The 57,671-nt window shown below is 64.5% G+C and carries 44 protein-coding genes and 10 pseudogenes (2 of these 54 running past the window's edge); 14 read left to right on the forward strand and 40 right to left on the reverse strand.

Going from position 1 to position 57,671, the window contains the following annotated elements; translation table 11 throughout:
- The 12 genes from OMK73_RS10125 to OMK73_RS10180 form a co-directional block, all read right to left on the reverse strand.
- A protein-coding gene (locus OMK73_RS10125) for a hypothetical protein (RefSeq protein WP_267601900.1) crosses the window boundary here: on the reverse strand, positions 1–169 show its 5' portion. The gene continues 212 nt to the left of window position 1, outside the view; only the first 169 of its 381 coding nucleotides appear in the window; the start codon lies at positions 167–169; the stop codon falls past the left edge of the window.
- Positions 170–255: 86 nt separating this feature from the next.
- Positions 256–1,308, reverse strand: coding sequence for a sulfatase (locus OMK73_RS10130; protein WP_267601902.1), 1,053 nt, complete (start codon positions 1,306–1,308; stop codon positions 256–258).
- Positions 1,309–1,449: 141 nt separating this feature from the next.
- On the reverse strand, positions 1,450–2,328 hold the full coding sequence (locus tag OMK73_RS10135) for an SMP-30/gluconolactonase/LRE family protein (RefSeq protein WP_267601904.1): 879 nt from the start codon (positions 2,326–2,328) through the stop codon (positions 1,450–1,452).
- Positions 2,325–3,092, reverse strand: coding sequence for an SDR family NAD(P)-dependent oxidoreductase (locus OMK73_RS10140; RefSeq protein WP_267601906.1), 768 nt, complete (start codon positions 3,090–3,092; stop codon positions 2,325–2,327). Before OMK73_RS10140 ends, OMK73_RS10135 begins: the two co-directional genes overlap by 4 nt.
- Positions 3,093–3,218: 126 nt before the next feature.
- Entirely contained in the window at positions 3,219–4,715 is a 1,497-nt protein-coding gene (locus OMK73_RS10145) for a sulfatase-like hydrolase/transferase (RefSeq protein ID WP_267601907.1), read from the reverse strand.
- A 107-nt stretch (positions 4,716–4,822) separates the two neighbouring features.
- Entirely contained in the window at positions 4,823–6,265 is a 1,443-nt protein-coding gene (locus tag OMK73_RS10150; protein WP_267601909.1) for a sulfatase, read from the reverse strand.
- A complete protein-coding gene (locus tag OMK73_RS10155; protein WP_267601910.1) occupies positions 6,160–6,687 on the reverse strand; it encodes a sulfatase-like hydrolase/transferase in 528 nt (175 codons plus the stop codon). The genes OMK73_RS10150 and OMK73_RS10155 overlap by 106 nt, the downstream gene beginning before the upstream one ends.
- A 26-nt stretch (positions 6,688–6,713) precedes the next feature.
- On the reverse strand, positions 6,714–8,003 hold the full coding sequence (locus OMK73_RS10160; protein WP_267601912.1) for a formylglycine-generating enzyme family protein: 1,290 nt from the start codon (positions 8,001–8,003) through the stop codon (positions 6,714–6,716).
- Positions 8,004–8,055: 52 nt separating this feature from the next.
- Positions 8,056–9,252: a porin gene (locus OMK73_RS10165; RefSeq protein WP_267601914.1), complete on the reverse strand. Its 1,197-nt coding sequence runs from the start codon at positions 9,250–9,252 to the stop codon at positions 8,056–8,058.
- Between the two features lie 129 nt (positions 9,253–9,381).
- A complete protein-coding gene (locus OMK73_RS10170) occupies positions 9,382–10,146 on the reverse strand; it encodes a class II aldolase/adducin family protein (protein ID WP_267601916.1) in 765 nt (254 codons plus the stop codon).
- A gap of 195 nt (positions 10,147–10,341) precedes the next feature.
- Positions 10,342–12,513 carry a beta-glucosidase family protein gene (locus OMK73_RS10175; RefSeq protein ID WP_267601918.1) on the reverse strand — a complete coding sequence of 724 codons (2,172 nt, stop codon included), beginning with the start codon at positions 12,511–12,513 and terminating at the stop codon, positions 10,342–10,344.
- A gap of 79 nt (positions 12,514–12,592) precedes the next feature.
- Positions 12,593–14,014, reverse strand: a complete 1,422-nt coding sequence (locus OMK73_RS10180) for an MFS transporter (RefSeq protein WP_267601920.1) — start codon at positions 14,012–14,014, stop codon at positions 12,593–12,595.
- A 287-nt stretch (positions 14,015–14,301) separates the two neighbouring features.
- Here OMK73_RS10180 and OMK73_RS10185 point away from each other — a divergent pair, with 287 nt between their 5' ends.
- The 3 genes and pseudogenes from OMK73_RS10185 to OMK73_RS10195 form a co-directional block, all read left to right on the forward strand.
- Complete coding sequence (locus tag OMK73_RS10185) at positions 14,302–14,694, forward strand: TetR/AcrR family transcriptional regulator (protein WP_267601922.1); 393 nt, start codon at positions 14,302–14,304, stop codon at positions 14,692–14,694.
- Positions 14,694–14,978 (forward strand): hypothetical protein, encoded by a 285-nt coding sequence (locus tag OMK73_RS10190; RefSeq protein WP_324291700.1) that lies wholly within the window; start codon positions 14,694–14,696, stop codon positions 14,976–14,978. The genes OMK73_RS10185 and OMK73_RS10190 overlap by 1 nt, the downstream gene beginning before the upstream one ends.
- 157 nt (positions 14,979–15,135) lie before the next feature.
- Positions 15,136–15,921 (forward strand): annotated as a pseudogene (locus tag OMK73_RS10195) (phage integrase family protein); the annotation flags it as partial.
- 340 nt (positions 15,922–16,261) lie between these two features.
- Here the strand turns inward: OMK73_RS10195 and OMK73_RS10200 are convergent.
- Positions 16,262–16,585 (reverse strand): annotated as a pseudogene (locus OMK73_RS10200) (transposase); the annotation flags it as partial.
- 1 nt (position 16,586) lies between these two features.
- Between OMK73_RS10200 and OMK73_RS10205 the strand changes: the two are divergent.
- Positions 16,587–16,952: pseudogene (locus OMK73_RS10205) on the forward strand (transposase); the annotation flags it as partial.
- A 227-nt stretch (positions 16,953–17,179) separates the two neighbouring features.
- Positions 17,180–17,392 (forward strand): annotated as a pseudogene (locus tag OMK73_RS10210) (LysR substrate-binding domain-containing protein); the annotation flags it as partial.
- A gap of 328 nt (positions 17,393–17,720) precedes the next feature.
- On the opposite strand, the gene OMK73_RS10215 reads toward OMK73_RS10210, so the two are convergent.
- The 6 genes from OMK73_RS10215 to OMK73_RS10240 all read right to left on the reverse strand — a co-directional run bounded on the left by OMK73_RS10215 (position 17,721) and on the right by OMK73_RS10240 (position 24,132).
- Complete coding sequence (locus OMK73_RS10215) at positions 17,721–17,996, reverse strand: alpha/beta hydrolase fold domain-containing protein (protein WP_324291701.1); 276 nt, start codon at positions 17,994–17,996, stop codon at positions 17,721–17,723.
- Positions 17,942–18,589 carry an alpha/beta hydrolase gene (locus OMK73_RS10220; RefSeq protein WP_267601926.1) on the reverse strand — a complete coding sequence of 216 codons (648 nt, stop codon included), beginning with the start codon at positions 18,587–18,589 and terminating at the stop codon, positions 17,942–17,944. Before OMK73_RS10220 ends, OMK73_RS10215 begins: the two co-directional genes overlap by 55 nt.
- Positions 18,590–18,705: 116 nt before the next feature.
- Positions 18,706–20,043 carry an amidohydrolase family protein gene (locus OMK73_RS10225; protein ID WP_267601928.1) on the reverse strand — a complete coding sequence of 446 codons (1,338 nt, stop codon included), beginning with the start codon at positions 20,041–20,043 and terminating at the stop codon, positions 18,706–18,708.
- A 4-nt stretch (positions 20,044–20,047) separates the two neighbouring features.
- Positions 20,048–21,547 carry an FAD-dependent monooxygenase gene (locus OMK73_RS10230; protein WP_267601932.1) on the reverse strand — a complete coding sequence of 500 codons (1,500 nt, stop codon included), beginning with the start codon at positions 21,545–21,547 and terminating at the stop codon, positions 20,048–20,050.
- A gap of 64 nt (positions 21,548–21,611) precedes the next feature.
- A complete protein-coding gene (locus OMK73_RS10235) occupies positions 21,612–22,667 on the reverse strand; it encodes a porin (protein ID WP_267601934.1) in 1,056 nt (351 codons plus the stop codon).
- Between the two features lie 109 nt (positions 22,668–22,776).
- Complete coding sequence (locus tag OMK73_RS10240; protein WP_267601936.1) at positions 22,777–24,132, reverse strand: MFS transporter; 1,356 nt, start codon at positions 24,130–24,132, stop codon at positions 22,777–22,779.
- Between the two features lie 132 nt (positions 24,133–24,264).
- Between OMK73_RS10240 and OMK73_RS10245 the strand changes: the two genes are divergently transcribed.
- Positions 24,265–25,260, forward strand: a complete 996-nt coding sequence (locus tag OMK73_RS10245) for a LysR family transcriptional regulator (RefSeq protein WP_267601938.1) — start codon at positions 24,265–24,267, stop codon at positions 25,258–25,260.
- Between the two features lie 70 nt (positions 25,261–25,330).
- Here OMK73_RS10245 and OMK73_RS10250 read toward each other — a convergent pair.
- From OMK73_RS10250 to OMK73_RS10260, 3 genes and pseudogenes are all read right to left on the reverse strand, one after another.
- Positions 25,331–25,978: pseudogene (locus OMK73_RS10250) on the reverse strand (transposase); the annotation flags it as partial.
- An 80-nt stretch (positions 25,979–26,058) separates the two neighbouring features.
- On the reverse strand, positions 26,059–27,591 hold the full coding sequence (gene ltrA, locus OMK73_RS10255; RefSeq protein ID WP_324291702.1) for a group II intron reverse transcriptase/maturase: 1,533 nt from the start codon (positions 27,589–27,591) through the stop codon (positions 26,059–26,061).
- A 665-nt stretch (positions 27,592–28,256) separates the two neighbouring features.
- Positions 28,257–28,478 (reverse strand): annotated as a pseudogene (locus tag OMK73_RS10260) (IS3 family transposase); the annotation flags it as partial.
- Between the two features lie 105 nt (positions 28,479–28,583).
- On the opposite strand from OMK73_RS10260, the gene OMK73_RS10265 reads away from it, so the two are divergent.
- Entirely contained in the window at positions 28,584–28,847 is a 264-nt protein-coding gene (locus OMK73_RS10265) for a hypothetical protein (protein WP_267601942.1), read from the forward strand.
- A 19-nt stretch (positions 28,848–28,866) separates the two neighbouring features.
- On the opposite strand, the pseudogene OMK73_RS10270 reads toward OMK73_RS10265, so the two are convergent.
- From OMK73_RS10270 to OMK73_RS10290, 5 genes and pseudogenes are all read right to left on the reverse strand, one after another.
- Positions 28,867–32,281: pseudogene (locus OMK73_RS10270) on the reverse strand (adenylate/guanylate cyclase domain-containing protein).
- Between the two features lie 1,507 nt (positions 32,282–33,788).
- Positions 33,789–33,971: pseudogene (locus tag OMK73_RS10275) on the reverse strand (ISKra4 family transposase); the annotation flags it as partial.
- A 241-nt stretch (positions 33,972–34,212) separates the two neighbouring features.
- Positions 34,213–34,746, reverse strand: coding sequence for a hypothetical protein (locus tag OMK73_RS10280; RefSeq protein ID WP_267601943.1), 534 nt, complete (start codon positions 34,744–34,746; stop codon positions 34,213–34,215).
- 754 nt (positions 34,747–35,500) lie between these two features.
- Positions 35,501–36,592 (reverse strand): MFS transporter, encoded by a 1,092-nt coding sequence (locus OMK73_RS10285; RefSeq protein WP_267601944.1) that lies wholly within the window; start codon positions 36,590–36,592, stop codon positions 35,501–35,503.
- Entirely contained in the window at positions 36,586–36,861 is a 276-nt protein-coding gene (locus OMK73_RS10290) for a hypothetical protein (RefSeq protein ID WP_267601945.1), read from the reverse strand. Before OMK73_RS10290 ends, OMK73_RS10285 begins: the two co-directional genes overlap by 7 nt.
- Before the next feature lie 281 nt (positions 36,862–37,142).
- Here OMK73_RS10290 and OMK73_RS10295 point away from each other — a divergent pair, with 281 nt between their 5' ends.
- Positions 37,143–37,700 carry a nuclear transport factor 2 family protein gene (locus tag OMK73_RS10295; RefSeq protein ID WP_267602086.1) on the forward strand — a complete coding sequence of 186 codons (558 nt, stop codon included), beginning with the start codon at positions 37,143–37,145 and terminating at the stop codon, positions 37,698–37,700.
- Positions 37,701–37,740: 40 nt separating this feature from the next.
- Here OMK73_RS10295 and OMK73_RS10300 read toward each other — a convergent pair whose 3' ends face one another.
- From OMK73_RS10300 to OMK73_RS10335, 8 genes and pseudogenes are all read right to left on the reverse strand, one after another.
- Positions 37,741–38,832: a porin gene (locus OMK73_RS10300; RefSeq protein ID WP_267601946.1), complete on the reverse strand. Its 1,092-nt coding sequence runs from the start codon at positions 38,830–38,832 to the stop codon at positions 37,741–37,743.
- Positions 38,833–38,964: 132 nt separating this feature from the next.
- Positions 38,965–40,152, reverse strand: coding sequence for an SDR family NAD(P)-dependent oxidoreductase (locus OMK73_RS10305; RefSeq protein WP_267601947.1), 1,188 nt, complete (start codon positions 40,150–40,152; stop codon positions 38,965–38,967).
- A gap of 2 nt (positions 40,153–40,154) precedes the next feature.
- Complete coding sequence (locus OMK73_RS10310) at positions 40,155–40,913, reverse strand: SDR family NAD(P)-dependent oxidoreductase (protein ID WP_267601948.1); 759 nt, start codon at positions 40,911–40,913, stop codon at positions 40,155–40,157.
- A gap of 18 nt (positions 40,914–40,931) precedes the next feature.
- Positions 40,932–41,891 (reverse strand): acyl-CoA dehydrogenase family protein, encoded by a 960-nt coding sequence (locus OMK73_RS10315; RefSeq protein WP_267601949.1) that lies wholly within the window; start codon positions 41,889–41,891, stop codon positions 40,932–40,934.
- Positions 41,888–43,102, reverse strand: coding sequence for an acyl-CoA dehydrogenase family protein (locus OMK73_RS10320; protein ID WP_267601950.1), 1,215 nt, complete (start codon positions 43,100–43,102; stop codon positions 41,888–41,890). The genes OMK73_RS10315 and OMK73_RS10320 overlap by 4 nt, the downstream gene beginning before the upstream one ends.
- 8 nt (positions 43,103–43,110) lie before the next feature.
- Positions 43,111–43,974: an acetate--CoA ligase family protein gene (locus OMK73_RS10325; RefSeq protein WP_267601951.1), complete on the reverse strand. Its 864-nt coding sequence runs from the start codon at positions 43,972–43,974 to the stop codon at positions 43,111–43,113.
- A complete protein-coding gene (locus OMK73_RS10330; RefSeq protein WP_267601952.1) occupies positions 43,974–45,254 on the reverse strand; it encodes an acetate--CoA ligase family protein in 1,281 nt (426 codons plus the stop codon). The genes OMK73_RS10325 and OMK73_RS10330 overlap by 1 nt, the downstream gene beginning before the upstream one ends.
- 2 nt (positions 45,255–45,256) lie before the next feature.
- Positions 45,257–46,026 (reverse strand): annotated as a pseudogene (locus OMK73_RS10335) (enoyl-CoA hydratase/isomerase family protein).
- Positions 46,027–46,284: 258 nt separating this feature from the next.
- On the opposite strand from OMK73_RS10335, the gene OMK73_RS10340 reads away from it, so the two are divergent.
- Entirely contained in the window at positions 46,285–47,163 is an 879-nt protein-coding gene (locus OMK73_RS10340; RefSeq protein ID WP_267601953.1) for an SMP-30/gluconolactonase/LRE family protein, read from the forward strand.
- Here OMK73_RS10340 and OMK73_RS10345 read toward each other — a convergent pair.
- Positions 47,160–48,110 (reverse strand): LysR family transcriptional regulator, encoded by a 951-nt coding sequence (locus tag OMK73_RS10345; RefSeq protein WP_324291703.1) that lies wholly within the window; start codon positions 48,108–48,110, stop codon positions 47,160–47,162. The genes OMK73_RS10340 and OMK73_RS10345 overlap by 4 nt on opposite strands.
- A 106-nt stretch (positions 48,111–48,216) precedes the next feature.
- On the opposite strand from OMK73_RS10345, the gene OMK73_RS10350 reads away from it, so the two are divergent.
- From OMK73_RS10350 to OMK73_RS10365, 4 genes are all read left to right on the forward strand, one after another.
- Entirely contained in the window at positions 48,217–49,293 is a 1,077-nt protein-coding gene (locus OMK73_RS10350; protein WP_267601955.1) for an LLM class flavin-dependent oxidoreductase, read from the forward strand.
- Positions 49,294–49,303: 10 nt separating this feature from the next.
- Positions 49,304–50,101 carry a flavin reductase family protein gene (locus tag OMK73_RS10355; RefSeq protein WP_267601956.1) on the forward strand — a complete coding sequence of 266 codons (798 nt, stop codon included), beginning with the start codon at positions 49,304–49,306 and terminating at the stop codon, positions 50,099–50,101.
- A gap of 8 nt (positions 50,102–50,109) precedes the next feature.
- Positions 50,110–51,279 carry a CaiB/BaiF CoA transferase family protein gene (locus OMK73_RS10360; protein ID WP_267601957.1) on the forward strand — a complete coding sequence of 390 codons (1,170 nt, stop codon included), beginning with the start codon at positions 50,110–50,112 and terminating at the stop codon, positions 51,277–51,279.
- A gap of 233 nt (positions 51,280–51,512) precedes the next feature.
- Positions 51,513–52,505, forward strand: coding sequence for a Bug family tripartite tricarboxylate transporter substrate binding protein (locus OMK73_RS10365; RefSeq protein WP_267601958.1), 993 nt, complete (start codon positions 51,513–51,515; stop codon positions 52,503–52,505).
- A 24-nt stretch (positions 52,506–52,529) separates the two neighbouring features.
- Here the strand turns inward: OMK73_RS10365 and OMK73_RS10370 are convergent, their stop codons facing one another.
- Together OMK73_RS10370 and OMK73_RS10375 are read right to left on the reverse strand one after the other, a co-directional pair.
- Positions 52,530–53,330, reverse strand: coding sequence for an IclR family transcriptional regulator (locus OMK73_RS10370; protein WP_267601959.1), 801 nt, complete (start codon positions 53,328–53,330; stop codon positions 52,530–52,532).
- Positions 53,327–54,112 carry an IclR family transcriptional regulator gene (locus OMK73_RS10375; RefSeq protein WP_267601960.1) on the reverse strand — a complete coding sequence of 262 codons (786 nt, stop codon included), beginning with the start codon at positions 54,110–54,112 and terminating at the stop codon, positions 53,327–53,329. The genes OMK73_RS10370 and OMK73_RS10375 overlap by 4 nt, the downstream gene beginning before the upstream one ends.
- A 183-nt stretch (positions 54,113–54,295) precedes the next feature.
- Here OMK73_RS10375 and OMK73_RS10380 point away from each other — a divergent pair.
- Positions 54,296–55,389: pseudogene (locus OMK73_RS10380) on the forward strand (acyl-CoA dehydrogenase family protein).
- A 34-nt stretch (positions 55,390–55,423) separates the two neighbouring features.
- Here the strand turns inward: OMK73_RS10380 and OMK73_RS10385 are convergent.
- Positions 55,424–55,888 carry a hypothetical protein gene (locus tag OMK73_RS10385; RefSeq protein ID WP_267601961.1) on the reverse strand — a complete coding sequence of 155 codons (465 nt, stop codon included), beginning with the start codon at positions 55,886–55,888 and terminating at the stop codon, positions 55,424–55,426.
- Positions 55,889–56,215: 327 nt separating this feature from the next.
- Positions 56,216–57,671 carry the 3' portion of a CaiB/BaiF CoA transferase family protein gene (locus OMK73_RS10390; protein WP_267601962.1) on the reverse strand. Its footprint extends 11 nt past the window's final position, so only the last 1,456 of its 1,467 coding nucleotides appear in the window; its start codon lies beyond the right edge, outside the window — the gene reads right to left on this strand; the stop codon is at positions 56,216–56,218.

A 57,671-nucleotide genomic window follows, 5' to 3' on the forward strand; every position in this document is an offset into this window, starting at 1 on the left:
CCGCGGGCAGCATTTCCGCCTCCCAGGCTTTGAGCAGGCCCATCCCCGTTTCTACGATATCGGGCCGGTGGCTGGCGAGATTGTGCTGCTCCTGCGGATCCGTGCCCAGGTCGAACAGCAGGACGTCGTCGAACAAGTGGTATCCATCATGCAGGGTGTAGATCATCATCCAGTTCCCGAAGCGAACGCCACGCTGGCAGGTCCATGCACCTTGCGAAACGACGAGGTGGTCACGCCCTTCATCCACCCCGGCCGCTAGGCTCTGCGCGAACGAAATTCCGTCCCAGGATTCTGGAACCCCTGGCCAAGCAATTCAAGGATGGTCGCCGTGATATCGACCTGGTAGTGGAAAGCGTGATACTCGCGCCCGGCCTCGATGCCTGGCCATTTAAGAAGCAACGGTACGTTCGTGGTGAACTGATCCGCCGTCTGGTGATCACCGTAGATATTCAGCTCGCCAAGGGTCTCGCCATGATCAGATGACAGGAGAACCGCAGTCTCGTCGTCGACACCGAGTTCCGTGAGTTGCGCGAGCAGCCTTCCCACATACTCATCGGCTACCAGCACCCCTGTATCGTAGCCATCGAACATCGCACGAACCGCCGCCATGTCCGGGATGCTCTGAGGCTGGCGTGGATACCAGGCGCGGGCGGCCTCGTTTGGAGCGAAGCCCGTGCTCTCCTGTGCGCTGTGAGGGCCGCACCCCTGCCAGTGGCCCGCGCGTACCGCTTCCGTCAGCCATGCTGGCAAGGGATCGTTGGCGAAGGGCTCTCCATACTCCGGAGCCGCTCGGTATGGCGTATGCGGATCCCACATATGCACGTGCAGGAACCAGTTGTCCTCCTTCCCGTGCCGCGCCAGCCAGTCCGACGCGAGGGCAAAGACCTCATCCGCCGTCTCCCGCCCGAACTTGCCGACGTTGTAGGATTCGTCGAAACCGGCATACCAGTGAAACGCCGAGTGTCGGTGCGCGAATGAACTGACACTCACGGTCTTCAGTCCAGCCTGCTGCAGGCGGAACGGGAAACTGTCGAAATGGAGCTGCGACCAGAATTTCCGGTCGGGGCCGCCGATCACTGGATCGGCGTCTTCACCGCCATGATTGACGACACCGTTGTGGATGCCGAAGCGGCCGGTAAGCAACGCTGTTCGGCTCGGCAGGCAAGGCGTGTCCGAAGCATGGACATTGCGGAACAGCACGCTCTTGCCAGCGAGCTTGTCGATGTTAGGGCTTGTCTTGCGATGGTACCCATAGCACCCGAGGTGATCGGGCCGCAGCGTGTCAATGTCAATGTAGATCAGTCGCATCGAGAGTTGTCTCCACTTGTTGTTGCGGTGCAGGCGGGCATCTGCCACAAGTCCTTGCTGTCCCTGCCCGGTCGATCGAACCGGGCGCCCGCAATACCGGATCGAGGGCAAGCTCGCCTGCGTCCTTTGTCGCGCATCTTGTCAGATCCATGCTTTGCATGCCATCTGCGGCAGGCCGCTCACCGGCGCCCGGAACGAGAACAGCCCGCCGGCAAGCGGCTGCTGCTCGCGCTCCCTGAGGGAGAGTCCTTTGCGGGCAGTCGTGACGTAGACGGTCCTGAGGTCGTCGCCGCCGAAAGCCAGCTTGGTGATGTTGTCGCACTGGAAGCGAATGACATCGACCAGCGAGCCGCCTGGTGACCATCGCTCGATCCTCGCCCCGCCGAAGACGGCGATCCAGAGATGGCCATCGGCGTCGACCACCATCCCGTCCGGATAGCCCTTGCCGGAGAGCCGCGCAAATACGCGCCTGCGTGACAACGATCCGTCCTGCCCTACGTCGAAGGAGTAGACGAGGCGCTTGACCGTGTCGGCGTGATAAAGCGTTCGTGCGTCCGGGCTCATGGCGGGGCCGTTGGTGATGACATAGCCGCTGTCGCAGCGCCTTGGCTGGCCATCGTCGTCGACTCGGTAGAGCGAACCGGTCGGTGAGGCTTCACTGTCATCCATCGTGCCGAACCAGAGGCGGCCGGCTGGATCGACGAAGCCATCGTTAATCCGGTTGCCCGGCAGGCCGGGCTCCATCTCCTTCAGTCGGCGGCAGGCACCGTCCGCCGGATCGAAGAGATAGAGCGCGTCCTGCATACCGCAAAGGAAATGCTCGTCGGCAAGCGGAACGACAAAGCCGGGCTGGCCGTCGACCGGCCAGGAGTGCTTCTCTCCCGTCGCGGTGGAATAACGATGGATCTTCCTGCCCTTGATGTCGACGAAGTAGACTGAGTTCGAGCGTTGATGCCAAACCGGTCCCTCGCCAAGCTCGGCGCCGAGCTGCCACAGGCAGATGGGGTGGCCGTTTCTCATACGCCAAAGTACCCCGCATCGACAAAATACTCACGTCCGGAGCAGCGCGCCCCGTCGTCCGACGCCAGGAACAGCGCCATGCTTGCCACATGCCGCGGCTCGATCCGCGCGGGGAGGCATTGGCTCTGCAGCAGCCGCGCTTCGCTCTCTGATGTCTGCCAGAGCCGGGTCTGTCGCGGCGTGCGCACGGCGCCCGGGACGATGCAGTTCACGCGGATGCCGTCGCGGCCAAGGTCCCGCGCCAGCCCGCGTGTCAGCCCCTCGATGCCGGCTTTGGCCGTCATGTAGATGGAGAGATCGGGCACCGCAACGTGCCATGAGGCCGAGCCCATATTGAGGATGACGCCTTTCCTGGCCGTACGCATGTCGGCGGCAGCCAACTGCGCGCAGAAGAACTGATGGCGCAGATTGACCGCCAGGCAGTCCTCCCAATAGGCAGGCGTGACGGCATTGATCTGGTGACGGTCGTCCCTGCCCGCATTGTTGACCAGCACGCCGATCGGACCGCGGGCATCCGTGATCCGTTCGAACACAGCGGTCGTCGCACCCACATCCCGCAGGTCGCATAGGTGAAAGACAGTATGCAGCCCCTCGGCGGCCAGCGTGTCCTGCAGCTGCCTTGCGTCCTCCTCGCACACATCGATGAAATGGACGTGTGCCCCCTGCCGCGCGAAGGCGTCCACCATTTCCGCGCCGATGCCGCTGCCGCCGCCCGTGATGACGACGGATTCTTCTTTCAAGCTGGGATAAATCGCATAAGACATCTGAATCTCCGGTACTTCCATGAATCGGCGAAGAGGCTCATCGGCTCGAGCCGCCAAGGCCTCAGTCCGCGCCCGGTCGCGCCATGCCCCGCTCGATGGTGACCCGGTCGAACTCCGGCGCCGATTTCACGATCGAGCGCTCGAATGCCTCGGCATGCTGCTGCAGGCGCTGCAGGGTCGCGGGTTCGCTCGAGGCCTTGTCGAACTTCTCTCCGGGTCCCGGCCCAGGTTGTACAGCGTTGGCTTGGCCATCCTGGCTTGCAGGCCGCCCTCCGGATTGCGTCCGCTGACGTCGTAGAAGTTCACCTTCCACTCGCCCTCGCGCCAGGCCTGCAGGCGGCCGCGGTAAAAGTAGGGCAGCACCTGGCGCGAGCTCGGCGCCTGCCCGTGCAGCGTCTTGCTCAGGTCGCTGCCGTCCACGACCGTGTCGGGCAGCCTGGCCTTGGCCAGCGCCGCGAAGGTGGGCAGGAAATCGTAGGTCGCACCGATGCCGTCCACCACCGCGGGACGGATGGTGCCCGGCCACCAAAACAGCGCCGGAACACGCGCGCCGCCTTCGTAGGTCGATCCCTTGCCGTCGCGCAACATGCCGGCTGATCCCACGAGCTCTTCATAAAGGATCCAGGGACCGTTGTCGCTGACGAACACGACCAGCGTATTGCTGGCATCGAGGCTGCGCCGCACGGCATCCAGTACCCGCCCCACGCTGTAGTCGAGTTCCGCGATGGCGTCTCCCACCGGGCCGCCCTTGCTGCTGCCTACGAACTCGGGTGCCGGCATATGGGGCAGGTGGGGTTTCTCGTAGCCCACCCAGGCCAGGTAGGGTTGATCGCGCTTGCTGCCGATGAAGTCAACCACCTGGTCGGTCAGCCGCTTGTTGAAGCTGGGCTGGTCCACCGGACGCTCGACCACCTGATCACGGTAGTCCACCCGGCCGTTGGTCTCCACCCGTTCGCTAGCGATCAGCGGCGAGTTCCAGTACGCGTTCTTCGGATTGCGGAAGGCTGCGACCGCCTGCCGGTAGTACAAGGCGAACAGCTCCTTTGGCGACTCGCCCTTCGCGAAGCGCTGGCGTAGTTCCTTGATACTAACGCCGCCGGGAATCCCGGCGAAGTACGCATCGTTCGACATTGGCATGCCCCACCAGGAATCGAAGCCGTGCCGCGTCGGGTAGGCGCGCGGGGCATCGCCCAGGTGCCATTTGCCGAACAGGGCGGTGGCGTAGCCGGCATCGTGCAGCAGGCTGGCGACGGTCACCTCGCGATCGGGAAAGCCATAGGGATCGTCTTCGACCTGTACGCTGTTGAGGGCGCCATACAGGCCGGAACGGGTCTCTACCCGCCCCGTCAGCATGGCGCCGCGGCTGGGCGAACAGACCGGCGAACTGACGTAGAAGTTGGTCCAGCGCTGGCCTTCCGCCGCCATTCGGTCCAGGTTGGGCGTGCTGAACACCGGATGGCCGTAGCTGCCGAGATCTCCCCAACCAAGGTCGTCCGCGATCAGCAGGATGATGTTGGGGCGGCTGTGTGGGTTAGTGTGCCGGCCGGTATCGGGTGCCGCCTGCACTTGGGACAACGGCACGGCGAGTGCCAGGGCTGCCAGTAGCATCCTGCGCGGACGCATCGCGCCGCTCCCAGGCGCCGTCGCATGGGGGCCCGACAGTGCCATGCCTGCGCGCCCTGTCAACCTGTTCCGGATCGTGATGCAAGCCTCTTGCATTGTCTTTTCTCCTATCTCTTCGAGGTGAATCTTGCGTCGTTGCGGCTCGCGTCCTGCTTCCCTGCCGGCGATACGATCGCGCCGTCCGCATAGTCGATCGCTGCCGGCTTGAATCCGATGCGCATCGCATTGACATGCAGGATCTCTCCCGGCCTGAGCGGGATGGTCTCGCCGCCATAGACAGACCAGTTGGGTGGGACGGGGCGCATGTCGCCGATCTTGGCAAAGCCCTTGCCGAACAGCTCGCCGGCCAGGCGCTCGTAGTCCCAGCTCTGCACCACGTGGCTGGCGCCCGTGGATGGCCCAGCGGGCCGCTCGATCCAGTAGCCGATGGAGGCCCCCGGCGTGGCGCAGGCGATCTGCACGCCATCGGCCTCCCTGCGCACTTCAGGAATCGCGGTCGCGGGTGGTTCGCTGCCGCCCTGCCACATGTGCCTCAGCATCTCTCGCTCGGGAATGCCGCCCATGTCGCCGACCTTGGCCGTCCACGCCTTGAAGGCATGCCGGAGCTCTTCGATCTTGTCCCGGTACTTCGGGTCATCCGCCAGGTTGTGCTGCTCCCAGGGATCCTGTTCGGCGTCGTAGAGTTCTTCCACCGGCTTGGTCTTGAACCACGCGGCGGCCGCAGGCTCGAGCTTGCCCTCGGTATTGAGCGCCAGAAGCTCGCGCATCATCGGCAGCATCAGGCGGAATTTCAGGTTCTGGTAGTACGGCTTGTCCGGCATGTAGTTGTACAGGTAGCGGTAGCGCGCGTCGCGCACCATGCGGACCCGGTCGTACTCGGTATCCATACGGTCGCGCGCCGCAAAGACGTACTGCCGCGGCGCACCTGCCCGCTGCTCGCCCAGGAAGGCCTGGCCCTGCATATAAGCGGGAATCGGCACGCCCGCCAGGGACAGCACGGTCGGCGCGAGGTCGACCCCGCTCACCAGCTCGTCGCTGCGGCCGCCTGCGCGCATCGCGCCGGGAAAGCGCACGATGAGCGGCACGTGCGTACCCCGCTCCAGGATCTCGCGCTTCATCCATGGCAGGTTGCCGCCGTTGTCGGCGAAGAAGAAGATGACCGTGTTGTCGTAGAGGCCGTCATCCTTGAGCATCCGGATCAACTCGCCGACCTGCCGGTCCATCAGCTCGATATTTGTGTACATGCGGGCGACGTCGCCGCGCACGGTCGCGGTATCGGGATAGATCGGCGGCACGGCGACGTTGGCGGGATCCGCGAGCAGCGGGTCCTTGCGCAAGGCCACCATGGACTCGTGGGTCAGGAAGAAATTGAAGACGGAGAAGAAAGGCTTGCCCTTCGGGCGGTTGCGGAAGGACGCAGCCGGACCGTTCTCGTCCCAGACAGTCACCGGCGCTTCGAACTGGTAATCCTGCTTTTGGTTGTTGGTGGTGTAGTAGCCCGCCTTGCGCAGGTATTCCGGGAAGGCCTTGACCGGCTCCGGCAGCACCACCGAATAGATCGGCGGAATGCCGGGGGCTTCGACTTGGCGCCGTCGCCGGCGCTCGAGAGCTCTCCACTGAGGGTGCGCATGTGGTGTGCGCCCACCGAGGTCGGGTACATCCCGGTGATCATGGCGGCGCGTGCTGGTGCGCATACGCCAGCGGCCTGGTAGGCGTGGGTGTAGAGCACGCCTTCCCTGGCCAGTTGGTCGATGTTCGGCGTTCTGGCCTGGCTGTCGCCATAGGCGCCGATGAAGGTGGTGATGTCCTCGACCGTGATCCAGAGGATATTCGGCTTGTCTTGATGGGCTTGCGCATGGAGCAGGCCCGCCTGCAAGGCGAGCAGCAGCGCGGCGGCGCGCCGCATCCAGCGCTGCGGACCTGTCGATGCTGCGCCCGAGGACATCATGCTGTTTCTGGCATTCACTTTCATGCTTCTTTCTCACCCCTGATACGTTGCTATCCCTTCCGATCCATTCTGCCCACAAGGCCCGCTTTACTGCCGCCGTCGGCCGGTGCATCGGCCGACGGCTTGCGCTTCTGCTGCGCCTGCCACCTATCCACGTCCATCACCAGGCGGAAGCCCAGGTGCGACATGCCGGTGTAGGGATCCGCCCCGCGCCTCGCGCTCGGGCGGTAACTCAGGCAATAGTCTTGGTTGCAGAGGAAGGAGCCGCCCCGGATCACGCGTCTGGGCGCACGCTCGGGCACACCGGGCTCCGAGGGATCCCAGCTGTCGGCCGGCCCTTGCGGGTCGGTGTCTTCGCGGCCACTGCCCGCGACACGCCGGAACTGGTCGGCACGGTACCAGTCGGTCACCCATTGCCAGGCATTTCCGGTCATGTCGTACAGCCCGTAGCCGTTGGCGGGGAAGGTGCCGGCCGGGCTCGTGCCCAGCGCGCCTCCCGCCTTGGGGCTGACCACCGGGAACGGCCGCGCCTGCTGCCCCTGCCAGACGTTGGCCATCTGCCTGCCGCCAGGCGCGAACTGGTCGCCCCAGGCATACGTGGCCTGCTCCAGGCCGCCGCGCGCGGCGAGCTCCCATTCGGCCTCGGTCGGTAATCGCTTGCCAACCCACTTGGCATAGGCCTGTGCGTCCGCATAGGACACCTGCACGACGGGATGGTCATCCTTGCCGTCGATGGAACTGCCCGGGCCCTGCGGATGGCGCCAGTCCGCGCCGGCGACAAAGCGCCACCAGCGTGAGTAATCCTGCAAGGGCACCGGCCGGTCGGTGCCGACGAAGACCATGGCGCCCGGCACCAGTGCGCTGTCGGGCGGGCGCGGCGTACCCAGCGGCACTTGCACCTTAATCGTTTCCCAATCCGGCTTCTGTTCCGCGGTAGTGACATAGCCGGTGGCCGCCACGAAGGCGCGGAACTCGGCATTGGTCACGTGGTGCCGGTCCATCCAGAATCCGTGCACGCGCACCTTGTGCGCCGGACGCTCATTGGGCTGTGCGAGTTGGTGGTCGCTGCCCATCAGGAAGGAGCCACCAGGAATCCAGGCCATGTCCTGCGGGCCTTTGACGCCATCACCGACGATGATCCGATGCGCCGAAGGCACGGCGGAATGACCATCCGCTCTCACGCAACCGATCGCGACAACGCCGATTGCCACCGGCGTGACGATGATCGCCGCGATCCAGAGTGAAGCGCGACGCAACGGCCGCTTCGCGCTTTCCGGAGTGCGTGCTACACCCGCGATCCCTGCGGTACGCAATCCGCTATGCTCTCTGGCATTCTTCATACTAGTCTCCACTGGCCAGCCGAGATAGCGGCCATGATGCGGCTTCACGAAATTAGAACTTGTGACGGATGCCAGCCGCAATGCCTGTCTGGCTGTTCGCTCCCTCGCCAAGGAATGCACCGTTTGCGAACCCGATTGCCGGGGAATCAAGGTTCAGTCCGGAATTCCTCGCGTAGCCAACTGTCAGATATATGTCGGTACGTTTAGAAAGCGCGTAGTCGGCGATGAAGTTCAATTGCCACGGGTTCACCGGATTGACATCAGGCTGTGCGGAGTTGGTCTTCAACGTCTTGCGATCGTCGTAGTAGTAACCCAACGTCAGTGTCACGGCAGGCGTGGCGCTGAAATTGACGCCGGCCCACCAGAAATCATCACGCACCAAGGCGCGGCCCGTAGCGTCCTTGTTTTGTCCCCAGCGATAGCCGGCCATCCACTTTGTCCGGCCCAGCTCATAGCTTGCGGCCAGAGCCAGCTTCTTTGACGTGCCAGTGCTTCCCGGCGTGAACGCAGGATTCCATTGATCATAGGTGGCGGCGAGGCCAAGGCCTGCTCCCAGGTACATCAGGCCAGCACCGTAGGCGGTATTGTCCTTGGCATGCCCGGGTGTTTCCCCTGCGCCTTGCCCGGCAACGGGAGTCAGGCCGAATCTGCTCAGTCCTGCCCCAAAGCTGTAGTGCGCTTTCGCCGTGAGCGGCCCTGCGACTGCGGTGTACTTCACGGCATTGTCCAGCCCTCCGCCACTGGCCGTTCCGCCAAGCAAAGCAACCGAGGGCTCGAACAAGGGGGCGAACTTGGCCGGCATGAAATTTCCCAGTGTTTCATACATGCTGGTGTTCTGCCGGCCGAGCGTGATCTCGCCAAGTCGATTGCTTTGCAGGCCAACGTACGCCTGCCTTCCGAACATGGTTCCTGCTCGCGACACTTGTCCCGTGTCGGCCCCAAAGCCGCTCTCGAGGACAAACAACGCCTTGAGGCCTGTACCCAAATCTTCTACGCCACGTATCCCCCAACGTGAGCCCGACATGCCGCCGGCCGTTTCCAGGGAGAACTTGTTGCCCCCGGGCTGTCGGGTTACAGCCCCAGTGACAGGGTTGATCACTGGCGCAATCTGCGCCTGGTGGTTGACATACTCGACCGGCACGTCGATGACGCCATATATTGTCACGCTCGATTGGGCATAGGCCATGCCCGTGCTGCCGATAGCGAGCGTCAACGCGGCACCACTCGCAAAGTAGATCTTTCCTTTCACAATTCTCCTCCATCTTCTTCTTGTTTATCGTCCTTATGCAACCGCGGGACCCATACTTCGAGTCGTGCAGGGCGTAGTCTTCCCTTCACTTCGGATTCCGGCACGCAACTCGCCGCACAAGCAGCTCAGCTAGCTTCGATATCCCGCGTCGCTCCGATCCAGCATGCGAAGGAGCGCAGGCCAGACAAAGGCGGAACCGAGCCCGCCGGTCTGGACTCGGATCGCATTCGATACGTCCCTGACAATATCTGCGGATACATATGTCAGTTCCCCGCCTGTCTGCGCAGCGATCTGAATCTGGCATGCGGATTCCAGGACGTACATACTCATGAATGCGTCGGCCACCGTCCCGCCGACCGTCAGCAGTCCGTGGTTACGCAGAATCAGGTGGTTGGCGGGACCCAAGTCCGTCTGCAGGCGCGGCTTCTCGGCCTCGTGCATGGCGACGCCTTCGTAGTCGTGGTAGCCAAGCGAACCGAGGATGAAGGTGGACTGCTGGCTGAGCGGCAGCAGGCCGGCCTTCTGCGCGCTCACGGCCACGCCGCAGCGCGTGTGGGTGTGCAGCACGCATCGGGCATCCTCGCGCGCCTCATGCACGGCGCTATGAATGACAAAGCCCGCCGGGTTGACCGGGTAGGGCGATTCGAGGACCTTGTTGCAACGGGCGTCGATCTTCAGCAGATTCGAAGCCGTGATCTCCTCGAACATCAGCCCATAGGGATTGATCAGGAAGTGGTCTTCCTGCCCAGGCACGCGTGCGCTGATGTGGGTGAAGACCAGGTCGGACCAGCCGTGCCGCGCAACCAGCCGATAGCAAGCGGCGAGGTCGACGCGCAACTGCCATTCCTCGGGACTAATGCACTCCTGAATGCTTGCGCAAGGGGTAGATGTCATGGTTTGTCTCCTATCAGAAATCAGGACGAAGCAATCTTGGGGTCGGGGAGCAGCGGGTCCGCCGGGAACGCGAGCCCCTCCCCCCACGACGGAGGAACCCGTGGCGCCATACTCGGGTAGCGCTGTCACTCGGAACGCTTGCTCAAGGCAGCACGCCATGTCGGGCCATGCGCCCCATCGCTGGCAATGCACGCTTCAGCGTCCGAAGTCTTGGCCTTTCAGACTGGCATCCGCGTGCAAGACAAGCTCCCCTGCGGAATGCCCGAGTGCCAGGCGGTACCGGCCGGGGTCGATGCGCCAGCACGCCTGCGCAGCCTGAAAGCGCGCGAGCAGGCGCGGATCGGCGCGCACGCTGACGCGGCACGACTCGCCGGGCCGGAGGCTGACACGCTGGAATCCGAGCAGGCGCGTGCGACATTCGCCGGCCGCTTCGGTCAGGTACACCTGCGGGACATCGGCGCCCGTGCGCGTCCCCGTATTGGTCACGGTGAAGCTCGCGGTGACGGTCTCGTCCACGCTAACCTGTAGGTCAGCGTAGGCGAAGCTGGTGTAGCTCAGGCCATGGCCGAAGCTGAAGAGAGGTCGCTGGTCCGTCTTGGCGAACCAGCGGTAGCCGACTTCGGCGCCTTCGTGGTAGCGGACCTGGATGGGGGTGCCCAGTTCGACTTCGGCCCCGGGCAATGCCGGATGCGGTGTCTGCTCGAGGCTGGCGGGGAACGTGACAGGCAGGCGGCCGGACGGATTGACTTCACCCGCCAGCATTTCGGCAATGGCCTGCGCCCCAGCCTGGCCGGGAAACCAGGCCTGCACGATGGCGCGTACCTTGCCGTGCCAGGGCATCGCCACGGGATTGCCGGTCTGCAGAACCACGATAACGTTGGGGTGAGCGCTGGCAAGGGCATCAATCAATGCATCCTGGCCGAATGGCAGCGTCATGTCCGGGCTGTCGAAGCGCTCCCCCTCGTGGCGGATGGCATGCACGATCACCACGTCGGCTCGCTGCGCCAAAGCGAGCGCGCCGGCGATATGGGCCCCGCTGTCGAACTCGACCAGCGTATTCGGCAATCGCTTGCGCAGTTCCGACAATGGTGAGGGCCCGAACAAGCGCAGGGTGGTGGGTCCCAGCAAGGGATGGCTGCTCGATGGCACTTGTGCGGCGTACCCGCCCGGCGGCATGACCTGGCTCGAGCCGTCGCCGGATAGCACGCCGGTCTGCGCATAACCTCCGATAACGGCGATGCGCTGTTTGCCCGGCGCCAGCGGCAGCGCCTGCGCCTCGTTTTTCAGGAGCACGATGCCTTGACGGGCCGCTTCCAGGGCCACGGCGTGGTGCGCGGTGAAGTCGACCGGCGCGGCAGGAGAGTGCCGGTCGATGCCGACCGCATAGTAGGAGCGAAGCATGCGCCGTACCATCTCGCTGATGCGCGCCTTTGGCACCTTGCCTTTCGCATAGGCTTGCCGGAGCGGCCCGGTGAACCACTCCTGCGCGTCCAGCTGCGCGCCCGAGTGCTGATCGAGACCATGCAAGGCGAATTCCCAGCCGTAGACAGCCAGCCAGTCTGACATTACCCAGCCCTTGAAGCCCATCGCGTCCTTTACCGTCTCCTGCAGGATGGTGCGGTTGCCGCAGGCGTACACGCCATTGATGAGGTTGTAGGCCCCCATCAGCGCGCCGGGCTCGCTCTTTTCGATGGCGATCTGAAAGGCCAGTAGATCGCTCTCCCGATGCGCGGCAGGATCAATGATGGCGTCCAGGAAGAACTTGTTCGTTTCGGTGGCATTGAGCGAGACATGCTTGAGCACGGCGATCACACCCTGCTCCTGCGTACCGCAGACCATCGCTGCTCCCATCAGGCCGGAAAGCAGGGGGTCCTCGGAGATGTACTCGAAGTTCCTGCCATTGCGCACGTCGCGCACCAGATTGATGCCGCCGCCCAGCGCGACGTTGAAATCGCGCGCACGTGCTTCCTTGCCGATGAGACTGCCGACCACTCGGACCAGCTCCGGATTGAAGCTCGCGCCAAATGCGAGGCCGGCTGGAAAGGCGGTGGCAACGTCATCCGGGCCGCCCGTGTGGCGCAGCCCGAGGCTGGCGTCCGCCAGCCTCAGCGCCGGGATGTCGAGACGCGGCACGCCGCGCGTATAGCCAGCGATGACAGGTAGCTCGGGCGGCACGCGTGGCTCGCGCGTGGACCTGCCGAATACTCGCACCATCAGGCTATATAGCATTGAGAACCGCTCATCATCCGTCATGCGCGCTTCGGTGTCGCGGGCGCGCTGGTCGGGATCCTCATGCGTGGCGGCGCGCGAATCTGCTGACAGGACAGGCGGTAGGGAATCCATGGTGGAGTGGAGACGGTCAGGCATCAGGTGTAACCTTGCTTGCAGTTGCTGCGTCGGTGGCGACGGAGGGGTTGCGGCCTGGAACGCGCCGGCAACGGTGAAATCAGATGGATGTGCCGGAGGCCGTCCGGCGTTGGCGCAGATCACTCAGGATTCCGCGGTGTGCGCCGGGCGAGATCGGGTAGAAGAAGGCGAACAGTACGCCGATGGCTAGCAGCACCATGGGCCCCTGCCACAGCATCGCCCACATCCCATCGATCGCCGCTTGCGCCTGAGCTTGGTTCGCAATGAACCCGACCGCGCCGAGCGAGTGGCCGACACCGCCGACCGCGATGGCTAGCGCTCCTTTCTGCGCGAAGGCAATCACGCCGAAGATCGTTCCTTCGCCACGGATGCCGGTGCGCCATTCGCCGTACTCCACGGTATCGGGAATCATGGCCCACATCGCGAGCAAAGTCGCGGCGCTGGCGAAGCCGATCACGCCGAGCAGGAGCAGGAAGACGCTGACGCTCGGCGTGCCCAGCCCGCCCAGGAGGGCATAGGTGCCGATGCCCAGGCAGCCGCCGGTCAGAGCGACCAGCCGCTTCGAGGTGCGCCGCATGACCCATGCCCAAAACGGGATCGCGATGAACACCTGGAGCGCGACGACCCCGAGCGCTAACCCGATCAGATCCTCCCTGTGCAATGCGTACTTCAGCACATAGGGAAGTGTCTTGGACAGGAACGTGCCCGCGGCAGACAGCGCCACCCCCATGCCGCAAACCAGCAGGAAGGCACGATTGCGCAGCACGACGGCCAGCGCGTCCCGCACCGAAGGAGCATGCGCATCGGGCTGGACCCGTTCCCGGGTGGAAAAGAACGTGAGAAGGAACACCGGAAGCGACACCACGGCATAGAGGGTCATCACCACCAGGAAGCCCTGCTTCTCGTCCGCCGGGCCGAAGATGTGCACCAACTTCAGTGTGGACAGCGCCACGACGAGGCCGGCGGTGCTTGCGCAGACCATCCGGTAGGCTGCAAGACTTCCCCGCTCCCGACTGTCGTTCGTCAGGGTTGCCATCAGCGCGTTATAGGGCATCGACAGCACGGTATAGGTGGTCCTGAACAGCATGTGCGTCCCCATTACGAAGGCCAGCAGGCCGGTTCCCATTGCCCCGGTGGGAAAAAACATCGCGACAAAGCTGGCGGCAAGTGGCACGCAGCCGAACAGCAGGTAAGGCCGATAGCGGCCCCAGCGGGTGCGCGTGCGGTTGGCGATGTAGCCAGCCACCGGGTCGCAGAGGGCATCCCACAACATGGCCCCTCCGAATATCCAGCCGGCGGTGGCGGGAGAGAGCCCGACGACGTCGGTGTAGTAGTACAGGAGATACATCGTGGTCGCCTGCCAGTACAGGTTGAAGGCGAAATCACCGATGCCGAAGCCGATTTTGGTCCGCAGCGGAAGCCTTCCATCCTGTTCCTGAATGAGCGCCGAAGGCGCTGACGCCGTTTGCGACCCGACGGCGTCCAGATTTGCTGCTGTCATCGAACTAGCTCCACCAACACGAAAATGTTCGCGAACGCCGCATTGCGCTCAACGCAATCGGACCGGCCGAATGGTCGTCAAGGCCGCCTCTCGATCACGTTCGGCTCCAAAAACTCACCATATGGATAATTTACCAAGCGCACTATGTGGGCGTCAAGGACGACGCGGCGCTCCCGTCTCAGTACAATCCCTGAACCGGCGGACGCGGTCAGCCGCTGAGGATGCCAAGGCGTTGTCAGGAGGTCGCAGATAGCGTTGCACGTGAACGCTCCCACGACGCGTTCACGATGCAGCTTCGCCGGCGTGATCAGACCATTCGGGGCACCCTACTGAGGAAATTGGAGATGCGGGTTGTCAGGCAGGCACAGCAGGGACGAAGTGAAAAGACTCGCGCCGAGATACTTGGCATTGCACTGGAGCAGTTCTCGACGCGTGGGTTCGACGCGGTGAGTCTGCGCGAGATCGCGGAAATGGCGGGTGTCAATCACGCCATGATTCGTTACTACTTCGGCGGCAAGGAGAGCCTCTGGCGCGAAAGCGTGACCTATTTGTTCGACCGGTTCGCGCAAGAAATCGCGCCACCACTTCGTGGCGCACAGGGATACTCCCGGAAGCAGCGAAGGAGTACATCCGCAACTATGTCCGCTATTGCGCGCGCCACCCGGAACACGCCCGCCTGATGATGCAGGAAGCGAACCGAGACTCCGAACGCTTGAAGTGGATGGCAGAAGCATTCATCCGGCCGCGCCATGACCTGACCGTCCCCCTGATCCAGGATGTTCGCATGCTGACCGAGGGGCTCGAGCAGATCGATCCCGTGATGCTACTGTATATGGTCACTGCTATCGCCCAAGTTCCCTATCTGCTCACTGCAGAAATGAAGTACGCGCATGGAATCCATGCGATGCGTGAGAACGCGATCGAGGCCCATTGCGAGGCCGTATTGGCGTTCATCTTCCGGTAGCGCTCCGCGCCACATCCTTTGGGCGGGCAATCGCACACAGAGATGGCTTTCCTAACGTTAGCACCGTGACGGTCCGTGCAAGCGCACCGCTAGCGAAGCCAGCGCGGCTCTAGCGCGGGGGAGCCTTCCCACCAATGCCCGGCCGGATGGCTTCCCGATGCCAGCCTCGCCCACATCCCCAGACATGCCCGACGCGGCCTCGTTGGCCGCCTTGCGCGCTTGGTACGCCGGTACTCCGCCGCGCCAGGCGGTTGAGCGCTATTGTCCCGACGCGCTGGGGAGGGGCCACTCCGCGCGCGGTGTGCTTGGGCAGATCCGGCGACAGCTGGCCGAGGTTGCCTTGCGGCGTCACCGCCCGGATCTGGCCGCCCTGTTTCAGGAAGGCGTGACGACTCACCCGAATCAGGCCAAAGTGATCGCCCGTGCGGTGGAGGCGCTGCAAACCTTACCGGCGCCTGAACCTCAGGTCAGTGACGACATCGATCTATGGCTGCCCGGCCGCGCGGTGGCAGCGCTGCGCACCCACGGTATCGCGACGCTGGCGGACCTGACGGTACGCATCCCCCGGCGACTGCGCTGGTGGGCAACTATTCCGGGACTGGGCGCCAGAAGCGCCCAGCACATCGAATCGTTCTTCGCCGCACACCCGCAATTGACCGAACGGGCGCGGGCCCTGATCAAAGCGGCGCCGAGCGAGCCCATTGTGCCGTGGGAACGGATCCGGCTGCCGCACGAGGTTGACGGAACGCGCGGCACGTTTCGGGCACCGCGGCGGATGTGCACGCTCGTGGCCAATAATGACCATGACGCGATCAATGCCTGGCTGGGCTTGCATGAATCCACTGAAACGCAACGGGCCTACCGCAAGGAGGCCGAACGCTTGCTGCTGTGGTCGATTATCGAACAAGGCAAGGCGCTGTCGTCGCTGGCGACGGAAGACGCTGCCGTTGCAGATCGCTTCTTCTATGATGAGAATTGCGTCAAGGTTTTTCGCTAAAAATGGTCCTCACTAAACTTTGCTCAAGGGCGACACGCGTCGTGTTGCTGCCAGTTTCAAGTTCCGGGTCATCGTTGCGTGAGGCCCCTGATCGCCATCACAAACTTCCTATCCGCCGGATGTTTCCGGCATAGTCCTGCATGCGCGTAGCGCGTAGAAGACCCGGTGACAGGCTAGGTGATTAAATTGCTCCATTCGTCATTACGTAGCAAAGTTAAAAGTAGACAGGCCCGCGCAGATCGCTGGTTGCTAAGCGACCGACACTAATAGGTTGAACTGTCTGTTTCTACCCTCCGGTTCTTGCGTGCTTCAGTACCGCGCCCTCGGGTATGACCCCGTGCTCAAGGTAGCGCCACAACGCGATGACGAGCCGCCGCGCCACCGCGACGATGGCAATACGTTTGCTCCGCTTGTTCTGCGGATTGCCCAAGGTACGCTGCGTGAACCACCGCGCGATCACGCTGTCTGGCTGATAGCGCAGCCAGAGCCATGCCATCTCGATCAGCAAGGAGCGCACTCGCCGGTTGCCCTGCTTACTGATTCCCTGGTCAACCCGGCTCTCACCGCTGTCGTAGGGCTGAGGCACCAGACCGACACAGGACCCCACTTGGAAGCTCGCCGTCGAGGAGCCCAGGAGTGCGGACCACGAGCGCTTCGTGCAGGCGCTGTGCAAGATCGAACCCGTGGTGGGCGAGGTCCGCAGCCTCGCGCGGGAGTTTCTCGGGCTCATGCACCGGCGAAGTTTGCGGCAGTTCGATCGATGGTTGAGGCGTCTGTCGCGCTGCGACGCTGCGGAAATGCGTAGGTTCGCGCAAAGCCTGCGCGCCGACTTGCCGGCTGTGCGGGCGGCCTTCAAGCTGCCATGGAGCAATGGCCAGACCGAGGGTCACGTCAACCGGCTCAAGTTCCTCAAGCGCCAGATGTATGGCCGCGCGGGCATCGGGCTTCTGCGGCTGCGGGTATTGAAGCCAAACTGAACGACCAGCCTGCTTGTCTTGCTGGACACGCTAGTCCGATCGCCATCGCGGGCGGTGCGGCCGGCACGAGGCTGGCCGGCTTGCCCACGTTCGTCAATAAGAAGAATGGTGGTGGTGGTGGTGGTGGTGGGTGGTGGGCGGTGGAGACGACGGGCGTTCCACGCGACAACATCTTCCACGCCAGTGCGCCCTCGTCACACAAAGTGCGTAAGACCCATCTTTACTACACTTCACGGATACTGAGGGCGGCGTTGGCGGGATGCGGCCTGGCGTTTCTACCGGAGGACCTGGTGCAGGAGCACATCGCCAAGAAGCGGCTCGAACGGGTGCTTGAAGACTGGTACCCCGTGTTTCCCGGCTACCATCTTTATTACCCGAGCCGCCGCCAGTCTTCCCAGGCCATGGCCGTGGTGGTCGATGCGCTGCGCTACAGGATTTGACGCTGGGTGATCTGGCACCATGACGCCGCTCAGGCGCCGCATTCATGAATGGCACTTATGACTGTATGCTGCTTCAGGCATCTAGTCACCGCGCGGTACGCAACCTATCATCGCTCGACGAACGTGTCAGCAAGAATGGATCCGACCGCATGGAAGACTTCCTCGACCTGCAGGAGATTTCTGCCCTCCATGGTCGTGGCACTTGACGGCATGACGCCCGCCGCGTCAACGATGGCGTTGGTCCCCAGCCGTTAGGCCCCCATAGCCAAGTAGGGGGATTTCTTCAGCTTCTGGGTGCAGAGCTATAGAAAGCATGACGCATGCTCCGTCACGGTGAAACAGAGACTGTGTGTTGCCGGAGCCACGCCCTGAAGGCGCGGCAAATCTCATCGTTGGCGCAACGGGCCGATGCTGATGCTTCGAAGAAACCAAAGAATGGATGGAACATGTCGTCAAAGCGGCGCAACTGGACAGGCACCCCTGCAGCGACAAGACGCTCCGCGTAGGCAATCCCCTCTTCGCAGAGCGGATCGTGTCCGGCCACTGCAATCACGGCGGGGGGCAAGCGACGGAAGTCCGCGGCATGAAGGGGGACGGTGGACACATGCCAGCCAGCGCTGAGTTTGCGCCCATGTACAGTCGTGAAATATCGCGCAAATCGCCTGGCGACAGCATCGGGAAGTCGTTGCGCACGGCTTCGATCCGGAGCGTGTCACGGGCCATGTCGACGCCGGGCACGACGAGCAGTTGCGCGGTGAGGTGTACACCGCGATCCCGCAGCATCAGCGCGGTCGATGCCGCCAGGTTGCCGCCGGCGCTCTCGCCGGCCACCGCAACTTGCGCAGCGTCGCCCCCGAGCGCGGCGACGTTGCAGATGGCCCATAGCGTTGCCGTCAGTGCATCGTCATGCGCGGCGGGAAACGGGTGCTCGGGTGCCAGCCGGTAGTCAACCGACACGACAACAGCGTTCAAATCACGGCAAAGCTTGCGCGCAATGTCATCCATCAGCTCGACGCTGCCCAGTACAAAACCGCCCCCGTGGAAGAACACAACCGTTGCCAGCGTCGGCGACGCGCCGCACGGGCGATAAACCCGCACCGGAACATACGCGCCCTCGTGGGCAGCAAGGCAATCCTCGACGGAGCCGACAACTGGCAAAGGATTGCGCTCCCGTCCAGCCATGATGGCGGTGCGCATGCGTTCCCTGGCCTGATCCGGGGAGCCAGAGAATGGAGCCGGCGCACGGGCGTTGCGCATCGCTGTCACAATGGCAGCCAGCTCCGGGTCAAGTGCAAGGGGGATGGCGCCGGCGCTCATTGGAGACCAAGAATGTAGTGTTGGGAGGCAAGCGCGCGCAGACGCAGCGCATCCAGGTCGATATCAGTCATGCGGCCATGGCGCTTGACCGCGCGCCCCGCGACGAACACCGTGTCCACGTTGCCCGGATGGGCAGCCAGCACAACCGCGCCCACTGCGTCGGACACGGGCGTAAGGTTCAGGTCGTCGCCGCGGATCATGAGGATGTCGGCCTGCTTTCCTGGCGTCAGCGAGCCAATCTTGTGGTCGAGACCATTCGCCCTGGCGCCCGCCACCGTGGCGAACTCGAGCACATCCCGCATCGAAAGGGTCGCCGGCGCATTCGCCACTCGCGAGTGATTGCCGCCCATCCATGAACGGTAGTAGGCGAAGGCGTGGCGCATCTGGGTGAACATGTCGCCCGAGCATTTCGTCTCGGTGTCCCCGCTCAGGCTGGGCCGGATGCCGGCGGCAAGCAGGCGATCGAACGGGATGTCGCCGATCCCCTGCGCGTTCAGCTCGCAATGCACGCCGAGGGACGCACTGACGCCGGCGTCCGCCATCATCGCGATTTCCTCCGGGCTGGAAAAGCAACAGTGCACGAATGTCAGGTCATCACCCAGAACGCCCGCGTCGTGCATCTGCGCGATCGCCTTCACGGGAGCATTGCGGGCATAGGCACCCATGTGAATCGACGAACGGATCCCGAGTTCGCGCGCCAGGCGCAGGTCGGCAAGCCAGACGTCGCGGCACGCCATCTCGGGACCACGTCCCGCCATGGCAAGCGTCAGCAGCTGGTCATCCGAGGAGAAGAAGCGCTCGCGCAGGCGCCGGATATCTTCAGGATGGCTGCGACGGCTGTCGAACATCCACGAGGACCCGTCGACAAGCGGCCAGCCGTGCGCGAACACGCCGCGGATGTTCGTGTCGCGCAGGCCAAAGACAGCGGCGTCGGCATGGTCCGGACTGTTCTGCACATGCGACCAGTCCAGCATGGTGGTGATACCACTGTCCAGGGCGGAGACGGCACCGAGCATCGTGCCGATGTAGACGTCCTCCGGCCGGAAGGCAGCGCCCTTGGCCCCCAGCATTTCGGCAAAGTAGATCTGCGGATCAATGTCCGCATAGCGGTGCCTGACGCAACTCTGCCAGGTGTGCCGATGTGTATCGACAAAGCCGGGGAGCACGATCATGCCCCGGGCGTCGAGGCGCTCCGCATCAGAGACCTCGATGTGCGGTGCCACGGCGGCAATGCGATCCCCTTCGATGAGGATGTCGCCCTCGCGAAGGTCTCCGATGCGCGGGTCCATGCTGAGGATCCAGCCGCCCGTCATCAATAGACGTCTCTCGTTCATAGCCTCACCGCCTCAGCCATTTCGCCAGTTGCGCCGCGACCTCGCCGGCCTGTGCGACGTCCGTTCCCACCCACGCCACGTAGCCGTCCGGGCGCACCAGCAGCGCCTTCACGCCGTCCATCGCTGCGGGAATCTGCGCGGCGCGCGCGGTCAGCACAGTGACGGGCAGCCCCGATACGTCCAACGTCGAGAACTGGCGGCTGAATCCTTCCAGGTCGAGCAACACGAACCGGCGCTGCCGCAGCGTCTCAGTGACCGCCATGGCGCTTCCGTCTGGCAGCAGAACCTCGATGTCCGGACAACGCATGCCGGTCAGCGGATGGCTGCCCGCATCGCGCGGATAGGGAGCCTCCAGCCCACAAAGCTCCCGTACGAGCTTTCGTTGCACGTCGGGCAGCGCAATCATGTGTTCCTGCATGCGTCGCTTGAGGGTGACCGCGTCCGGCTCGAAGTTGAACTGCAACGCGCACTGTGCCTTGACGCTGTCGAGCAGGGCGCGCATGACCGGCAGGCGCTCCGCATCGTAGGTGTCGAGCGTCGCGGCGTCCGCCACGCCGTTGACTACGTTGGCCAGCTTCCAGCCCAGGTTGAACGCGTCTTGCAGGCAGAAATTCATGCCCACGCCGCTTGCCGGGTAGTGAATGCGTGCCGATTCGCCGACGAGGAAGACCCGCCCCTGGCGCAGGGTTGGCACCGCACGCATCTGGTCATCGAAGCGAGACGCCCAGCGGTAGCCTCGGATGCCGTAGTCGGTGCCATGCACGTCGCGGATGCATTGCAGCGCCTCTTCCAGCGTGACAGGCTCATCCTTCGGCGCATGACGACGGTCTCGATGCACGATATTGAATCGCGTGATGCCTTCACCGAACACATAGCCGCGCACCCAACCCATCTCGTTGTCGACGTTGATGCGTCCGCCGGGCCAGGGCGCCTTCAGTTCGGCGTCAAACACGATGCCGCGAAAGGTACCGGAATGCCCCTCGAAGGGAAGGCCAAGTTTAAAGCGAACGATACTGCGGCCGCCATCCGCGCCGATCACGTATCGCGCGCGCATTGTGGTGGCCGTGCCAGACGCATCCACGACATCGAGCTCGACACCGTCTTCGCACTGGCACAGGTCCCGCACTTGCGCGCCTCGCTGTATCTCTGCCCCACATTCCACCGCCCAGTCCCAGAGGATTTCCTCGGTCAGGTTCTGCGGCAGGCCTAGCGTGAACCCGAAGCGGGATTCAAGATGCTTCCATTCGATCGGGTGAAAGCCCGCCCAGATGTGCGACGGCCGGAATGGATAGTCGGAAATCGAGCGGGTCTTCTCGATGAACCGGTTCGCAATCCCGCGGGCATCGAACAATTCCAGAACCCGGGGCAAAATCGTGCCGGCGCGCGACTGGACACCGTCAGAGCGACGCTCCAGCACGAGCGTCCTGACGCCGGATCCGGCAAGTTCGGCTGCCATGGTCAGCCCCGAAGGCCCTCCCCCAACCACAATCACATCCCACTGCATTACATTTTCTCCTTCAAGGGCCATAGCCGGAAGCCGGAATCACGAGGCGTCTCTGCGATCCGGGTCAGAACAGATGCGTGATGCCAGCCTCCACCACCATCTGACGCGATGCGGTTGCGGGCGCCTGGTTGCGCATTACCGCAAGCTGACCGGAACCGGCAACCTGCAAGACGCCGAGCACGTAGAGGCTCGTGCGCTTTGACAACGCGTAGTCGAGGTGGGCGTGAAACTGGTTCCATTTGTACGGATCCAGACTTGTGTACGAATAACCTCCACCTATGCGCGTCTGGGGAGTCACGTACTTATAGGCACCCACGTCGACGGACTGGGCCGTCTCCCGGACACCTGCCGCGGACAGGCGCGTATAGCTGTAGTTACCCATGACCCGCCACCCCTCATCCGCATAGGCAATCCCTGCTGTTGCCGTGTTCTGGCTCTGGAGAACCGACGCGGTGGGCGTCTTGCTGAAATCGATCCCGTACAGCCGGGTGATGCCCAGCTTGAGCGCCGGTGCATAGGGCACGCCATTGACCGATTCCCAGACGAAAATCGTCTGGATTGGGCCGTTGGCATAGCTGATCTCGCCTCCGACTGCGCGCCCGGCATTGGTCGTCGAGCTGGCGCTGCCGAAGGCGTACATGGCGCCAAACTGAAGGCCGCCGAGGACAGGCGACTTGTACTTGACCGTACTGTTGAGCGAGTTGCCGACGGTCCTGTCCAGGTTTCCGGGATGCGTTGCCAGCAGCGACGTGTAGCGCTCCGAGGTGAAGGGGACCAGGTCGGCCAGGAGGTCGTACATGGATCCAAGCGATACCGTTCCCTTGCTGTTTGAGCTCAAAGCGACGAAGCTCTCGAACGGCGTGGAGATCCCGGTATCCAGGAAGGCGTACTTGCTCAGCCGGAAGACTGCTGCAGTGTCGCCGTCGAGCATCTCTTTGCCCGACATGGCGAAGAATGGGACGGCATGCGTTCCGTTGAGTTGATACTGGCCGCTGCCGTGCGCTCCGGCATTGGTCGTGTACGACACGCCCGATCCGAGCAGGCCTGACAACGTGACCGATGACTGTGCCTTGGCCAGTTGAGGACAAGTTATCAGAACAGCGGTGCTGACCAGGTGCAATACTGTCTTCTTCATTCCAGCGTCTCCGTCTCTTCTATTTATCGTATCGACGCGCGTGACCCTGCAAGCCACCTGCCAGGCGGCTTGTTCGGATCTGTCTCCATGCGGATCAGCGCGAGGGGATGTGGGCGGGGGTGACGGCCATTTCGGCTACGGCTACGGCTTCGCGATGCAACAGCGCCCGATACATCCAGGCCGACGCCGTCACCGCCAGCACACCGGCACAGGCAAAGACCAGCGCCATGCCATGAGGCAGCGCGTCCCGGCCCGCGTCGAAGACGTGTCGCCCGGCCAAAGCGATCAGCGTGGGCGAGAGTCCCTGCCCGATCAGCCCGTTCAGGACCAGCACGATCGCCATCACGAGGCCCACTGCATTCGGCGGCACGACTCGGGTCACGATGGTTGAGGCCACTGCCATGAAGGTCCAGGAAAACAGCACGACCATGGCGTCCACCAGCCAGAAGGCGATGAGCGTGTCAGTCATGCAAAGCAGGACGGTCAGGCTCGGTACAGCCACGCTCACAACGATGCCGACAATTGCCACACCGGAGAGCCGGTTGGCGCGAGACTGCGCGTCCATCGCCATGCCGGCGAGCCACAACCCGAGCGGCCCCATGGTGAGCAGCAGCCCGCCCTGGATCAGTCCGATCTCGCCCATGCCAAGATGAAAGCGCCGTGCAGTCATGGTTGGCATCCACGCCCCAAGCCCATAGGTGATCATGGCGTTGGCTACAGCAAAGACCAGCAGCGGCAAGAACAGCGACTTCCGGTCTGCGAGATAGCGGAACACCGCTTTCGTGGTCGGCCGCTCGCTGTGCGTAGCGTCGGCATTGCGCCCGGGGTCGCGGTTCAGGAAGATCAGCAGGCCCACCGGAAGCCCGACGATGCCGATCAGGAACAAGGTCATCTGCCAGGCGGCTACGTCCCCGATCAGCGGGATCGCTCGCAAGCCGGCAGACTGGATCCAGCCCATCATGGGCCCGCCAAGCACCAGGGACAGCCCGGTGCCCAGCATCAGCGCCATCGTGTAGACCGACAGCGCACGCGCGCGGCGCTGGTCGTCAATGCCATCGCGAATGAGGGAATACGACGACGGCGGAATCAAGGCTTCGGCGCCACCAACAATGACGCGCGCTACGACCAGCGCGACGAAGGCAGACGCAGCGGCGTTCGCCGCGACCGCAACCGACCACACCAGGACGCCCACCGCGACAATGACGCGTCGGTCGTAGCGATCCGCCAGCCAGCCGGCTGGCAATCCCACCGCGATATTGGAAACGGCAAAGGCGGCACCGATGAGATAGCTGATCTGGATGTCGCCGACACCAAAGTCACGCTGGATCGGGCCGACCATCAGCACCAGGATGTTCTTGTCGATCTGCGCCAGCATCGTCACCACTGTCAGGGTGGCGACCAATGCCCACTGCGGCGCAGCCGATCTCTGCTTGTAAGGCTCTCGAATCACTCTGTTGTCTCCGTATGTTCTGGATGTTCGCCGGCTATCGGTGCCGTTGCCCTGGATTATTGGTTAGGGAGTGACATTTACAAAATTTATTGGTTAAATGCCTGACATCCATCGTGTAAATGTTCGCAAGCCATGCGTTTCAACAAGCTAGACCTGAATCAACTGGTCGTCCTCGACGCGTTGCTCTCAACGCGCAGTGTCGGCAAGGCCGCCGAGCGGCTCTTCCTGAGCCAGCCAGCCACGAGTTGTGCCCTGAGCCGTCTGCGCGAGTATTTCGAGGATGAGCTTCTGATGGCGGTCGGCAAGAAACAGGTCCTGACGCCATTGGCCACTGAGCTCGTGAAGCCGGTCAGGAATGTGCTCTTGCAGATTCAGACAATCACGCGGGCGAGGCCATCGTTCGATCCCGCCACATCGACGCGCCGGTTCACGATCGAATCGTCCGACTATGTCATCAGCGTCTTTCTGTCGGAGGTCGTCAGGCGGGCTGCGAAGTTGGCACCGCTGATGCAGTTCGATCTACGCGCGATCAGCCCGCAGACACCCGAGCACCTCGACAGCGGCGAAGCGGAGTTGCTGATTGCCCCCGAATTCGCCACGGTGCCAGGGCATCCGTCCGAGCCGCTCTTCGAGGACTCGTTCTCCTGTCTTGTATCCAGCGAAAGCCCACTCGCAAACCATGACCTGACTATCGACAGGTATTTCGACGCAGCGCACGTCGCCGTTGAATGGGGCGGCGGGCGTCGAATCACGTTTGACGCCCGCTTGATTTCCACCGGAAAGCGCGTACGCCGCCAGGACGTCATCGCACCGAACTTCACGCTCGTGCCTGAACTTCTCCTGGGGACGGCTCGGATCGCCACGCTGCCAACAAGGCTCGCACAGCAAATGGCAAAGCGCTTCGGCTTGCGGATCCTGGAGTGCCCGCTTGACCTTCCGCGATTTGCGGAGAATCTTCAGTGGCAGAAGTATCAGGAAGGCGACCCGGCTATCGTCTGGCTACGCAAGCTGCTACGGGAGACCGCCGCGCAGATGTCGCCAATGTTGCAGCCGGCAGTGAAGGCATCGAAGTCGGTCGGGTGCGGACGAGGAAAGCCACGCCCCGCGTCGAAGTCCATGTCGGGGTGAGGGACGCAGAGAGGCCGTGCATCATCGCCCTTGATTGACTCGGCGCGCGTCAAGGTGGTTGTCGCCTCAGTCATGCAGCCAACGGCTGTATTTCTTTTGTCTGTGACGCCATGGCCGCCACCGAGTCCCGTTCAGGGTTAAGCGTCACGGCGCCGACGGGCGTCCAGTTACGCGTGCTGCCTGACCAGCGAGCCGGGGTGCGTTCGCGGGCCTGAAGGTAGATTTCATGCCGAGCCGCGAGGATCTTCCGGTCATCGCTGACGTGCCGCTGCGATGGGCTGACATAGCGGATGCCGCTATGACGGTGGTCAACGTTGTACCGACGCACGAAGTGGGTCGCCCAGGCCCGGGCTGCGTCCAGATCGACGAAGCCATTGACAGGGAACTCTGGCCGGTACTTGGCGGTTCGGAACAGCGACTCCGCATAGGCGTTGTCGTCGCTCACGCGCGGCCTGGAGTACGAGGGCTTCACACCCAGCCAGTACAGCATAGCCAGCACGGTCGTGGCCTTGAGCGTGGCGCCGTTGTCGCCGTGCAGCACCGGCTTGACGGGCATGGTGGCGATGCCCTCGGCCAGCACCGTGCGGCGCACCAAGTGCGCGGCGTGCAGCGAGTCGTCGCTGTCGTGCACCTCCCAGCCCACAATCTTGCGGTAGAGGTCCAGAATCAGATACAGGTGGAACCATTGCCCGATCACAGTGGCCGGCAGTAGAGTAAGAGACAGGGCGTAGTCGGACTATTTCCCTGCCTCTCCTCTCCGAACCGGACTTGCGCCTCTCAGCGCATCCGGCTCTCCGTTCAAGTGTTGCTCATAGCAAAGGCGACATCGGGGTAGCGCGACTCGATGGTACGGCGTGTCTCATCGCGCAGGATGTATGGATTTTCTGTCAGGGTCCGCCAAGTAAAACGACCTTTGCGACTGGTAACGAGACGCCGAAGCGCCACCACCCCATACCACCCCCGACTGTTCTGGCCTTGTAACACCCATGTTGTAGCCTGTCCCGGCTCCGGCACCCGGATGCAGTCGCGCATCAGCGACCTGAACCCGCGCCGATACTTGCGCGCGAGCCAGTGCCCGAGTTTCCAGAAGACCGCTCGGTCTAGTTTCTTGAACATGGTGGCCGTGTAGTCGGTGTATTGATAGAAGGCAGCCCAGCCAGCAATTTGCCGATTCAGGCTTTCCATCAGGTCCATCCGGTTCATGCCGTAGTTGCCCGACAATTGCTTTACGAGCCTCCCGGCAAAGCCTCGATACTTCTCCCACGGTATGGTCGTCACAGGCCGCATGCGGCCGCGTGGCCCACGCTTGCGAATGATCCGGTGACCGAGGAAGACAAAGCCGTCGTTCACATGCGTGATATGGGTTTTCTCCATATTTAGCGTGAGCTTCAGTTCGCCTTCAAGGAACCCACGGCACGCTTCGCGTACTGCCTCAGCATGTTCACGGGTTCCTTTGACCACGATCACAAAGTCGTCCGCGTATCGACAGTAGGACACTGCTGGCTTCCACTGCCGACTTTCTCGAACAGCAATGGGTCGCTGTTTGAGAATTGCGAAGTTCCACGCCCACCGATCCTTCCGCACTTTCTTGTTCAGGTAGTTCCGTTCCATCCACGCATCGAATTCATGCAGCATGATGTTGGATAAGAGAGGCGAGATGACACCGCCCTGAGGAACGCCTTCGCTTGCAGCACGAAACAGCTCGCGATCAACACAACCCGCTTTGATGAACTTCCAGAGCAGGGCAAGAAAGCGCTGATCGGCAATCCGCTTGCGAATCCCCTTCATGAGCAGCCGATGTTGAACCGTATCAAAGTAGCTGGCGAGGTCGCCCTCAATAACCCAACGTCCCGCAGCACTTTGTTCACCGCTGTCTTGTAGCTGGAGCTTCACCGCGCGAATCGCGTGATGTACGCTACGGGCAGGCCTAAAGCCGTATGAAGCCGGGTGGAAATCGCTCTCCCATATCGGCTCCATCGCCATCAACATTGCCCGTTGCACGATCCGATCCCGCAGGCTCGGTATGCCGAGAGGTCTGAGTTTTCCGTTTGCTTTTGGTATGTACACGCGTCGCGCAGGCAGCGGACTATATGAGCCCGCCAGCAGTTCGTCGCGTATCGTCGCCAGTTCATGCTGGAGATTCGCTTCCATCATGCCCTTGTCGATCCCGTCTACACCCGGGGTGCGCGCTCCGCTGGATGCCAGCGTAATACGAGCCGCTTCACTCAGCCAATCCCTATTGGCAATCAGCCTCAGGAGTCGATCGAGCTTGCGCTCTTTGTTCTCCATCGACCATGTCGCCAGTTTGCTTTGCATTTCACTGATTATCAAAGGTCTTCACCTCACTAAGGTCAGTTAATTAACCAAGCAAACCACTTAAACTGCCTCCCTTCGCCATGTGGCCGGCTTTCCCGACCTCGGACTACTACGGAGGCTCCGCCAGCCTGCACATCATCGGGGGCACACTCCCTTGGCATCTGTGCAAACCTTCCCCAGTTCACATGCTGGACTCAGCGCATGGGCGAGGTTGCCTGTCGCAGTCTTTATCCTTGCTTGCCGCAAGTCGTCGCGAACACCACGGTCTAGCTGCGCGCTCCCCGTGGCTCCTTGCTGCTCGGCTTACATATCCAAGTAGCATTCGTGTCGCCGGTCCTTACCTGTATCCGGCGGCAATCCGCGTCCTGCCTGATAAGCGGTGTAGGCAGGGGTGACATTTCAACCCTCAGATGCGTTCAAACAGGTTCGTGTTCCTCAACCGTCCCATGCTCAGCCTAGAGACTCATCTTGGCGTAACCGCTTCGCCGCAAGCCCCGTTTCCCACGGACTACGTCACCCTGCCAGTGTCAGCAGGTCACCGCCGCTTCGGCTCACTTCCCCTCACAGCAGAGGAAGGGCATGCCCCGGTACTGCAATATCAATTCCACCGGGTCCTGCATTCCAAACATGCTCAAGCAGCTTCACCCCCAAACGGGCGGGCTATGCTGGCTGGGCGTACGGTAGGTCATATCCCAGCACCAGACCTGGCGCGGCGCCGTGGCGATGTGCGTGGTCGGCGGCCGGATGACCTTGAGGGCCTTGGCTCGACCGCGGTGCTCGGTCTGGCCGTGTTCACGCAGCACGCGAGCAAAGCTCGACTCGCTGGCAATGTACACACCTTCGTCGGCCAGCATGGGCACGATGCGCGCTGGCGGCATATCGGCGAAGCGTGCCTCGTTGGCTGTTCGCCCGCCCGCTCAATACAGGCTTGGATCGAGATGCGCATGGAGGTCTCCAGTAGTCTCAATACACAATAGACCCCTTTCCTGACGGATTTGCCCCCGTTTTTGGCCACTCCCACACCTGCCTCGCATTGGGCTGACCTGGCGCGACAATTCGATACCGACAACGCCGATGCAGTATTGATCAGCTGCGCCGGCATACAGGTGAGCGACGTCATCGAAGAGATCGAGCGTGCCGGCAAACCCGTCATCACCAGCAACCAGGCCCTGCTTTGGCACTGCTTGCGCACGCTGGGCCTTGCGGACCGCCCCACAGGATTCGGCAGCCTGCTGGCGGGCAATTTCGACAAGGGCACATACCTCCCTTGACGAGGTGAGCCAGCGCTTCTCAGTCGCGCTGGCCGGATGGTCGCGCAGCATCCAGCAGTGCCCTGGCCTGCTGCCACTCAGCGGTGTCGAACCCTTCCGTGAAGGACTCATGCAGGCCGGCCAGCATCTGCCGCGCAACTTCCGCATTGTCCTGGTCTTGCCATAGCCGAGCCAGACCCAGCGCCGCGCGCAGCTCGAGCGACTTCGCGCCTTGCTGGCGGCCGATGGCGATGGACCGATGAAAGCACGCTGCCGCCGCTTCGGGGTCAGCAGCCCCGTCCGGGCGATGGAGAAGCAGTTCCGCCTGGAGCCGATGCAACTCCGCTTCAAAGAAACGTTCCCCCGTGTTGCCGACCGTGGCCAGCGCGTCAGCCAGCACGTCCAGTCCCGCCTGCGCCTGGTCGGCGTTCTGGTAGGTTTGGGCCAGCAGGGCCAGGAAATAAGGCCGCCCCAGCTCGGCGCCCGTGGCCTGGTAGGCGGCCAGGCCCTCGCGTATCTGGGCAATGCCCTCCTCACTGCTCCCCTGCTCGGCCAGCGCCCAGCCCCGCAAGATGGTTCCCCATGCGAGCCAGAACGGAAATCCTTGCTCGGTCGAGAGCGTGATGGTGGCGTCGGCGCACTCCCGGGCCAGTCGTGTCTCATGCCGCAGCTGATGCAATTCGGCGGCAAAGGCCAGGCCGAGAGCGAGGCTGAAAGGATGAGAAAGCCTGCGGGCCAGCGCCAGCGCCTCTTGGGCAGCCTTGCTGGCCTGAGCCGGAAAGCCCTGCAGCCATAAGACCCATCCCAGAAGGCAGAGGCCACGGACCCCATGGTCCATCTCATAGAGTGCGTCATGGGCCTGACGCCGTTCAGGGTCATAGTGGGCAAGCCCCCGCTCCAGGTGCGCCCGGGCCTGGTGGAACTTGCCCAGAAAGAGCGACGATCCTCCCAGCGCGATATGAGCGTGCTCGAGCAGCACCGGGTCTTGCGCGTTCTCAGCCAACTCGAGCAGCGCCTCCCCTAATTCATACGCCGTGTGATGCTGCGCACGAAGTGAAAAGAAAGTGCGCAATCCCAAGCTTCACCTGGAACAGCTGCGGGGTTTCACCACTGTGTTCGCACAAGGTCAGGGCTCGGGCATAGTTGGCCTCCACCTCCGACGAGGCATAACCTCTCGCAGCAATCAAGGCTGGGCCAAGGGTGACGCGCAAGGCAAGATCCTGGCGCGCGCGTTCGGGCGCGTCGGGCAGGCGCTTGAGCAACTCCAGCGCCGTACTCAGGTGACGGATGGCGTCTAGATGCGCCGAACGCTCAACGGCCTGGCGCCCGGCGCAATGCAGGTACTCCACCGCCTTGGGGATGTTGCCGCTGAGACTGTAGTGATGTGCCAGTTCGCTGCAGTGGTCTCTCAAGTGATGCCGGAAGAGGATCTCGATGGCCCGGCCTGTGCGCTCATGTAACGCGCCGCGCTGTTCCGAGAGCAGAGAGTGGCCTGCGACTTCCTGGGTGAGGGCGTGCTTGAACGCATACTCGACTTCCGGGAATGCCGGCCGCCCGTAGATAAACTCTCCCGCCTGCAGGCTGGCCAGCAGTGGATAGAGGCGCTCCTCCGACTGCCCGGTGACCTGCCGGATCAGGCTCAAGGGGAATTCCTTGCCGATCACGGCCAGGGTCTGCAGCAGTTCCTTCTGCGCGAGTGGCAGCCGGTCCATGCGCGCCGCGAGCACGCCCTGTACCGTGGTCGGAATATGCAGCGCGGCCGGGGTCTTTTCAATACGGTAATGGCCGGGTTCACCGAGCAGCGCCTTTTCCTCGGCCAGGGTCTGGACGACCTCCTCCATGAAAAAGGGATTGCCCTCGGTTTTTTCGAGGATAAGATGCCTGAGCGGCGCGAGGCTGGGGTCATTGCCCAGCAAGTCGCCGAGCAAGCCTTGCGCCTCGGCTGGACCGAGGGGGTCGAGCCGCAATGCCGTGCCATTGTCCTTGTGCCCCCACGCGCACTGATACTCGGGGCGGTAGTTCACGAGCAGCAGAATCCGGGCTTGCGCCATTCGCTCGATGAAGTAAGCGAGGAAGGCTTCGGTCTCGCTGTCCAGCCACTGAAGGTCCTCGAACAGCAACTCGACGGGCTGATCAAGGCTCTCTCGCACCAGAAGGCGCGTGATGGCCTCGAACGTGCGCTCGCGCCGGAGGCCGGCGCCCATGTCCGCCAGCGCCGAGCCGAGTTCACCGATGCCCAGCAGATACAGCAGGTAAGGCATGACGTCTTCGAGACTGCGCTCCAGCGTGACGATCTTGCCCGCGACCTTCTCATGGCAGCGCCGCTTGTCGTCCTGGGCAGTGAGCTGGAAATAATTCCTCAGGAGTTCGATGAGCGGCAAATACGCAAAGGCTTTGCCGTGCGACACCGAGAAGGTCTCCAGCACCAGGCAGCCGCTCTGCGAGCGCGCCTTGAACTCGTGGAACAGCCGCGACTTGCCGACCCCGGCCTCCCCCACCACCGCGACGATCTGCCCGTGTCCGGCGGTGGACTGGTCCAGCGCCAGGTGCAGCGCCTCCAGTTCGGCTTCACGGCCCACGAAGCGGGCCAGGCCACGGTGGGCTGCCACTTGCAAGCGCGTGCGCAATGCCCCGAGACCAAGCACTTCATAGACCGCGAGCGGCTCGGGGATGCCTTTGACCTGGGCGTCTCCCAGCGCCTTGAACTCGAAGTACCCCTGCGCGAGCTTGTGGGCGGATTCGCTCACGAGAATGGACGATGGCGCGGCCATCGTCTCCATCCGCGCAGCAATGTGGATCGTGTGCCCCACCGGGTCATAGTCAGTGTGCAGGTCGTCCTTGCGGATCGAGCGCACGACTACCTCGCCGGTGTGGACGCCCACCCGGATCTGCAGCGAGATGCCCTGCTCCAGCCGCAGCTTGTCGCTGTGCCGGTGCATTGCCTCCTGCATGCGCAGCGCCGCATACAGCGCGCGCTGGGTATGGTCCTCATGGGCGATGGGCGCGCCGAACAGCGCGAGGATGCCGTCGCCCAACGACTTGGCCACGTAGCCCTCGTAGTAATGCACGGCCTCCATCATCAGCTCGATGACGGGGGTAATCAGGCGGTTTGCCTCTTCCGGGTCCCGGTCGTGGATCAGTGCGGTCGAGCCCGCCATGTCGGCAAACAGCACGGTGATGGTCTTGCGTTCGCCGGCGGTCACTCCGCGGGCTTCCAGCGCCGCCTGCTCGGCCCGGATGCGCTCGGCCAGGTGCGGTGGAGTGTAATGAACGGGGGCGGCGGACGAGGCTTGCGGTATTTCGCTGACGGGCTCGCCGCAAGCGTTGCAGAAGCGCGCCGCGGGGCTCAGTTCGTGGCCACACCGCGCGCAGAGGCGCGCCAGCCGGTTGCCGCATTGCTCACAAAAATTGGCGCCAATGGCATTCTCGAACCCGCAAATTGTGCAGCGCGCCATGGGAGCCTCCCCGGACTTCCTCCGGGTAAATTAAACGCCCCATTGCCTTTCATCGCAAGACCGACTCGTCTCTGCATGATCGCCTGGATCGGGCTGAGCGTTGCGCGGCGCACTTGGGGCGCTCCTCTGCCCTGCCTACTCTCTCAAGGTCTCGATGATCTGTTCGCGCAGCCACTGGTTACCCTCGTCATTTGTCGAAGCTTTCATGCCAGTGCACCGTGACTTCGACCTCGGGAATCTTGACCGACAATGGATAAACGGTGAACTGGCACCTGAAGCGCAATACGCCGCTGCAGGCCGGCGGCCCGCAGTGAGTCGTAGATATTGCGGTGACTACTTTCACTTGGCGCCACCGCGATATGGGAGAGCTCGAGAAAACGCTCCGCGGACAGGCTGCGCGCCGGCAGCCCGGGGCGCTTGCGTGTCATGCACACGTAGTCCTCATGAAACAGCAGCGCATATCGTGTTGCCGGCCTGAGAGCGGCCAGATTGCCGATGGCGTTCTCCGATGTCGGTCATGGAAAGGCGAAATACCAGTTCGCTGGTGTCGGGGTCGAAATGTTCCGAGTGGCGCAGGGCCTCGCGAATCGACGCGCGCGACGGTGGCGTCAGGTAGTGGTCGCGGCATGGAGGCCATGTCCCGTGGAGAAGGCAAGCCAGCGTGGAGGCTGCCTTTTATGCCGAGGGGAACTGCCGCATGCCAGCACGGTTGCGGGCGAAGCTTGGCGATTAATTGCATTTTAACTTTGGCGTAAGGGCTTCACCTCGTTCGAAGATCGTCATTCGTGCGACCCCGTAGACGAGAGCGTGCAAAAGTTGGGGAGGGCACCAAGGGAGAGCCGCTTGGGATGTCGCGCCGGATCCATGTGGACTACGCTGCTCGGTATCGCAACGTCGGCCATGACGATGACGCAGCTTTGGCCGTTATTGAGCGCCCTGACGGTAGCCTTGCGGACCTCGGCCTTACCCTCGCGGAGGGACGGTCGCTGTTGGCCAAGGTGCAGGCCGAGCTGGTTTCGAAACAAGTGAAGAGGTGGTGTTCGGGCCAGACCCATTGTCAGTGCTGCTGGGCAACATTGAGACACAAGGACAGTCGCTCGACGGTAATGCGTACTGTATACGGCAAGGTGACCGTGCACAGCCCGCGACTGTGGTCGTGTGCTTGCCAACGGACTGCGCCGCCGCGGTGTGTGGTCCATCCCTTATCTAAAGCTCTGACGAACCGCGCCACGCCGGAGCTGGAATACCTCCAGGCAAAGTGGGCAAGCCATCTGCCGTACCGGCAGGCCACGGTTTTGCTTAAGGAAGTCCGTTGGTCGGTGCCAGTCTGGCGACGCTGCCACGATGCCATCGCGAGGTGGAATCCGAAGGGCATGAGGAGAAGTACGAGATCGTGCAAAAGTTGGGGAGGCGGATTTCGTCAGGCGCCCTGACTTGCGGCAAGGATGTTGATTTTGTTCGCATTTGCCGTGACGCGAGGCGGCGATCTTGAGCGCCGAGTCATGCGGTCGGGAGAGAGCTCTCCGTTTAAGACTGCGACTCTGACCTGCACCATGCAGTGCGCCCCTTCGTCCGTCCAGCGCATCTGTCACTTCTTAGCCATGCGAAGGCTGACGACCTGGTTCACCGCGGACTCCGCGATGCTACTGCTGATCGGCAGGCCCTTCCGATGCCGAGCGCCGTAGTTGACCAACGTATTTGCGTTCTTCCGCAGGTACCAGGAGACTTTATCCAGGTTCCACCAAAGCGTGCTGAATTCATACCCCGTCCTCATCAGCAGTCGAGTGTCCAAAGCCTTGATGCGCTCCAACGCTTTGCGGCCCTTGCCTTGCCATACCAGCCACTTGGCGTGATTCCCGTTCCAATGAGTCGATTACCTTGCTACCGAACACGGAACGCTGCGCCCCGTTGAACTTCATGGCGATGTGGAACTAATCGAGAAGCCTGCCGCGTGCGAGCTGACTGCCCTGGACGGCCTTCGCAAACTCACCGGCGTCGTCGCTGATCACGGTCACGCGTTCATCGGTCGCCACACCGCTTCTAAGGAGGAACTGATCGAGTCGCGCCGCAGCTGAGGGGACTTCCCGGTGCACATAGGCATAAAACTTTGGCGGACTGTCCGTGAACGTCGCTCGCCCGGCCACGAGATTGACGTGGCGGCCAAGGCCTCTCACGTAGTCGCAATGCCTCAGCCACGCCGAGTCGATGCTCACGGTCGCGACGTGGCTGGATTCGCGAATCTGGACGTCCGCTACAGGCTGGGGCAACTTCGCGATGTCATCTTCGATATCGGCGTCGAGCTGCTTTCCAATGGCTCGAATTCGATCGCGAGCGCCGCTGAACGAAATGCCCTTGTCCAGCGGCAGGGGACACCCTGCCCTCAGGAGTACTGCGCGAAGCAGTGGCTTCAGGTCCGCATTGGCTGTGTCTGGCTTTCGCCTTCGTGCCCGTTTAGGCTTCTCCATACCTGCCGCTTCTCTCCGGCCAGCGAGGCATTACCCCCACTTTTGGATATGGCGCCCCTCATTCGAGCGCCAGAGGGACTTCGACCCTCCTGAACAACGCGCTGCTCAGCGCACACTACCGTCACCCCAAGGCGCCCGGCCTGTCCCTCGCGGGCGTCCGGTTGGTCGTCCCTGACCATGTCAAGGGGCTTCCCGTGTTGCGTGCGCTTTCCTTGTGTGCATGCTGTCGCCACTACCTCGGCGCAGCGACTGGGCGTCCTGCCTGCTCATTCACCCAGCCGTATCAGCCTTCCCCGCACTGGCGGTCGGGGCGGCCTGCGCATCGACTTTTTCGAGGTTTGCTCGGCGTTCACTCGCGTTACGGCCCGCACACTCGCGCGGTCACCGTAATTTGTGACACGCTGCACCGAAGGCTTCAGCCACTTCGTTACCTCCATAGCTGCAACGGTTGCTTCCGGCTGGAGCGGTTGCCGGGCGGGGCTTACACCCGCTGGAAAGCGCCGCCTTTTCACGGCGCACGCCAGTTTGAGTCAGTCGGCCCCAGATCTTCGATGACCGAAGGTGGCTGATTCACCGTCATTCGTGTCGCCAAGGGACTATTGCCGTTTTCGGCCCGACTACGGCCATCGACGACTTCCTAAGTGGATGAACGCGTTTCGCCCCCTTCACTTGAGCACTGGGTCGCTTCGACCCTCAAGCCAAGCCGTCGGCCCGTCTCCACTTGGTGTGCGGACATGCAGCGCGCACACACCCTTCAGTGTTCCACCACGGCGGAACCCGGCAACTCCCTTTCTTCCTGCGGCGGACCATTGCGACCCAGCAGGAGCAGGCATATCGCCGCGATGACGGCCGGGATGGCGAGCAGGCTGAAGATGGCACCGAACGCCCATCCAATCCCCAGCAGCCATGCGCCGCCCATGGTTCCCGCCACGCCGCCGAAGCGGCCCATGCCCAGCATCCAGGCAATGCCGGTGACGCGGCTGGTGGTCGGATAGTAATGTGCAGCGAGGGGCGACATCGACGCGGACGCACCGGAGATGGCCATGCCCACGATGACGATCATCGTCGTCAGTCCTGCGTGCGCCCCGCTGTACCCGATCACCAGCACCAGTACTGCGGCCGCCAGAAAGTACGCCGCGACGACACGGGTAGGCGGGAACCGGTCAGTCAGGAACCCTGCCAGCAGGATCCCCGCGCATCCGCCCAGATGGAACAGCGACGAAGTGACGGTCGACTCCTGCAGCGAATACCCCGAGGTCGTGAACAGGGTGGGAAGCCAGCTATTGACCAGGTACAGGATGACCATGCACATGAAGTAGCACAGCCAGATCAGGCAGGTGCCGACGGCATACCGCTCACGGAACAGCTCCGAGAGAGGCGACTTGCGGCCATGTCCGGCATCTTCCTCGCACACGAGCTGGACATCGTCGAGCCGGGCGCCCGGCGCCAAGTGGCCCAGGATGCCCAGTGCATCCTCGCGCGAGCGCCGGTTGGCCACGAGAAACTTCACCGATTCTGGCAGAAGCGGCACCAGCACGAGTGTCAGCAGCACCGGTGCCACGCCGCCGACCACCAGCACGCCGTGCCAGCCGAAGCGCGGGATCAGCCAGGCCGTCATCAGGCCGCCCAGCCCATTACCGGCTGCGAAGCCGACCAGCATGGCATTGACCACGGTGCCGCGAATCCGCGTCGGGGCATACTCCGCCATCAGCGCGACGGCGTTCGGCACGGCGGCACCCAGGCCAATTCCCGTCAGGAGGCGCAGCGCAGCCAGCACTTCGAGTGACTGCGCGAACGCCGCCGCCACGCTGCACACCCCGAACGCGAAGACAGAGCCGATCAGCACGCGCTTGCGGCCAATGCGGTCGGCAAAGGGCTCACCCCCATGGCGCCAAAGCCGATGCCGACCAGCGTGGCGCTCAGCACGGGGCCCAGCGCTGCACGCGACAGGTGCCAGTCCTGGATCAACGACGGCGCAATGTAGCCCATGGCGCCGGTGTCCATCCCGTCCAAAGCGATGATCAGGAAGCACAGGACGAACAGCAGGATATGAAACCGCGAGAAACGCTGTTCGTCGAGGAAGGCTTGTACGTCGACCTTGCGCTGGAGATTCATCGCGCACCTCGCAGCGGCCGGGAGCGGTGTGGCGCGCACATCGGGGGCGTCCGCACCGTGGTACCTGCGTGTACTGGCATTGTCTCTCTCCTTGGTTTGTCGCATCGTGGAAAAACCGCACTCACTTGCGGTTCCCTGCTGTGCGCCGGCTGTCGCGCCGGACATGGTTCTGAACTGATATTACGACCCGGGTGGGCTGGCGAATATGCCCCCGCCGTGCAGAGGACAACCAACCGAACGGCAGGCAATGGATGGTGACGGGAGGCAGAGAATTGCAGCTCATGTTCATCCTTTCGCGTCACGCCCATCATGACCCCACATCCCCCTGCGCCCTCGGCGAACTGCTCGACCGCGAAGCCATCCGCGAATGCCTGTATCGCTACTGCCGCGGCATCGACCGTTGCGATGAGGCGGCCCTGCGCAGCGTGTACTGGGACGATGCCACCGATCGGCATGGCCCCTATTCCGGCTCCGCCAGCGGCTTTATCGACTGGGTGCTGGACCGGCTGGGGACCAGCGAACGCTCGATCCACTTCCTCGGCAACCTCTCGATCGCCCTGCACGGCGACTGGGCGGCGGTGGAGTCGTACTTCCAGGCATTCCAGCGCCGGCCCAACCCCGATGCAGCGCAGCGGGAAGTCTTCCTGGCCGGACGCTACGTCGACCGATTCGAGAAGCGCAACGGCGAATGGCGGATTGCGCGGCGCGTGGTGGTCTACGACTGGGTCGGCCCGCTTGGCACCCCGGAGGGCACCGAGACCGAGCGCTTCGGCCCGCGCCAGCCTATTGGCGCACCCTGGCCGCATGATCCGGTCTACGCGCTGCTCAGCGCAGAGTAGACCGGACAAGCCTGGACAGGGCGGCGCGAGCCGCCTGCCGTCAAAAGATATGCCGAAGGCCGATGGTGGTGCCGAACTGGTTGGCGCCCGCAGCGGTCGTCCCGAAGCCTGAGCCGCCCGTGCTCAGGCCAAGATTGGAACTGCCCTTGTTCTTCGTGTAACCGACGCTGAGGTAGGCATCCGTGCGCTTGGAAAAGGCGTACTTGGCCATGCCGACGAACAGCCAGGGATCGTTGCCCGTGTTCCGGAAATCCTGGTAGTAGGCGGCGGCACTGAGGCTGACGGCGGGGCCGGCCAGCCACGTCACGCCGGTCCACCACAGGTTCGAGGCCTGGTTGGCCTGGCCCGGGATCGCCCCCACCAGCAGCGCCCCGTCGTACGCCTTGGCCCAACGGTAGCCCGCGAAGACTTTGACCGGGGAGAAATCATACGTGCCGGTCAGCACTGCGCGCCGCGTCTTGGCGTCGGGATTGACCGTGACCGTGCCCGTATTGACTTCATCGTAGGCAGCGCCCACGCTGAACGGGCCACTGCCGTAGCTCAGCCGGAAGCCATACTCGCGCCCCAGCTTCGGTTCGCCGGGCACTTCGCTGCCGTTGACCGTACCACTCTCAGCGCCGAAGCTGTACATCCCGGACGCCACCAAGCCGCCGAACGTGCCCGTGTATTTGACGGTATTGTCGGCCCGCGACACGAACGCCAGGTCCTGCGTGAAGATCGAGTACTTTGGCGCAAGCAGCATCGGATCATAGGGACCGATGAGGTCGAACAGCGCGCTCTGCTGCCGTCCGAGCAACAGGCTGCCCCACTTTCCCTGCAAGCCGACGTACGCCATCCGCCCGAACAGGCGGCCGCCCTGCGCGGACTTCCCCGTATCGGTGTCATAGCCGCTCTCCAGCACGAACAGCGCTTTCAGGCCGCCGCCCAGGTCTTCCGTACCGCGCAGCCCCCAGCGCGACCCGGCGACGTTGCCTGACGTCATCCGGACGACGGAATGCCCGCCTCCGGTCTGGTGGTTCGCGAATTCGATACCCGCGTCCACCACGCCGTAGAGCGTAACGCTGGTTTGTGCGGCTGCCGGGAGGCTGCATAGCGCGCAGAAGAGCGCGGTCGCGCCAAGTTTGTATTGCATGTCTCCACCTTGTTTTGTTACGCCTCGGGCCTGTGCGGACCGAGGCAACCCGTGAATGGGCGTGAGCCGCCCTGCCCGCGGAGCGGGCATTTCCCTTCTTAACTACTCAATTGCCCGGGTGCGTGCGGCATGTCAGGCCACCGGCAGCACCTGCCCGGTCAGGTATTGCGCGCCAGCGCCCGCCATGAAACGCAGCAGCGGCGCGACGGCTTCCGGGTCGTCCCGCGAGACCGATAGCGCATTCACGCGTAGCGCCAGCGCGCCCCACTCGCACGCCAGCGTGGCCACCAGCATGCGGGCCGCCGCAAGATCGCCCGCGTGCCGCCAGTCCTGGCCGGCGTCGGCCGGAAGCACCAGTGTGAGGCTGGCCTGGTTGGCATGCTCCCGCGCGAAGCGCCGCGCAGCCTCGTGCACCGCCGCCAGGCGCTTCCCACCCGGCACGGCCAGTGGCGAAACGTCCAGCACTGCCGCATAGCCGTCTCCATGCTGGCCGACGGCAGACCACTTCCCCGCCACATCGCCCACCACCTGCAGGCGGAGTGGCGTGTCGGACGGGGCGGGCTCGAAGGCGGCCGCCGCAAAACCCTGGCTGCCGCCAAACACCGACGAGCCACCATCGACCGGCAGCAACAGACCGGAGGGCACGGCACCGTTCGCGCCGGCCAGGAAGCGGATCGCCTCGGCCAGTTCCTCAGGCTCCGCCATCCGGCCGAGCGGAATCTTGGCCGTTACGCGTGCCGGATCCAATCGGCCGCTTGCAATGAGCCGGTCAACCAGTTCGGTCCGCACGAATCCCGGGCACAGCACGCTCACCCGGAGGTCCGGTCGCTCGCGCGCCAGTGCCTGCGACAGCCCGATCAAACCCGCCTTGCTAGCGCTGTAGGCGCCGCGCCACGGGATCGCCCGCAGTCCGGCGCCCGATGCCACGTTGACAACCCGCGCGCCAACCACCAACCTCGGCGTAAGCGCGTCGACCAGCCGTGCCGGCGCGTCAAGATTGAGCGCCAGCAGCGTCTGCCAGTCGTCGCCATCCTGCTCAACGACGGGCCGGTTCGCGCGGTCCGACATGCCCGCGTTGTTCACGAGCGCGTCCAGCGGGCCGATGCGTGCCGTCAGCAAATCGATGGCCGCCGCGTCGGTGAGGTCAGCCTCCACCGCCTCGTGGCGGCCCGCCTCCGGCGCCGAAAGGCCGGCCACCGTGGTGGCCAATGCTGCGCCATCGCGGTCAACTAGTACGCAGCGCCAGCCGTCGCGTGCGAACTGCCCCGCGGCAGCTCGACCGATGCCGGCGGCTGCGCCGGTGATGAGGACGGCCGGCACGCTCAGAGATTGGTGAACGTGATGCCGCCATCCACCACGAGCGCCTGCGCCGTGATGAAGCGCGCCTCGTCGCTGGCGAGAAAGGCGATGCCACTGGCCACGTCGTCCACGTTGCCCAAGCGTCCCATCGGGGTGCGGGCAACGCGGCGCGCGTCGCGCTCGACATTACGGTTGCGCAGCGTGCCCTCGGTCGGCACGGCGGACGGACACACCGCGTTGACGCGGATGCCGCGTGGCCCAAGTTCGGCCGCAGCGGCGCGCGTGATGCCGAGAATGCCCGCCTTGATGCCCGAATAGACGACCGAGGCAGGTGCCGACACCAGCGCCGCGGTCGACGCCACATTGACGATGGCCCCGCCGCATTCCGCCTCCATCGCGTCCGCAGCAGCCTGGATCCCCCAGATCACCGCCTTAAAGCCGATGTCGAGCATGCGGTCCATCGTCTCGGGCATGATTTCCGGCACCCACTGGTAACGCACCCACGCGGCGTTGTTGACGAGGATGTCGAAACGCTTGCCCTGCGTGGCCGCCATGCTCACCGCCTGCGCGATGCCATCCCGGCTCGCCACGTTCTGCACGACCGGGAAAGCTTCACCGCCGGCCGCACGGATCTCGTCTACTGTCGCGCCGACAAGCTCTTCCTTAAGGTCGTTGACCGCCACGATTGCGCCGCGCGCCGCTAGGAGACGCGCCGTGGCGCGGCCGATGCCGGCGCCTGCGCCGGTGACGAGCGCCACGCGCCCTGCTAGATCCTGTTGCATAAACACTCCCCGAATTCCTCAAACGCCTTGGATGAATTCCTGCCCGACCGTACGCGCCAGCGCGCCCGCCCCGAACGCCGCGTCAAGCTTGCGCACCTCGCGCAGCGAATAATGCAGCGGCAGTTCCCACGTAAAGCCCATGCCGCCGTGCAGGTGGATCGCTTTTTCGATGACAAAGGCCGCGTTGCCGATGGCGCCCGCCAGCGCCGGCCGTGCGCTTCGTGCCGCGCCATACTCGTTGCGCGCCATGGCACGGCGCACGGCGGCCGCGGACGCCTCCGTCAGCAGCTTCATGCGCGCTAGCAGGTGCCGCACGGCCTGCTTGGCCGACAGCGGCCGGCCGAACTGCACGCGCGTCGCCATATAGCCGGCGGCCGTCTCCAGCGCGCCCTCGGCCGCGCCGTTCGCCAAATCGGCCATCAGCAGGCAGGCCGCATGGTCGAGTGCCGCGCGGGCCGTGGCATCGAGTCGGGCGACGACCGTCGCGCCTTCCAGGTCGAGCCACGCCTGCGGAAACTCGGGATCGAGCGATCCGTCTTCCTTGCTGGCCAGTCCGGCCACTTCGACCAGCGCCGCGCCGTCGCCATCGTTCACGAGCACCCAGTCGCATTGCGCCACGTGCCGCGCGTGGCCGGCCACGCCCTCGCGCAGACTGCCCTGCCACGCAATGGTGGCGACCTTGTCGCCGACCGCCAGCGCGGCGGCGACTGGCGAGCCATGGAACGCCTGCGCCAGCAGGATTGTTTCCGGCAGGGGCAGGCGCAATTGCAGCTTGCCGGCGGCATGCGCGATGGGGAGCGCGAAGTCAATGGGCAGGCCGAGCCCGCCGTCCGCCTCATGGGCGCATACACCGCACAGGCCTGCCCCGGCCAGCACCTGCGCGGCCTCGCGGAAGTCGCGTGGCCGCGCGTCATGGATGGCTGCGCTGGCGGCCTGGGCGAATTCCTCGGGCCGCAGATCGTCGTCTCGCGTCGTCATGTCAAATCCTTGGGCAAATTAAGGATGCGCTGCGCGATGACGTCGAGCTGCACTTCCGAGGTGCCGGCGTAGATCGTCTCGGCGCGCGAAAAGAGATAGGCTGTGCTGAACGCCTTCCGGGCGCGCTGCGCCTGCGGGCTGGAGCGAGGCGTCACGTGCGACAGCAGCGACAGGGCCAGCCCGGCGAACGCTTGGTGGCACTCCGACCAGTACAGCTTGGTCAGCGACCCGCGCGCGCCGATGGCCTCGCCGGCCATCATGCGGGACACGGTCGTCTCCACCAGGCCCTTGAGGGCATCAATCTCGCAGGCCACGTCGCCGATGCGGCGCTGCGTGTAGCCGTCGTCGAGCAGTCGCGCCAATTGCCCATCCGACTTGCAGGCGCCGACCAGATGACGCAGTTCGCATTCGAAGCGCCACGGACGGTACATGCGGTTGGTCGCGCGCTCGATGGACAGCACGCGGATGGCGGCATTCCAGCCTTCGTCGGGCGCGCCCAGGCGGGCACTGTCCGGCACCACCACGTCGTCGAAAAATACTTCGGCGAAGGATTCCTTGCCATCGATGGACTTGATCGGCACCACGCGGATGCCGGGGGTGTTCATCGGCACCGCGAACATCAACAGGCCACGGTGCTTGTCAGCGACGGTACCGGTGCGGGTGAGCAGTAGGCAGTAGTGTGCCTTGGCCGCGCCGCTGGTCCAGATCTTCTGGCCGTTGATGCGCCAGTGCCCGCCCTCCTGTACGGCGCGCGTGCGCAGCCGGGCGAGGTCCGAGCCGGCGTCGGGCTCCGAGAAGCCCTGGCACCAGTACTCGCGCATGGCGAGGATGGCGGGCAGGAACGCCTCTTTCTGTGCCTCGGTGCCCACGGTCATGATGATCGGACCGGCGAGTTCCTTGCCAATGGAGCTGACGCTCTCTGGCATGGGCAGCGCGCCGATCTCCTTGTTGACGGCGAGGTGCTCGCGCAGGGTCAGTCCGTGGCCGCCATAGGCGATTGGCCACGTCATGCCGGCCAGTCCAGCGTGGTACATGGCCGCCTCCCAGGCGCTGGATTCTTCCAGCGTCGGGGTGCGGTAAACCAAGCTGTCGGCACGCATGTGGTCCGGCAGGTTGGCGCGCAGCCATTGGCGGGCGTGCTGGCGGTACACCTCCGGTCCTGCGGCCGGATCGGGGATCGCCGCGAGTTGATCGCGTGTTTCGATATGCATGCTGATTCTCAGTGTGCGGGCGTGGCTGGGGCGGCGGCCGGGATCATCAGCGCGTCGAGGACCACGGCGCCCTCCCTTTCGGGACGGACGAGGATGGGGTTCATGTCGATCTCGGCAATGTCAGCTGCATGGCGGCACGCGAACTCCGACAGGCGCGCCACGCAGCGAGCGGCTGCGCGGATGTCGGCTTTGGGCTGTCCGCGCACGCCGTCCAGCAGCGGAAACATGCGCAGCGAGCGGATCATGGCGAGGGCTTCGTCCTCGCTGACCGGCGCGGCCTGCACGGCGACATCCTTGAGCACCTCGGCGTGGATGCCGCCCATGCCCACCATCACCACCGGGCCGAACACCGGATCGCGGGAAATGCCGGCGATCATCTCAACGCCGCCCTTGACCATCGGCGCGACCAACATGCCTTCCACGCTGGCCCGCGGCGCATGGCGTGCGACGCTGGCGGCAATCGTCCCATAGGCGTCGAGCACTGCCGCCGCGCTGCGCAAGTCGAGCGCCACGCCGCCGGCTTCGGTCTTGTGCGGAATGTCCGCGGAGACGATCTTCAGCACAACGGGGTAGCCGATCGCTTCCGCCGCGCGAACCGCCTCTTCAACCGAGCGGACGACGGCTTCCTGCGGCACGTCGATGCCGGCGGCTGCCAGCGTGCGCTTGGCTTCGTACTCATTGCGGAAGACGGCCGGGTCCAAGGTTTCCTCCGGGACCGGCGGACGCGGCGCCGATGCCGGCTGGCCGGCAAGCTGGCCGAGCCGGACCAGTCCGGCGAGGCCGCTTGCCGCTGCATCGATGCTCGGAAACACGGGGATGCCCAGCGCGTTGATCTGCGCCACCGCATCAGCCGGCCCTTGGCTGACGATCATCAGCGCACGCTCGGGATGTGCCTCTCGTACACGCGCCAGCGCCTCCAGGTACACGCCGCGCAGGCGGAGTTGTACAGCGAGAGCGACATGAACATCACCAGCGCGTTCCCCGACGGGTCCTCCAGCAGCGCGGACAATAGCTTCTGGAGGATGTCGGGACGGCTCGACATTTGCGCCGTGGCGTCGACCGGGTTGCCGGTGCCGGCCATTGGCAGCACGTGGCGGATGCGTTCGCAGGTGGTCGCATCGAGCGCGGGCAGGCGCAGGCCTGCCTGGCTCATGGCATCGGCCATCATTACGCCAAAGCCGCCAGAGGCCGCCATCACCGTCACGGCGTCGCGCTGCGGCAGGCGGCCAGGCATCAGGATCGAGGCGGCGTGGCCGATGTCGATCAGTTCCTCCACCGAGCGCACGCGGAGCGCGCCGTGGCGGCGGAAAACCGCGTCGATGACGGCATCGGAACCCGTCAGCGCGCCGGTGTGCGAGGCGGCGGCGGCCTGGCCCTGCTCGGTCGAGCCCACCTTCAGGACGATGACCGGCTTGCCGCGCGACCGCGCCAATTCCAGCGCCGCGACTAGGCGGTCGCCGTGCCGGCAGGTCTCCATGCAGCAGAGAATGATGCGTGTGGTGTCATCCTCCGCCAGCGCGGCAATGCCGTCGGCCACGTCCACGTCGGCCTCGTTGCCCGTCGCCATGAACTGGCTCACACCCAGGCCGCGGCGTGCCACCGTGTTCATGGTGTGGCTGCCCACGTTGCCCGACTGCGAGACGATGCCCACGCCGCCCGGCGGGGGCATGTGTTCCTCCAGGCTGATGGAGAAGGATCCGATCATCCGGTCGGCCACGTTGACGGCGCCCAGGCAGTTGGGACCAAGGACGCGCATGCCGTGCTGGCGCGCGATGTCGACCAATTCGGCCTGCATCGCCGCGCCGTCGGCGCCGAGTTCGGCAAACCCGGACGACAGCACGATGGCAGCCTTCACGCCGCGTGCCGCGCAATCGCGCAGGGCGGCGGGCGTGGCGGCGGCAGGCACTGCCAAGATCGCCAGTTCTGGCGCGGTGGGCGTCTCACGGACCGATGCAAACGCGGTCAGGCCTTGCAGGATGCCGCCCTTCGGGTTGACCGGGTAGACGGCGCCCGCATAGCCATGCTTGCGCAGCATGTAGACGGGACGTCCGCCAATCTTGGTGATATCGTCTGAGGCGCCAACCACGGCGATGCTGCGCGCGTGGAAGAAGGGCCCAAGCCCGGCGCCCGGACGTTCGGTGTGCGTCGCCATGGTCAGCGTCCCTTGAACTGCGGCTGGCGCTTTTCGAGGAACGCCATGCGGGCTTCGCGCGCGTCCTCGGTGTGGGACAGCGCCATGGTGAATTCCTGCTCGAAGCGGTAGGCATCGCGCTGCGGCATGACTTCCACCATGTTGGTGGCGCGTTTGGCGTACATGATCGCCAGCGGGGCCTTGGAGGCGATCTCGCGGGCCAGCGCCATCGTCACGGGCAGCAACTGGTCGGCCGGCAGCACGTCTTCCAGCACGTTGCGGCGGAGCAGGTCATGGGCCGTCAGGCGCTGGCCGGTGAAGAACATGCGGCGCACGGTGGAGCGGCCGAACAGTGTGCGCAGCATGGAAGCGCCGCCCGCCAATCCGACGTTGATCTCCGGCATGCCGAAGGTGGCTTCCTCGGAAGCGTAGAGGATGTCGCAGGCAGCGACCAGCCCCATGCCGGCGCCGAGCGCCACGCCGTTGACCGCCGCGATCACGGGCTTGGCGCATTCCTTGATGGCGTTGCCGGTTTCGCGTGTCAGGCGGTTGTGATCCAGAAAGTCGCCAGCCACGCTGCTATCGGGCCGGTCCTTCAGGTCGGCGCCGGCGCAAAACACCTTGCCGGCGCCCGTCAGCACGGCGCAGCGGATATCATCGCGCTCCGAGATCTCGTCGAAGGTCGCCACGATCTGGCGGCGCATCTCGCGGCTCAGGGCATTGACCGGGGGCGGTTCAGCGTGACCAGAGCGACGCCGTCCGAAACCTCCATCAGGACCAGTTTCTCGCTCATGCCTCACCTCCCGACCGACGGAAAAATGCGCCGAGCGGCGCGGTGTGTGCGTACGTCATGGTTGTCTCCTTGCATCGAATGAACAGCCGCGCTTCGCTGCGGGCCGGCTTTTTGGATTGTAGGAGCGGGGATTCCTGTAGATTTCCGTCAGAGTTGTTGGTTGTGTTCTGCGGGAATGCGGCATATTCGGCGAAGCGGGGAGCAGATAGCATGAGTACCCGTAGCCCCACCGGCCATCACGAAAGAGGATCGCAGACCATGGAGATCGCGCCCATTGGGACCATCCGGACCGACCTGGGGGAATGCCCGGTCTGGGACGCCGTCCGGCAGCGGCTATGGCTTGCGGATTGCCGCCGGGGATGGATCTATGTGATCGATACGGCGCATTTCGATGCGATGCGGTATGATCTGCCAGCGCCCTTGGGATCGTTCGCGCTGAATGGCGAAGACAAACTCGTCGTGGCCCTGAAGGAGCAGGTCGCGCTCTATACGCCGTCCACCGGCGCCCTGCGTTGCGTGGCGGACATCGGCGACCGTCATTCCAATCTGCGCCTGAACGACGGTACGCCCATGCCGGACGGCAGCTTCGTGGTGGGCACCATGCACGTCTTTCGCGAACCTGAGGAGGCGCCGCTGGGCGGGTTGTACCGGCTCGATTCCGCCGGCCGCTTCGCCCGGATCGAGCGGGGCTTCGGCATCGTCAACGGGCCGATGCCGCATCCGTCGCGGGCGGAATTCTACGTCTGCGACAGCGCGGCACGCAGTATCTACCGCTACCGGTTTGATGCCGGAGGCAGGCTGTCGGGACGCGAGCGCTTCGTCGACACCGCGCCACTTGGCTCCGCGCCGGATGGCTGCTGCTTCGACAGTGACGGCGGCCTGTGGACGGCACTCGTGCATGCCGGCGCCCTCGCCCGCTTCGACGCCGCGGGGCAACTCACCCATCGTATCGACCTGCCGGTGGCGCACCCGGCGTCGCTCTGCTTCGGCGGGCCGGCCCTGGAAGACATCTATGTCACGACGATCCGGGACAGCGGCCGGCTGTCAGCGGACGGCCCACTGGACGGCGCCGTGCTACGTGTGCGCGGCATCGGCCTACGCGGCGCAGCGCGCCCGCACTGCCGCATTCATCTCTAGCCCGCCGCCGGCACCGCCGATTTGCCGTAGGCACTGAAGCGCAGTTCCTCACCTGAGACGTGCGAGGCCACGAAGTCGAGGAACAGCCGAATCTTGGCCGGGATCATCGCCGTGTCCAGGATGGTGGCGTACATCCCTTCCTCGAATGTGGTGTTGGTCACGCGGAATTCCGGCAGCAGCCGCACGGGCGTGCCGCGCGAGATATCGTTGTGGACCGTGTAGTCGTCCAGCAGCGCAATGCCCTCGCCGAGCCGCGCCCACTCCAGCAGCGCGACGCCGCTGTTGGTCACGTGCCGGGGCTTGAACCCCACTTCCTCCACGCTCTCCCCGCGCTTGAACAGCCAACTATGCCGGTTGCCGGGCAGCAGGTACGCCATGCAGTCGTGCTGCAGGATGTCCTCCGGCCGCGTCGGCGCGGGCCGGTTCTCAAGGTAGGCGGGCGATGCCACCAGGTAGCGCTCGTTCCGGAAGAGGATGCGCCGCTTCAGCCCGGCCTCCACCGGCGGCGAAATCCGGAAATCGATGTCGAAGTTACTGCGGCGTAGGTCAATCTTTGTCTCGGACAGCACGAGTTCAACATGGATGTCCGGATACTGCTTGCGGAAAGCCGCGACCAGCGGCGGTAGCACGCCCAGCCCGAACATCATGCGCGAATGCACCCGCAGCGTGCCCTTCGGTGCAGCGCGGATCTCCGTGATGTTGCGATGCGCCTGGCCGATGTTCCACAGGATCCCTTCCAGCTCCCGCGCATACTCCTGCCCCGCTTCGGTCAGCACGACCTGGCGCGTGGAGCGCATCAGCAGCTTGACGTTCAGCTCGGTCTCGAAATCCGTGATCATGCGTGACACGGACGTGGCGGACACCCCGAAGTGCCGCGCCGTCTCCGAGAAACTCTCCGTCTTGGAAATCGACAAGAAGAGCTCCATGGCGCGAAGCCGGTCCATCATTCCTCCATTTTTTGCAGTACAGATCGCCGTGATTCCCGTATTCCGGCCAATGCCACCCGACACCTAAAATTCTCCGAAACTTCACCGGGATTTTTGGGAGACAACAATGGAATTCGGCGTATTCATCCTGGCCCAGCAGCGAGGTTACCACCAGACCTCGAAGCAAGTCATCAGCAACTCCATCGAGCAGACCGTCGTGGCGGAACAGGCCGGTTTCAACACCGCCTGGTACGCCGAGCACCATTTCAACAACTACTCGCTGTCGCCGTCGCCGCTGATGATGGTGGCCCATGCCGCTGCGAAGACGCAGCGCATCCGGCTCGGCACGGCGGTGTGCATTTTGCCGCTGTACCACCCCGCGCGCTTCCTGGCCGAAGTCGGATTCGTCGACACGGTGTCGAACGGTCGGCTCGAACTGGGCGTGGGATCCGGCTACCAGCAGTTCGAGTTCGAGCGCTTCGGCATTGACATCGCCGAGTCGGGCACGATCTTCAACGAGTTCCTCGACGTCATCCCGAAGGGCCTGACGCAGAAGATCTTCGAGCACGACGGGCAGTTCCTGAAGATTCCGCCAAGCTCCATCGCCGTGCGCTGCCTGCAGGAGCCGATGCCGCCGCTGTGGATCACATCCGGCAACCCGATCACCCTTGGCCGTGGCGTGCGCGAGAACCACAACCTATTCGTGACCGCCCTGCTCAACGGCAACGACGCCATCACCGGTCTGCGCGAACGCCTTGATAAAGTCGCCGAAGAGAACGGCAAGGACCTGGACCGCGACGTGAAGTTCGGTTTCCTGCGCTGCGGCTTTGCCTCGGACAACAAAGCCGAGATCGACGCCTATCTCGACTGCGCGCGCTTCCAGCGGCGGATTTCGGAAAGCCTGAAGTTCCGCCGTGCGCAGAGCGATGACGGCTACATGGTCAAGGAAGTGCCGTCGGACACGGATCCGACGTTCGACCAGTTGCGCAAGAACCTGCCCGTGGGCTCCGTCAACCAGGTCATCGACAAGATGCTGACCGAGATCAGCATCCTGCGGCCCAAACACATCGCCCTGCAGACCCAGCTCGGTGACTTCGATCAGAAGACCATGCTGCGGCAGATCGAACTGTGGGGCGAACGGATCATCCCGGCCATCCGCAAGGAGCTCGGCGAACCGGGCACCAAGCTGGCCGTCGCCGCCTGAGGAGCCCGCCATGCGTATCCACCTGACCAATGCCGGTGCCATCACCCTGCGTGACCCGGCCGACTTCAAGCGGCTCGACGTGCTGATCGATCCGCAGCCCAGCGAGCGGCTGGAACGCGCCATCGCCCGTATCGGGCGGCGCGAGGATAAGGTTCACGTCCGTCTGGCGCCGTCGGTGCTGCGCTTCCTGTCGGGGCATGCGGGCGAACCGGCATGGGAGGGCGGCTTCTCCTCCATGGTGGGATACGCGGCGCGGCACGGCTGGGTGGACGAGCGTGGCGACATCCGCGCCCATCTCACCCTCAACGAGGAGGACGAAGTCGTCTCCGTGGACGACTTCAAGTCGGCCATGCGGGCGCTGCCGGCCGGCATCAGTGCCGTCACCACCGGCAGCGGCGAGGACGTGGCGGGCATCATCGTTTCCAGCCTGACGTCGGTGTCGGCGGAGCCGCCTATGGTGGGCTTCTTCGTCCAGAAGTCGGCCTCGGCGCACGGCGCGCTGATGCAGACCGGGCGGTTCGTGGCCAACGTGCTGGGCGAGGAACACCGCGCCATCATCGACACCTTCCTCAAATCCCCGCAAGGGCGCGACCGCTTCGTGTCGGGCCAATGGCGCGAAGGCGGACATGGCCTGCCGGTGCTGGATGGCGCGCTGGCCAGCATCGAATGCGACATCGTCTGCACGGAGGCACTGGGCACGCATGACCTGATCGTCGGCAAGATCCGCAAGGCCACCTGCAATCAGGCCAGCCCGATCATCAACTTCAACGCCGGCACGCACCGCATTGCGCCGGTCTCCGTCCAATAGGAGGACGCATGGCTGGCAAAGGCAAGCGTGCCGGTGCCCTGGCGGGCATCCGCGTGGTCGACCTATCGCGCATCCTCGGCGGCCCATACTGCGGCCAGGTCCTCGGCGACCACGGCGCCGACGTGCTGAAAATCGAGCCGCCGCAGGGCGACGACACGCGCACCTGGGGGCCGCCGTTCAAGGATGGCGTGGCCTCGTACTACTTTGGTCTCAACCGCAACAAGCGGGTGATGCGGCTCGACCTCACGACCGCCGAGGGACGCGGGGCCCTGCTCGCACTGCTGGCCGAGGCGGACGTTCTGGTCGAGAACTTCAAGACCGGCACCATGGAGAAATGGGGCCTCGGCTACGACGCGCTGGCCGCACGCTTCCCGCGCCTTGTGCACTGCCGCGTCTCCGGCTACGGCGCCGACGGCCCACTGGGCGGACTGGCCGGCTACGACGCTGCCATCCAGGCGCTGACCGGCATCATGAGCGTCAACGGGGAGGCCGACGGCGGACCGTTGCGCGTCGGGCTTCCCGTGGTCGACATGGTCACCGGCCTGAACGCCGTGATCGGCGTGCTGTTGGCCTTGCAGGAGCGCGAGCGCAGCGGGCGCGGGCAGTTCGTCGACGCGGCGCTGTATGACTCGGGACTATCACTTCTCCATCCCCACGCCGCCAACTGGTTCATGGACGGCAGGACACCGGGCCGCACCGGCAACGCGCATCCCAACATCTACCCGTACGACTCGGTCGCCACGGGCACCGAACCGGTCTTCCTGGCCGTCGGCAATGACCGCCAGTTCCGCGTTCTCTGCGAGCACCTTGGCGCGCCCTCGCTGGCGGACGACGAACGGTATGCAACGGCCGGCGCCCGCTCGGTCAACCGCGTCGCGCTGAAGGCCGACCTGGAAGCCCTGCTGCGCGATCACGACGGCAAGACGCTGGCCGACGCGCTGGCAGCGACCGGCGTGCCCTGTGCGCCGGTACTGTCGGTGGCGGATGCATTGCAGCACCCGCATACGGCGCATCGCGGGATGGTAGTGGAGATGGAAGACGGCTACCGGGGACTCGGCGCGCCCGTGAAGCTTGGCCGCACACCGGCGACGTATCGCCATGCGCCGTTGACGCCGGGAGAAGGTTTCGAGCCGCCGGAGGATGGGTGCAATTGGGAGCAGGCCGTGCAGCCCGGTTGACTACCAGGCCGCACATGACCTCGCAGTGTGCGGCGCATTCCTCGCATTTTCCGCAGGACACAATCAAGGAGATTGCAGGACCAGACCTTATCGACGGTGGTTAGTATTTCCATACCCTTCCCCGGTGCGGCTCCGAGCATTGCCCATCCCTTGCGCGGGTCCTCGGCGCGCGGCGCGACCACCGGCGCCGCACACACACACTCACGCACGCAAAAAACATCTGGAGACAAGCCATGCATCACTCGCCCGTCCGGCGGCGGACCTGCCTAGGTATCGCCGCGTTCCTCGTTACGCAGTCGTGGGCCGGTACAGTTGCCGCCACAAGCGGCTGGCCCAGGCGGCCCATCCGTCTGGTGGTGCCCGGGCCGGCGGGCGCCGGCATGGACCTCTTCGCGCGCGTGATCGCCGCCCATCTCCAGCAGGCGCTGGGCCAGCCGGTGGTGGTGGACAACCGGCCCGGCGCCAACAGCCTGATCGGCACCGACATGGTTGCCAAGAGTGCCGCCGATGGTTACACCCTGCTGATCACGCCATCCTCCGCCGTCGCGATCAATCCGGTCATCCAGCCAAAGATGCCGTATGACGCGCTGAAGGACCTGACCCCCGTCGCGCAGGTTGGCGCAGCCGGCGTTCTGCTGGTTGCCCATCCGTCCACCGGGTTCCGGAACCTGGCCAACATGGTGCGTTATGTGAAGGCGAATCCCGGCAAGCTCGCCTATGGATCGTGGGGCAACGGGTCGACCGGACACCTCATCATGGAAGCTATCAAGGCGCACTATGGCCTTTCGATGCAGCACGTGCCATACAAGGGCAGCGCCCAGCTCGTGACCGACCTGCTGTCAAAGAACATGCTGCTGGGCTTCACCGATATCGCGTCGCCCGTGCCGCACATCCGCTCGGGCAAGCTGGTGGCCCTCGCCTGCACAGGCACCGCGCGGGGACCGGCATTGCCCGAGGTGCCCACGCTGGCCGAACAGGGCTATCCGTTCAACAAGGAAGGCTGGTACGGCGTGTTCGCGCCAGTCGGCACGCCGCCGGACATCGTGCAACGGCTCAATGCCGAGATCAACCGCATCCTCGCCAATGACGACGTGGTGCAAAAATACGCCCAGCAGAACATGCCGCGCCCGGTCACGAAGACCGTCGCCCAGTTTGCCGCGACCGTTCGTGAGGACGTCACGGCCTGGCAAAAGCTGGCCAAGGAGGCTGGCTTGCAGATCGACTGAACGCCGGAGGGGCGACCGGGCGGACTACAGGCCGGTCGTCTCGTGCAATCCGAGACGACTCTCAAGCGCGTGCGCCATCGTGACGAGCCGCGGGCCGACGGCCCGCTGTATGGCGTCAAAGGCACCGGGCGGCGCCCGAACCCCGCAGTTGACCACGAACCATTGCGAATCGACTCGCCGGCAAAGTGGGACGGCGAACGCGAACACATCGTGGCGCCATTCGGCACGGTTCGAGCAGTAGCCCTTCGTCTCCAGCTCGCGGCGCGCTTGCGCCAGCCGCGGTTCGGCACGGCGGAAGGCGTCTGCGTCCTCCAGCCGCAACCGGTTCAGTACCGGATCCCGCAGCGCGGCCGGGACGCGGCAAAGCCACGCCTTACCGATCGCGGTCGTCAGCATCGGGAGTGCGGCGCCGATGTCGGGCGTCACCACGAGATCGTCGGTGGACCGCGACGTTTCCACGTAGATCATCTGCGTGCGGTCGCGAACGCCGAGCGAAACGGCCCCGCCGACCTCCCCGGCCAGCCGCTCCATCAACGGCCGTGCCACCTGCCGAATCTGCATACTTGCCAGCAGCGGGTAGGCCGGCGCGAGCACCGGCGCGCCCAAGCGGTATTTGCCAAGGGAGGGTTCGTGCCGCAGGTAGCCCAGCACGACCAGCGTATGGGTCAGCCGCGCGACGGTCGACTTTGACAAGCCCGTGCGCTGGACAAAGTCCCTGTTTCCGAGCAGCACTTCGCCCGGACGGTAGGCGAGCAGGATGTCGATGCCATGCGCCAGCGTCGCGGCGAAATGACGGTCCGCATCGTTCTCGTCGTCCGGTGTCATGCCAGCAGCCTTTCCACTTCGGCCACCAGTTCGATGAGCCGCGGCCCCATCTCGCAATCGAGCCTGGCCGGCGTCATCCGCGCCACGGGCACCCCGCAATTGAATACCAGAATCTCGCCGTCGACGGGATGGCGCATGGGCACGGCGACGGCGTGGACATCGCTGAGCCAATCCCCGCGCGAGCGGGTGAAGCCGAGCGTCGCAAGATCGTCGATGGCGGCCGGAATGGCCTCGGCATGGCGCTGCCAGTCGTCGGGCTCCGCGTGGCGCAAGGCATCGAGCACGGACGCCCGCACTTCCGGAGGCGACTGTGCCAGCCAAGCCCTTCCCATGGCGGAAGCCAGCATGGGCAGCGACGCGCCAATGTCGGGCCGGAACGCGATGGCCTCATGGCCACGACTGGTTTCCACATAGACCATATGCAGGCGGTCGTGCAGCCCGAGCGAGACGGAGCCGCGCATGCGGTCGGACAACGCCTGCATCAAGGGCCGTGCGACCTGCCGCACGCGCAGGCTTGCCAGCAGCGGATAGCCCAGCGACAGCGCGGTCGAGCCGAGGCGGTAACAGCGCAATCGCGCGTCATGCAGCAGCAGGCCCCGGGCGGCGAGCGTATAGGTCAGGCGGCTGATGGTGGCCTTCGACAGCCCGGTGCGTTCAGCCAGCTCCTTGTTGGTCAGCACAGTCTCCCCAAAGCGGAAGCACTGCAAGACCGAGAGGCCATTGGCGAGGGTCGTCGCGAAAGCCGCGTCGGGGTGGTGATGGGGCGCTCTGGGGGCTGGCATGACTTTGTCGTGGTCTGGCCCGCAGTATGCGCTCCAGCAGCGTTTCTGTTCAAAATAGCGAAACACCCATATTGGCGCAGGAAGTCCGGGCGTAAGCAGCGGAATGTGGTCAAGGCGTGCCACCTCGGCTTCGCGCGGCACGAGCTGGTCGCGCACGAAGCGGCGCAGCGACGCCAAAAACGCCTGGAATCCCTCAACATTGTCTCGAATCATCGTGTCTCGCCAAATAGTGGGTGTCATGACGACCTGGTCGACGCCATGGCGCGCCAGGGCATGTTCGGCTACTCGATTCCGGAGGAATACGGCGGTGCCGGCATGACAACCGAGGAGTTGGTGCTGGCCGCCATCGAGCTGTCGCAATGCTCCGTGGCGTTCCGGGCGCGAGTCGGCACCAATACGGGCATCGGCTCCGAAGCACTGGTGGCTGACGGCACGCGCGCGCAGAAGGCCCGCTACTTGCCCGCGCTGGCCAGCGGCGAGCTGACCGGTGCCTTCGCCCTGACCGAGCCCGAAGCCGGCTCCGACGCCACGGCGCTGAAGACGACGGCCGTACGCGACGGCGAGCATTACGTCCTCAACGGCACGAAATGTTTCATCACCAATGCCCCCATCGCCGGCCTGTTCACGGTGATGGCGCGCACCAATCCCGACAGGCCAGGCGCCAGCGGCATTTCGGCGTTCGTCGTGACCCGCGAGACGCCGGGACTGAGGGCAAGCCGTACGAAAAAATGGGCCGGGCCGGATCGCCCGTCTCCGAAGTGCACTTCGAGAACTGCCGCGTCCCGGCGGAGAACATCATCGGCGGTGAGGAAGGACAGGGCTTCCGCACCGCGATGAAGGTACTGAACAAGCAACGCATCCACCTGGCCGCCCTCTGTACCGGCCCGGCCATCCGAATGCTGGACGATGCCGTGCGCTTTGTTTCAGAGCGCAAGCAGTTCGGTCAGCGCGTGGCCGACTTCCAGCTCGTGCAGGCCATGATTGCCGACTGCCAGACCGACGTGCATGCCGCCCGCGCCTTGATTTTGGAAACCGCACGCAAGCGCGACGACGGCCAGGACGTGACAATGGAAGCGTCGATCTGCAAGTATTTCGCTTCGGAGATGTGCGGCCGCGTGGCGGACCGCTGCGTACAGATGTTCGGCGGCTACGGCTACATCGGCGACTACGGCATCGAGCGGTTCTACCGTGATGTCCGCCTGTTTCGTCTGTACGAGGGCACGAGCCAGATTCACCAGATCAATATCGCCAAGCGGACGCTGGCGTTGGCGGGTTGAGAGCTTTCTTCCCCTTTTCATGAACCATTGGTTTTTATTCGGCAGTAGGGAGGGGAACTAGCTCCTGGCCGACTTGTTTGGCCAGGCGCCTGAGTGCCCGCCGTTTGGTTTCGAGGACGCGGGCCTCGTAGTGTGCCAAGCCACTTTCGACGTACTGCATGCCCTTAGCCATGACGCGCCAGAAGAGGATGGCCAGCTTGCGTGCCAACGCAATGTTGGCAATCAGTGCGCCGCGTCGTGCTGCCATGCGTCGGTAGAAGCCACCCAAGGCGATGTCCTTGCTGCGCGCCAGACTGCGTGCCATCTGGCAGAACAGCTGCCCGGTGCGGTTGCGGTGCCGGGATTGCTGCCCGTGGCGCTTGCCGGGTAGTCCTGCAGGCGCCGGCGGCACGAACCCCGAATGCAGCAGGCCGTGCGCGTGCAGCGTGGCGAGCCACTGGCAGTCGGCCATATCGGTCTTGCGCCCGGGCAGATTGCCCACTTGCCGGCCGTTGACCACGATAACGGCGATGCCGCTCGCCTCCAGCGTCCCGTACAGCTACAGCCAGTAGACGCTGGTCGCTTCCAGCGCCACCGAACGTACCGCTTCGGCCTGCGGCCAGCCGACCAGCTCCGCAATCTCGTGCTCATCGTGCCGAAGACGCGTGGCGTATCTCCGCCGATCGACACGTGCAAGCGCGTGCTGCCCACGTCGATGCCGGTGGCGCGTTCATCCAGTACCGGTAGCGTCTTCATCGTCGGTCCTCCTGTCAGGGAAGAATCGGCACCGACGCGCCCGGCAGGCCTCAAGGGGAAACAAACCTACCCAGCGGGAAGCGAACCACGCTCACCAATCAAGTCCAATGTCGCCTGCCGGAGCCAGACTCTCCCACGGGCACCTCATGGCACCAGAGGGGATGCGGCCACACTGCGCGCCTCGTCGGTTCTTGTCTACTGTAGTACCGCTTACTTGAGCAGCAAGTCGGCTGGCCGGCCTGCGGAAGACTCTCCGGTGCAAGAGAGGGTCTAGGGTGAGGGAAATGCCGTTGCGCCCCCACGGACGATCTCGCCAGTTAGCGGGCCGCGCTCTCACCCCCAGCCCTTCTCCCGCAAGCAAGAGAGGGGAGAAAATCGAAGGGGCCGTTTCCTGGCGAGCCAGTTCGGCAAGAATCTCTTCCCCATGCTGCCCCAACTCGGGCAGCGCGGCGTCACGTGGCGTCGCATGGTCGATGGTCAGCGGCAGCGCAGGCATGCGGAGTTGCCGGTTGCCTGGCGACGGCACGCGGACCAACCGCTCCGGCGCGGCGGCTGCCGCGCGGTCCATGGCATTGCCGAGTTCCCGCACGACGCCGCATACCACACCGGCCTCATTGAGCCGGCTGCAAGCGTCCTCGGCAGCGAGATCCGCAAGCATCCCGGCCAGCTCCTCGCGCAAGCCTGTCCGATTGGCAACGCGCGAGGCATTGTCGTGGAAGCGTGGGTCCTGCGCCAGCCCGGGTCGCCCCAAGCAAGCGCACAGGCGCGCGAAGTGCTCTTGTAGATAGGCGGAGATGACGATCTTCCCATCGGCCGTGCCAATGATATCGGCTGCCGGCGCCAGGGTCGCCTGCCCGTTGCCGCAGCGTGACGGCGGCGCTTCGAGCAACTGGTGCTCGGCCCATTGCTGGCTCAGCGCGTCGGCCGCCACGTCGATCAACGACACCGTGACATGGGCGCCCTGCCCCGTGATGCCCCGGCGCACTAGCGCCGCAAGTACGCCCGTGGCGAGCGTGCGGCCGGCTAGGACGTCGACAACCGTAAAACCCACCCGCGTCGGATCGGCGTGGGCGTCGCCGTTCATGCTCATCATGCCGCTTTCGGCCTGGGCGGCAATATCCAGCCCAGGACGAGCCGCAGACGCTCCACTGTGGCCGAACCCGCTGACCGAGCCGTAGATCAGCCGCGGATACCGCTTACGCAGGTCCGCAGCGCCGAGCCCATACTTCTCCATCACACCCGGCCGCGCATTCTGCAGCAATACATCGGCGCTGCGCACCAGGTCCAGCGCGACGCCGCGGTCCTCGGCACGGCGCAGGTCCAGCACGATAGAACGCTTGCCCCGGTTGTAGGCCGAGAACATCGGTCCGCAGTTGTCCGCCTGCCAGCCGGAGCGCCGGCTGGCGTCGCCGCCCGGCGGCTCGATCTTGATCACATCGGCCCGGAGGTCCGCCAGGATCTGGCCGGCCGAGGGCGCGGCTATAAACTGGCCAAAATCGAGGACACGCAGCCCGTCCAGCACGGTTTCTCCATCGGCCGCCATGTTC

This window comes from Cupriavidus sp. D39 (genome assembly GCF_026627925.1).
GTDB lineage: Bacteria > Pseudomonadota > Gammaproteobacteria > Burkholderiales > Burkholderiaceae > Cupriavidus > Cupriavidus ulmosensis.

Bases quoted from the DNA above. Each gene is read 5' to 3' on its own strand.
- OMK73_RS10175 (WP_267601918.1), bottom strand. From the start codon at position 12,513: ATGCCTGACCGTCTCCACTCCACCATGGATTCCCTACCGCCTGTCCTG.
- OMK73_RS10140 (WP_267601906.1), bottom strand. From the start codon at position 3,092: ATGTCTTATGCGATTTATCCCAGCTTGAAAGAAGAATCCGTCGTCATC.
- OMK73_RS10290 (WP_267601945.1), bottom strand. From the start codon at position 36,861: ATGAATCTCCAGCGCAAGGTCGACGTACAAGCCTTCCTCGACGAACAG.
- OMK73_RS10295 (WP_267602086.1), top strand. From the start codon at position 37,143: ATGTTCATCCTTTCGCGTCACGCCCATCATGACCCCACATCCCCCTGC.
- OMK73_RS10325 (WP_267601951.1), bottom strand. From the start codon at position 43,974: ATGATCGTCAGCCAAGGGCCGGCTGATGCGGTGGCGCAGATCAACGCG.
- OMK73_RS10370 (WP_267601959.1), bottom strand. From the start codon at position 53,330: ATGACACCGGACGACGAGAACGATGCGGACCGTCATTTCGCCGCGACG.
- OMK73_RS10135 (WP_267601904.1), bottom strand. From the start codon at position 2,328: ATGAGAAACGGCCACCCCATCTGCCTGTGGCAGCTCGGCGCCGAGCTT.
- OMK73_RS10225 (WP_267601928.1), bottom strand. From the start codon at position 20,043: ATGAACGAGAGACGTCTATTGATGACGGGCGGCTGGATCCTCAGCATG.
- OMK73_RS10190 (WP_324291700.1), top strand. From the start codon at position 14,694: ATGATGCAGGAAGCGAACCGAGACTCCGAACGCTTGAAGTGGATGGCA.
- OMK73_RS10345 (WP_324291703.1), bottom strand. From the start codon at position 48,110: ATGATGGACCGGCTTCGCGCCATGGAGCTCTTCTTGTCGATTTCCAAG.
- OMK73_RS10350 (WP_267601955.1), top strand. From the start codon at position 48,217: ATGGAATTCGGCGTATTCATCCTGGCCCAGCAGCGAGGTTACCACCAG.
- OMK73_RS10340 (WP_267601953.1), top strand. From the start codon at position 46,285: ATGGAGATCGCGCCCATTGGGACCATCCGGACCGACCTGGGGGAATGC.
- OMK73_RS10355 (WP_267601956.1), top strand. From the start codon at position 49,304: ATGCGTATCCACCTGACCAATGCCGGTGCCATCACCCTGCGTGACCCG.
- OMK73_RS10280 (WP_267601943.1), bottom strand. From the start codon at position 34,746: ATGGAGAAGCCTAAACGGGCACGAAGGCGAAAGCCAGACACAGCCAAT.
- OMK73_RS10130 (WP_267601902.1), bottom strand. From the start codon at position 1,308: ATGCGACTGATCTACATTGACATTGACACGCTGCGGCCCGATCACCTC.
- OMK73_RS10170 (WP_267601916.1), bottom strand. From the start codon at position 10,146: ATGACATCTACCCCTTGCGCAAGCATTCAGGAGTGCATTAGTCCCGAG.
- OMK73_RS10375 (WP_267601960.1), bottom strand. From the start codon at position 54,112: ATGCCAGCCCCCAGAGCGCCCCATCACCACCCCGACGCGGCTTTCGCG.
- OMK73_RS10365 (WP_267601958.1), top strand. From the start codon at position 51,513: ATGCATCACTCGCCCGTCCGGCGGCGGACCTGCCTAGGTATCGCCGCG.
- OMK73_RS10300 (WP_267601946.1), bottom strand. From the start codon at position 38,832: ATGCAATACAAACTTGGCGCGACCGCGCTCTTCTGCGCGCTATGCAGC.
- OMK73_RS10180 (WP_267601920.1), bottom strand. From the start codon at position 14,014: ATGACAGCAGCAAATCTGGACGCCGTCGGGTCGCAAACGGCGTCAGCG.
- OMK73_RS10145 (WP_267601907.1), bottom strand. From the start codon at position 4,715: ATGCGTCCGCGCAGGATGCTACTGGCAGCCCTGGCACTCGCCGTGCCG.
- OMK73_RS10245 (WP_267601938.1), top strand. From the start codon at position 24,265: ATGCGTTTCAACAAGCTAGACCTGAATCAACTGGTCGTCCTCGACGCG.
- OMK73_RS10310 (WP_267601948.1), bottom strand. From the start codon at position 40,913: ATGCAACAGGATCTAGCAGGGCGCGTGGCGCTCGTCACCGGCGCAGGC.
- OMK73_RS10185 (WP_267601922.1), top strand. From the start codon at position 14,302: ATGCAGCTTCGCCGGCGTGATCAGACCATTCGGGGCACCCTACTGAGG.
- OMK73_RS10230 (WP_267601932.1), bottom strand. From the start codon at position 21,547: ATGCAGTGGGATGTGATTGTGGTTGGGGGAGGGCCTTCGGGGCTGACC.
- OMK73_RS10360 (WP_267601957.1), top strand. From the start codon at position 50,110: ATGGCTGGCAAAGGCAAGCGTGCCGGTGCCCTGGCGGGCATCCGCGTG.
- OMK73_RS10315 (WP_267601949.1), bottom strand. From the start codon at position 41,891: ATGACGACGCGAGACGACGATCTGCGGCCCGAGGAATTCGCCCAGGCC.
- OMK73_RS10160 (WP_267601912.1), bottom strand. From the start codon at position 8,003: ATGAAGAATGCCAGAGAGCATAGCGGATTGCGTACCGCAGGGATCGCG.
- OMK73_RS10320 (WP_267601950.1), bottom strand. From the start codon at position 43,102: ATGCATATCGAAACACGCGATCAACTCGCGGCGATCCCCGATCCGGCC.
- OMK73_RS10220 (WP_267601926.1), bottom strand. From the start codon at position 18,589: ATGCGCACCGCCATCATGGCTGGACGGGAGCGCAATCCTTTGCCAGTT.
- OMK73_RS10330 (WP_267601952.1), bottom strand. From the start codon at position 45,254: ATGGCGACGCACACCGAACGTCCGGGCGCCGGGCTTGGGCCCTTCTTC.
- OMK73_RS10155 (WP_267601910.1), bottom strand. From the start codon at position 6,687: ATGAAAGTGAATGCCAGAAACAGCATGATGTCCTCGGGCGCAGCATCG.